We start from the raw sequence: 57,671 nt of genomic DNA, 5'->3' as shown, positions 1-57,671 counted from the left end.
AACCGGTCAACACCGTCGTCGTATGGATATCCGACTTCTACGAGTGGAAGTGCGACGAGCTGTTCGAGCAGATGGCCGCCGTGCACCGCTCCGGGGCGAAGTTCATCCCGGTCGGCTCGGTCACCAGCTCGGGCCGCGGCAGCGTCAACCCGTGGTTCCGCGAACGGTTCAAGGACCAGGGCACCCCGGTGCTCTCCGGCCACATCGGCAAGCTCGTCCACGAGCTCAAGACCTTCCTCACCTGACCCGGCGCCCCGCGCGCCGACGCACACCTCCCCTGACCCCGCCGCAGAAAGGCGCCCGCCCGATGTCCGACATGCTCCGCGCTCCCGCCGAGACCAAGTACGCCGACGAACTGGACTACCTGGAGTCGGTCGACACCGACCCGAAGCCGTCCACCTGGCGGCTGTCCCCGAAGATGATCCGCACCTTCGTCCTCGGCTCCGACTCGTCCGACGGCCCGGGCCGCGAGATCGCCCAGAAGTGGTTCGGCGACCGCGGCGTCGTCGAACGCGCGATCGTCACCCTCGCCTCCGACCGCGGTCTCCTGCTCATCGGCGACCCCGGCACCGGCAAGAGCTGGCTCGCCGAACTGCTGGCCGCCGCCGTCTGCCGCAACTCGACCCAGGTCGTCCAGGGCACCGCGGGCACCACCGAGGACCACATCAAGTACTCCTGGAACGTGTCCATGGTGATCGCCAAGGGCCAGTCCCGGGAGTCGATGATCCCCTCCCCGATCATGACGGCGATGGAGACCGGCACCATCGGCCGCTTCGAGGAACTCACCCGCTCCACCAGCGACGTCCAGGACGCCCTGATCTCCATCCTGTCCGAGAAGTACGTCTCGGTGCCCGAACTCGGCGGCGAGGACGGCATCGTCTTCGCCAAGCCCGCCTTCGCGGTCATCGCCACCGCCAACAGCCGCGACCGCGGCGTCAACGACCTCTCCTCCGCGCTCAAGCGGCGCTTCAACTTCGTACAGATCCCGGTCGTCACCGACAAGGCCAGCGAGGCGGAGATCGTCCGCTTCCGCACCGAGGAACTGCTGCGCCGCCACGACCTGCAGCTGGACGTGCCGCCCAGCCTCCTGGACGTGCTCCTGCGCAGCTTCGGAGACCTGCGCGACGTCGCCGCGACGGCGGGCAGCGACGACGAGCGGCTGGAGTCCGCGCTCTCCACCGCCGAACAGATCGGCGTGCTGGAGGACGCCGTCCTGCACAGCGACTTCTTCGGCGACCGCACGCTCACCGCCCGCGCCCTCGGCTCCTCCCTGGTCGCCTCGCTCGCCCGCCGCACCCCCGAGGACTCGGCCATCCTCACCAAGTACCTCACCGGCGTCGTCGGCCCGCGCAGCCGGCAGGAGGGCGGCGAATGGCCGCAGTTCCTCGACGCCGGCCTCGACACCCTCAAGGCGCTCGCATGAGCGGCGCGACCACCCGGGTGCCCGCCGGCGGCGGGCACCCCGCACCCGACACCTTCGCCGCCCTGCGCACCCAACTGCACGACGCCGCCGTCGAGTTCGCCGGAGGACCCGGCGCCCTGGACGGCATCCTGCACGGCCTCGTCGACGACGTCGACCGCGCCCTGCGCGAGCCGATGGAGATCTTCCCCGTCTGCCACCACTCCCCCGCCTCCGCCACCGCCATGGCCCGCCGGCTGCGCGCCAAGCAGCCCAGGACGGTGTTCCTGGAGCTGTGCGAGGACATGACGCCGGTCCTCACCGAACTGCGCAACTGCCGCCTGCCGGTGGCGGTCCAGGCGTTCGCCACCCGCATCGACGGGTTCCCCGCCGACTGGGCGCCGCTGTCCGTCGTCGCGCCGATCACCGAGGCCTCCGCCGAGTACCAGGCCATCGCCTACGCGCTGGAGACGCCCGGTGTCGACCTGATCCTCGTCGACCGGTCCAGCGACCACGTCTTCCAGTGGCAGCCCCGGCCGGACGCACCGGCCGAACCCGCCGCGGGCGAGGAGGAGTCCGCGCTGCACGGCGACGCCGTCGGCGTCGAACTCGGCGACCTGCGACCCCGCTTCGCCGACCTGGAGAAGCACCTCCTGCGCCACGGCAACGTGCGGCACTGGTCGGAGTGGTGGCACCAGTACGTCGAGGTGCCGCTCGGCGACGCCGACCACGACACCTACCGGCAGGTCATGTTCCTGATCGGCAGCCTGTTCCGCCGGCTCGCACCCGGCGACCCGGACCGCGTCCGCGTGGACGAGGACCGCGAACGGTACATGTGGACCCGCATCCGCGAACACCTGGCCGCCACCGGCGCCGACCCGGCCGACAGCGTGTACGTCTGCGGCGCCTTCCACGCCGCCGGCCGCGTCGCCGAGTTCGGACTCCACGGCTCCGACACCTTCACCGTCACCCCGCGCACCGCCACCGAGTGGCAGTACGGCCTGATCCCCTCCAGCCACTCCGCCATCGAGGCGCAGTTCGGCCTCGAACGCGGCTCCGTGTCCATCGCCGCGACCCAGTGGGCGAAGAACCTCAAGCGCACCCGCACCCAGCCCTACCGGCTGAAGGGCCAGGCCGGTGCCAAGGCGGGCGCGAAGGCCGGAGCCACCTCCGCCCGGGCAGGCAAGGCCGCCGCGCCCACGCCGGTGACCGACACCGACGCCACCGACCAGCTGTCCCGGTTCCTCCAACGCCCGCCCGCCCTCGACCGGCTCGACCAGGAGGAACTGCTCGGCTGGTCCGTCGACATCGTGCGCGCCGCCCGCGGCAACGGCTACCTCGCCTCCACCGCCGACGCCATCGCCGTGTACGAGACCGCCATCCTGCTCGCCGGGATGCGCGACCGGGCCAAGCCCACCCCGTACGACTTCGAGGACGCGGCGGTCACCTGCATCGAGAAGGACACCGTCCCCGGCCGGCGCGACGTCCGCCGCCTCGTCGAGATCATGATGGGCGGCGACCGGATCGGCCAGGTCGGCTACGAATCACTGCCACCGCTCGCCCGCGAGGTCCACGACCGCCTCGCCCCGCTCGGCCTGAACCTCCAGGCCCGCGGCGTCAAACGGGCCCTGCTCGACCTCAAGTCCGACCCCGACCTGCGGCCCTGCTCCGACGTGCTCTGGATGCTGCGCCACCTGATCCCCGACGCCGCCCGCCCCATCATGGGCGAACGCACCCTCGGCGAGACCTCGGTACAGGAATCCTGGGACGTCTCCCTCGGCACCCACCAACGGGCCCTGATCCAGCTCGGCTACGAAGGTGTCAGCCTCGAACAGGTCCTCGAACAGCGACTGCGCCGCGACGCCAACTCCCCGCAGGCCGACGCCGCGGTCGTCCTGCGGACCGTCGAGGACGCCACCCGCTACCTGGGCAGTCGCCGGCTCGCCGACGAACTCGGCACCCGGGCACTGGAGGCGCTGTCCACCGAACGCAGCGTCGACGGCGCGCCCGAAGTACTGCGCCGGGTGCGGAAGCTGCTCGCCTTCTACCGCACCAGCGAACCCGTCCTCCCGGAATGGATCGAACGGTTCGCCAAGACCGGGTATGCGCACTACTGCACCCTGCTGCCGACGGCCTTCACCGACGAGGCGGCGACGGTGCGTCAGGTCGCGGCGACCCTGGGCTTCCTCTTCGGCATGGAGAGCCTGGCGCTCTCGCTCGGCAGCGACCGCACCCAGCTCGAACTGGCCGTCGCACAGTCCCACCCGGAGGAACCGTCGAAGGTCGCCCTGCTGTGGGCCGCACAGGTCCACCTCGGCCACCTCACCCGCCATGACCTGCGCGAACGCTGCGCCGAACTGCTCGGCAACCCGCTCATGCTGCCCGCCTACCCCCGCTACCTCAGCGGGCTCCTGCACGCGCTGGAGCCCGTCCCGGGGCTGGTCGACCTCGTCGTCGAAGCCGTCTCCAACGCCTTCGCCCGACTGCCCGACCCGGTCCTGCTGCCCTGGCTGCCCACCCTCATCACCACCCTGCGCGCCGGCGGCGCCGACCTGGCACCCCTGCTGACCCGAGAAGCCGGACGCCTCTTCCCCGGCCGGCTCCCCGCCCTGGACGCCTGGGTCCCGCCGTGGCGCGCGCCGGCGCCCGAACCGGCCACACCCGGCATCGAACCCGCCGGCCGGGGATCCGCCCTGCTCGCCACGCACCCCGGCACCTGCGACGCCCTCGCGGACCTCCTCGGCTGCGACGGCACCTGGGCGGCACCGGGCACCCCGACGGGCTCGGCCCTGCTCCGCCGGCACCCCGGCACGGCCGACGCGCTCGCACTCCTGCTCGGCGCGGCATGAGCCGGCACGCCGGGCCGACGGAGGGCTGAGCCGCCGGCGAAGGGACGGGCCGTCCGCCCGGGACGGGCCGTCCCGCTACGGGCCGTACCGCTACAGGCCGTACCGCTACAGGCCGTTGACGCGGCCCGGTTCGCACCGGGCGTCGATCCCGGCGCTCTCCGCCTCGCTCGGCCGCGCGTCCAGGGCGACACCGGTGACCTGCCGGGCACGGGTGCGGCCACCGTTCGATCGTCGTGCGTTGTGGCGACAGACGAAGATCAACCGATGGCCGTGGGCCAGAGCGTATCCCCTGTCCGGTGACAGTCGGTATTCGACGGCCTGAGCGGAGATCCGGACACACGCACTCGCCGCTTGACGACTACACACCCGCTCGGGTCAGCAGCCGGTCCATCTGCTCGACGGGAACGAACGGCGACGCGGCAGCGGCCTCCGCGACGAACTCCGAGGAGTCGGCGAGGAGGCGGAGCAGAGAGGAGAGCGGGAGGTTGCGGTGCTGCGCAACCGCGCGGCGGACTCGCACGTCGGGGTCCGTGGCCAGCTTCTGGGCGACTTCCGGGGGCAGATCCGGGTCGCGGGGCGCGAAGGAGCGGAGGCGGGGCTCGGGGTCGGTGGCGAAGCGGCGCAAGGTTTCCGGGGGAAACGTCAGGACCTCCGCCTTGTCCCACCAGAACGTGAACTTGTCCCGTCTACGGTAGCGGCGCTCGATGGCCTCGGCCGTCGCGAGGTCGACCAAGTGCGGGGCGGCGTACGCCATGGCGAGCCGGACGATCTCCTCCTCGTCGTCGAGCAGTCGGGCCACCGCATCGACAGGAAGAGCCTTGCCGCCGGCAGCCGCTGAGACCCGGAAGGCCACATGGGGCGAATCGACGTGCGGCAGCGGATCGGCCCTGACCCAGTCCAGGCGCAGGATCCGCAGTTCCATGGGTGCGGAGGCGTCCATGCACCACTGCAGGAGCGCGTCATCGTCGGCGTCGGGGCCCGGGTCGACCAGCGCGTGCGCAAGCTCGTGGACCGAGGCGTGGATCTCCGCCCGCACGTGCTCCGGGGTGTCGGGCCGGGCGAAGACGTTCACCCGGACGCGCAAGGACGGATCGACGGCGAGGACGTCGCGCACGTTCGGCGGCACATCGGGATGCCGGGCCAGTTGGGCGCGCACCTCGCCGTCCGGGTCCTCGGCGAGCGACCGGAGCGTGTCCGCGTCGAGAACCGCGTGGACCACCGCGCCCGCCCGGGTCCCCGGGTCCGCCAGCAGTGCCGGCACCAGGTCTGCGGGCGGTACCGGATGCGGAAGGCACGCGAAGTAGGTGGCGCAGGCCGCGGCGCGGACCGTGGCCGCCGGATCGGTCAGCAGGATCCGGCGGACCGCTTCCGGCGCCTGTGTCCAGTGCTTCGCCAACTCGGCGCGCACCGCGGGGTCGGGGTCGGCGGCGAGACGGAACCGGAGGTCGGACGGCGTGTGGTCGTTCCTGGCGAGCTCCTCGCGCACCTTGGGCTCCGGATCGTCGATGAGCCGCTCCAGCACCGCCCTCGGTGCGGTCGCTGCCCGGCTGACGAGCGCGGACCGCACGGACTTGTCCCGATGGGCGGCCAGCTGGATACGGAACCGGTCCGGCAGCCGGTCGTTGAGCGCCAGGCTGTGCAGGAGCCATTCGTCGTCGAGCGCGATGATCTCCGCGATCATGTCCTCCGTGAGGTCCGGGCGCCCCGCCACCCGTCCCCAGCCCCGCCGCCATCCGAACATCCGCCGGACCATGGGAGCCGGCAGGGCGGAGTTCACGGCCAACCCGTCCATCACCGCGTCGAGGTGAACCGGGGTCAGGGCATCAGCGTCCATGCGGCCAGGATGCCAGGCACGCTCCGGCGCGCCGCCGCCGGGTCACGGCCGGCAATTCCGTTCCCCGGCGTGCCGGGGCCGGACGGCCTGCTGACAGGCTGCCTCGTGATCCAGGGGCCGGTCAGGGGCGCCAGGCGGGGGCGGTGGCGATGGCCCTGAGTTGGTCGACCGTCAGGGCCGGGGTGCCCGGGAGTGCCTGGGCTTCGCTGGTGCCGTTCCATTCGGTCGCGAGGACGCGGGTGCCGTCCGGGTGCAGGACCTCCACGCTCCACCACAGTGTCGGGCCTCCGCCGGTCTTGGTCGCGCCGGTCTCCCGTACCAGCACGCTCGACCCGTCCGGGGCGTGCGTGAGGGTGCCCGACGTGTCCTGCTCGAACGCCTCGCGTTCGCGGGCCGCTTCGGCCTTGTCGCCCGGGCGGGGCTGGATGTGGACGGCGAGCATGCTGGTCCGGCCTTCCAGGGTGAGCGAGAGGTGGGCCTGGCCCGGGGTGTGCTGCGCGGCGCCGCTGTCCGTGACGGCGCCGGGCGGGAGCAGGGTGGTGGCGGTGGCCAGGATCTGCGCGGGCGCCGGTCCGGACGCGGCGGGTGCGGTGCCCGTGGTCCCGGTCGGGGCGGGGTTGGCGAAGACCGGGTTCCAGGCGCTGCTGGTGACGGCGGCGACGAGCTGTGCGCTGGTCAGCGGTGGGGCGGGGCGGGACAGCGGGGGCCCGAAGCTGGTGGAGTTGACCTCCCAGATGCCCACCTGGCGCCCGTCGGTGCCGGTGTAGGTCGCCTGCCACTTGGTGACCTGGGCCTGCGCGTCGGGGGCCAGTTTGTCGACCACCACGATGCCCCCGTCGGGCAGGACGGTGCGCTCGCAGCCCTCGCTCGGTGCCTCGACCGGGTCGACGCACTGGGTGCCCCGGGTGGCGTCGGTGATCGGCAGGGCGGCGCGGTTGATGGTCAGGTTCACCATGCCGGCGCCGTTGCCGTCGTCGTAGAGCAGGAACGCGGACGGCGGCAGGCCGGGGACGGGCCCGTCACCGACGCCGTTGCCGTTCGTGGCGCCGATCCGGCCGGGCGGCAGGACGGAGGTGAGCGTGTCGGTCATGAACCGGGCGGTGATCTGCTCGGGCCACCCGGCGGTGGGTGCCGTGGCGGTGCCGGTGCCCGCGTCGGCGCCCGGGTGCCACACGGCCAGGGCGACGACGGCGGCCGCGGTGAGGGCCGCGCCGCCGGTCAGCACCGCCTGGCGGCGCCGGTGCCGGCGGTGGTGCCGGCGGGCGCCGTCGGCGAGGCCGGCCGCCGACGGGGCGGGGGCCAGGTCGGCGGCGTCGCGCAGGAGGCGCGCGAAGGTGTCGTCCGGGGACATGCCGTGACTCCTCATCTCGTTCGTGGGTGCGGTGGACGCGGTTCGGTCAGGAGCGGGCGAGGTCGTCCAACTCCGTGCCCAGCACGGCACGCAGCCGCGTCAGGGCGCGGGAACTGCGCGACCGTACGGCGCCCGCGCTCAGCTGCAGGACGTGCGCCGTGTCCTCGACGCTGCGGTCCTCCCAGAAGCGCAGGACGAGGACGGCCCGGTCCGGCGGGGGCAGTTCGCCCAGCGCCCGCAACAGGGTCAGGCGCAGGGCGGGGTCGGAGTCGGCGACCGCGGCCTCGGCGAAGGTGTCGGTCACGTGCTCGGTGCTGCTGCGGCGCCGGCGGTGGGACAGGAAGGTGTTGACCAGGACGGTCTGGGCGTAGCCTGCGGGGTTGTCCAGGCGCGCCACGCGGCGCCACTTCCCGTAGAGCTTGCCGAGGGCCTCCTGGGCGAGGTCCTCGGCGAGGTACGCGTCGCCGCCCGTCAGCAGGAAGGCGGTCCTGACCAGGTGCTGCCCCCGTGCCGCGGCGAACTCCCGGAAGTCCGGGGTGGTTGAGCGGTCCATGTCTCTCTAACGCGGTGGGGGCCGGTTTTCGTCGCACGCGCGCTCGTTCTGCTTCCGCTCCCCGGCGTGCCGGTGCTCCCCGCCCGGCCGGCGGCCGAGGACACTGGGCGCTGTGACTGACGTGCGCGAGACCTTGGATTACCAGGAATTCGGTCGGGTGGTGCGCGAACTCGCGCAGACGATCGCCGACGACGGGTACGAGCCCGATCTCATCCTGAGCATCGCCCGTGGCGGTGTGTTCGTGGCCGGCGGTCTTGCGTACGCGCTGGACTGCAAGAACATCCACCTCGTGAACGTGGAGTTCTACACGGGCGTGGGCACCACCCTGGAGATGCCCGTCATGCTGGCGCCCGTCCCCGCAGCGATCGACTTCACCGCCAAGAAGGTCCTGATCGCCGACGACGTCGCCGACACGGGCAAGACGCTGAAGCTGGTGCACGACTTCTGCCTCGGTCACGTCGCCGAGGTGCGGTCCGCCGTCATCTACGAGAAGTCGCACTCGCTCGTGAAGTGCGAGTACGTGTGGAAGCGGACCGACCACTGGATCGAGTTCCCGTGGTCGACGCAGGGGCCGGTCGTCAAGCGCGACGGCCAGGTGCTCGACGCCTGACCGGCCCGGGGCGCCCCCGGCGGAAGCGGCTCGTTCCTCGCCCCCGTCGCGTTCACCGGTGACGGGGGCGAGCAGCAGGTGGTGCATGATGCACGGCATGAGTGGACGGGTGGTCAGCAGTCGGGAGCGGGGGCCTGCCGGTCGCAGCGGCGGCCACGGGGGCTCCGCATGACGGCGTCGCGGCGGTCGGACGGGGACGCGCTGGCGGGCGGCGGCGTCAACCACGTCGTGCGGGTCGGTTCGACGGTCCGGCGGCCCGCGGGTCCGTGGAGTCGCACGGTCCAGGCCCTGCTGGACCACCTGGGGGAGGCGGGGTTCGCCGGTGCCCCGCGAGGGCACGGTTTCGACGCCGAGGGCCGGGAGGTCCTCGATTTCGTCCCCGGTCGCGTCGCCGGTTACCCGCTGCCGGACCACGTGCGGTCGGACGCGGCGCTGCGGGCCGTGGCGGTGATGCTGCGCGCGTACCACGACGCCACCGTCGGCTTCGTGCCTGCGGCGGACGCCCGGTGGTACTTTCCCGCCCGTGAGCCGGCCGAGGTGATCTGTCACGGCGACGTCGCCCCGTACAACTGCGTCTTCCGCGACGAGCGGCCGGTCGCGTTCATCGACTTCGACACCGCCCATCCCGGTCCGCGCGTCTGGGACCTCGCCTACGCCGCCTACCGGTTCGTGCCGCTGACCGATCCGGGCAACGAGGACTTCACCCTCCCCGTCGGGGAGCAGGTGCGCAGGCTGCGGCTCCTCGCGGACGCCTACGGGCTGGACGACGGTGGTCGCGCGGCACTGGCCGACACGGCCCGGCACCGCCTGGAGCACCTGGTACGTCACATGCGCGGGCAGGCCGAGGCCGGCTCCGCGGCGTTCGCCGAGCACGTCACCGCCGGGCACGACGCCCTGTACCTCACCGACGCGGCGCACATCGCCCGTCACACGGCAGCCTTCACGCAGGCGCTGAGCCGGACCGCGCCGCAGCGGTGACACTGTGAGCCGGATCACGGTTGAGGTTGACCTCGGGGCAGGGTGGAGGCTCGTCGCAGCGGCAGGACGCCGCACCGGGCACCACCGAGGCGAAGGAGCAGCCATGTCCACCGATCTTTCCGGTCAGGTCCTGAATCGTCCGCAACTGCGGGCGGCGGTCGATGAGTTGATCGAGTCCGGATTCCTCGGGGTCCAGGTCCGGGTGAACGACGAGCGGGGCGAGTGGGTCGGCGGTGCCGGCGTCCGCGAGCTGGGCGGGAGCGCCGAGGCGCTGACGAACGGACACTTCCGGATCGGCAGCAGCACCAAGAGCTTCGTCGCCACCTCGGTGCTGCTGCTGGTGGCCGAGGGCCGAATCGGCCTGGACGTCCCGGCCGCCGGTTACCTGCCCGAGTTCGGGCTCGACCGGCGGATCACGGTGCGGATGCTGCTGCAGCACACCAGCGGGATCTTCAACCACACCGGCGAGCTCTACGAGGACGGGACGGTCGTGCTCGGCGTTCCCTGGCAGGGCAAGGAGTGGGTGGACAACCGGTTCAGGACCTATCTGCCCGAGGAGCTGGTGCGGTTGTCGCTGTCCAGGCCGGCCCGGTTCGCGCCGGGGACGGGCTGGAGCTACGCGAACACCAACTACGTGCTGGCCCGGCTGGTGGTCGAGCGGGTCACCGGCCGTCCGTTCGCCGAGGAGGTGCAGCGGCTGGTCCTGGGACCGCTGGGCATGACCGGCACCCGTGCGCCGGGCGCCTCGCCGGAGGTCCCGGAGCCGTACAACCACGGCTACTACCGCTACGAGGACGCCGGGCGGGAGCGGACGGTCGACGTCACCCGGCAGAACCCGACCTGGGTCGGCGCCGGCGGGGACATGATCTCGACCACCCGGGACCTGCACACCTACTTCTCCGCGTTGATGGGCGGCAGGCTCCTGCCGGCCGAGCTGCTGGCCGAGATGCGCACCCCGGAGGCGACCGTCGGCTACGGCCTGGGGGTGTTCGCGCAGGACACCGCGGCCGGCACCGTCTTCCACCACAACGGCGCCACCATGGGGTCGGCGGCGCTGATGTACGGCGCCCCCGACGGCAGCACGACCCTGACCGCCGGGCTGACCTGGGTGGACGACGCCGACCTGTCGATAGCCCCGGCGTTCCGGGCCGCCCAACAGCGTTTCGTCGACGCGGTGTTCTGCGGCAACCTGGGCCGATGAGGAACGCAGCGGGGAACGGGGTGACGATCGGGCAGGCGGCCGCGTTCGTCGGCGTCACGGTGAAGACGGTGCGGCACTACCACAAGCTCGGCCTGGTCGCGGAGCCGGACCGGGACGGCTCCGGCTACCGGCGTTACGGCTCCGGCGAGTTGCTGCAGCTGGTGCAGGTGCGGACCCTGGCCACCGCAGGCGTCCCGCTGGCCGGGATCGGGCCCGTGCTCGACTCCGACGCCGAGCGGTTCGGCGCCGAACTCGCCGACGTCGAACGGCAGCTCACTGCGCGTATCGACGAACTCGTCGCCCGCCGCGACACGCTGCGCCGACTCGCCGACGGCGACCGGGCCCTGCTGCCCGACCGGGCCTGCGCGGTCCTGGCCCGGATGGCCGACCTCGGCTTCGGCCCCGACTACGTGGCCGCGCAACGCGAGGCCCTGGTCCTGGCCCGGGCGCTGGTGCCGGAGGGCTTCGACGGCTTCCTGTCCCAGCTCGAACACGGGCTGGACGACCCCGTACACATCGAGCTGACCAAGCGCGGCTGGGAGGCCGAGAGCTGGGAGCCGGACGACCCGCGGATCGAGGAACTCGCGACCTCCATGGCCGAGCACTACCTCGCCGACCCCGCGCTGCTCGGGGACCCCGCCAGCCTGCGGGCCTGGGCCAAGGCCTCGGCCCAGTACGAGCTGATCAACGGCCACCGCGGGGACCGGGCACCGGTCGCGGCCCGACTGACCGCGCTCACCGAGTCCAAGCTGCGCTCCGCGGGCGGGCCCGTGCCGCACCGCTGACGAGGCCCGCGTGCCCCGGGGGCGGAGAACGACGGTTCCCGAGAACGGTCGTTCTCCGGGCGGCGGTTACCGGAACGGCCGTTCCCCGAGGCGTTCCCGAAGCGTTCCCCGAGGTGGTGGTGTTCCCCGAGGCGTTCCCTGGGCGGTCGCCGAGGCGGTCACCGACGGCCGGAGGGCGGGATCCCTCACCCCGCCGTCAACTGACGGTGGGTGACCCGGACGACCTCGTGCCAGAACGGCGCGGCTGACAGGTAGCCGCCGAGCGCGGCGAGCACGCCGAACGACACGTCGACGCTCACCCGGCCCTGCTCGGCCCAGTAGACGTCCTGCAGGTCCAGCAGCAGCGCGAACTCGTCGGTGATCAGGGCCGCGCCCGCACCGTAGACGGCCGCCACCGCCGGGTGGCCGACCGCCTGCTCGTCACCGCGGACGGCCACCAGGCCGACGCCGGCCAGTGCCGCGATGCCGAGGTTGTAGTGGTGCAGGTGCTTCCCGCCTGCCGAGACGTCGCCCCACGGCAGCCAGCCGCCCTTGATCCCGTGCGTGATGAACCGCACCGTGGCGAAGGTGGTGCCGAACGCGGCCCACATGACCACCAGCGACCGCTTCGTCGGCGTCAGGTGCCGGTCCGCTGCCCGCCGCCACGCGCCCACCAGCCGCGCAGGTGCCGCCGTTGCCATGCCGCCGACCTCCGACCGCCGTCCGGTCCCCCACGGCCGACGCTAACCGACGTGGTGCCGGCCCACCCCCCGACTGCCGCGGCCGCGGGGGGCGGGTGGCCACCCGGACGGCCGTCGTCAGGGCAGGGCGAGCGGCGAGGCCTCCCGGGCGGCCTGCTTGACGGCGGCGATCAGCTGGTGCCGGCGGGCCCGCAGGTCCTCGGGCCGGACGGACAGCGACACGCTCCCGATCACGGCACCGTTCGCCCCGAGCACGGGGGCGGCCAGACAGGCCAGCCCCGGCCGGGCCTCCTCGACGTCCAGGGCGACGCCGATCCGGCGGATCCGCCGCAGCTCCCGGTCGAGCCGTTCGGCGGAGGCGATGGTGTGCGGGGTGAACCGGTGCAGCCCCGGCTGTTCGAGGTAGCGGCGGCGCGCGGCCGGCCCGGCGGCGGCCAGGGCGATCTTGCCGTGCGCGTAGGCGTGCGAGCGGGGGTCGACGCCGACGGTCAGGTCGACCGGCTCGGCGCCCTCGGCGGCCGCGGTCCGCACGTCCGCGATCACCAGACCGTCGCCCTGGTAGGCCACGTAGTTCGCGGAGGCGTGGGTGGAGTGCCGCATGCGCGCGAGCACGCCGTCGATGCCGTCGGCGAGGCCCATCTGCTGCCGGAACGCCCGGTGGAGGGCCGAGATCCGGTACCCGAGGGTGTAGCCGCCGTCGGTGCGCACCAGGTAGCCGCGCTCGGTGAGCGGGGCCAGGAGGGTGTAGACCGTCGACAGGGCGCAGCCGAGCGTACGGGCCAGGGCCTTGGCCGGGACCGGCCCGTCGGCCTGCGCGACGAGTTCCAGCACCTCCAGGGTGCGGTCGGCGGCGCGCGGCCCGGTCTGGCCCGCCATGGCGAACGCTCCTCCTGCTGGTCTTCCGTGACCCGTCCAGTGTGCCGGTGGGCGGACCGGGACGACCGACCGGCCCCCGGGTACGAGCGTCCCGGGGGCCGGGACCCGGGCTCGGGCGCCGGGCGGCGGGCGGCGGGCTCGGGCGGCGGGGTCAGGCCCGGGGCTCGGGCTCAGGACTCGTGGGGCGAGATCTCCCCCATCAGGTCCCAGCCGTCACGCTCCGGGAGGTCGATGCTGATGATCTTCGGCTTGGCCGCGACCGCGCCGGACAGCGTCTCCATCGCCTGCCGGAAGTGCGCCGACTCGACGTGGGCCCGGCCGGCCTCGCCGTCGCGGAACCCCTCCACCAGGACGTACTCGTTCGGGTCGTCCATGCTGCGGGACCAGTCGAAGAACAGGTTGCCCGGTTCGGCGCGGGTGGCCTCGGTGAAGTCGCGGACGATGTCCGGCCACTGCGCGGCGCGCTCGGGGCGGACGGGGAACTTCACGGTGATGAAGATCATGGAGGTCCTTCGGATCGGGGAGGACGGTCGGGTCCTCACCCTGCCCGAGCACCGGCCGGCACCGGAAGCAAGCGGCGCCGCGATTCCACCCATGCCGGAATCGCGCCGCGAGTCGGGTCACGAGCCGCGCCGCGAGTCGGGTCGCGTGTCGGGTCGCCCCGGGTCGGGAGTTCGACCGGGCCGGCCGGCGCCCCTCCCTACGCGGCCCCTGACAGGTCGGCCAGCACGACGGCGACGAGTTCGCGGCGGCTCCGGACACCGAACTTGTCGAAGACGGCGGTCAGGTGTTCCTGCACGGTGTTGGCGGAGATGTGGAGTTCGTCGACCAGCTGGCGGGTGGAGTGCCCCCGGATGACCAGGGCTGCGACGCGGGTCTGGGCGTCGGTGAGTCCGTGGGCGCTGAGCAGGACCGCTCCGAGTTCCGCCGGTCGGGCCGGTTCCACCACCACGCCGATCTGCCGGCCCAGGCGGCTGGTGTGCAGGGCGAGCCACCGGCCCGAGCGCCCGCGGACGCGGACGGTCGAGGGCACCGGGCCGGCGGCGGCCGCGAGCACGCTGACCGGGAGCAGGCCGGCGTCCTGCCGGTCGCCGTCGGGGAAGTCGGTCAGCCACTGCTCGGCCTCGGGGCTCATGGACACGGTCCTGAGCGCGGAGTCGAGCAGGATGAGGCCCACCCCGTCCGGGCCCGCGGTGGCCTCCGGGGGCGGTGCTGCGGTCACCGCCGTGCGCAGGCCGGTCGCCAGCACCGGTGCGATGCGCCGGACGAGGGCGATCTCCTCGTCGGTGAAGCCCGGGGAGGAGTCCTCCCGGTGCAGGCAGAGCACGCCCCAGCAGCGGTGTCCGGTGACCAGCGCGGCGCGCAGTTCGTCGCCGAGCCCGAGGGGGGCCATGATCTCCCGGTAGCGGGCGCTGTCCCTCCGGTTGCCTTCGGTGGCGCGGTCCAACGAGCCGGCCGGATCCGCCGCCCGGGCGAGGCCGGCGAACTTGTTGACGTCCGCGCGCCCGAACTCGTTGTCGAGGAAGAGCGCCGTCGCGGGGCCCAGCGGGTCCTCGGCGGTCGCCGAGGTGAACAGCAGGGTCACCGGATCGACGGTCGCGGAGAAGGCCGCCTCCGCCGGTACCACCCGGCGCAGCCGGCCGAGGATCTCCGTGCCCAGCGCGGCGGTGTCCAGCCCGCCTTGGCACCGTCGTTCGATGTCGGCGAGCCGCCGTTCCACGGCCGCACCTGCCACGAACACGACTTTACTCCCGACTACTCCGGGCCCTGGACGAGCCCGAGCTGGCGCAGCAGTCCCAGGTCGTCGAGCCGACCCCAGCGTTCGACGATGCGGCCCTCCCGGAGCCGGAAGATGTTGATCCCCCGGAGCGTGACGGTGCGGCCGGTGGCCGGCGCGCCGAAGATCTCGCCGAGCTGGGTGCCGGTGGCGCTGAAGCGTTCCACGACCATGTCGTTCTCGGCGACGAGGAAGTCGGGCGTGGAGTGCCAGTCCGGGAAGGCACCGCGGAACAGGGCGGCGGCCCTGCGCATGCCCTCACGGCCGGTGTCGGGGTCGACCGGCGGGTCGTGGTCGAGGAAGTCCTCGGCGAGGTACTCGTCGACCGCCGCGAGGTCGCCCTTGGTGAACAGTGCGTCGATGAAGGCACGCACGATCTCTCGGTTGTCTGCGGTTCGGGTCTTCTCGATGGTGTCCATAGCCACAGTCTTCGACGGCGCCCGGGCTCCCGGTACCCCAGAAAGCTGGGGTTTCTCCCCACGCACCCGGTCAGGTCGCCGTGGTCGTGCGAGCCCTGGGCCGTAGGGGGGCGGTGGCCTGACATTCGCGAGCATCGCCGAGGCCGGGGTGGAGCGCTCGCCGGAGGCACCTCTCGGCGCGGTCGGTGCACGCTCCGTGAGCTGCTAGTATTCCTGTTGTCGCGAGGGAGAATGATTCCTCGCCAGGCGTCAGCGGTGCTACCAGAGCACGTCCTACTTTCAGTAGGAAGAGTCCGTGCGATCCGGGCCTGGCGCTCCACAGTCGGAAAGGGTCCGGCACCTCCCCAGGTGCCGGACCCTTTCCGCGTTCCCTCCCGTGACTGCCGGTCAGGGCAGGAGGACCACCTTGCCGCGGGTGCGGTGGGCTTCCAGGTCCGCGTGCGCGGTAGCGGCCTGGTCGAGCGGGTAGGTGCGGCCGATCGGCAGGGTGAGCCCGCCGGCCGCGGCCAGTCGCACGAGCTCCGGGAGGGGGTCGGTGGTCTGGTCGCCGGCGCCCGCGCTGAAGCGCACGCCGTGCTGTCGCGCGGACATGTCGGCGATGGTGATGACCGCGCCCGGGTCCCCGGTCAGCGCCACGGAATCGGCGAGCACGCCCGCGCCCGCCGCGTCGAGGACCAGGTCCACACCGCCGGGAACGGCGGCGTTCACCCGCTCGACCCAGCCGTCGCCGTAGCGGACCGCGGTCGCCCCGAGCGCGGTGACACGCTCGATGTCCGACTCGCCGACCGTGCCGACCACCGTGATGCCGCGGGCGACGGCCAGCTGCACCGCGATGACGCCCACGCTGCCGGCGGCGCCGTGGACCAGCAGCGTCTGGCCCGCCTGAGCGCCGAGCTGCCCCAGCACCCGGTGCGCCGTCCGGCCGACGGTGACCAGCGCGGCGGCCACCTCCCAGGACATTCCCTCGGGCTTGGCCACCGGCCGCTCCAGCAGGGCGTACTCGGCGTAGCCGCCGCCCACGGCGGCGCCGAGGACCTCCTCCCCCACGGCCACGGCCGCGCCCTCGCCGACCGCGTCCACGACACCGGACGCGTCCAGGCCCGGGATCACCGGAAAGTCCACGGGGGACGTCCCGGCCATCAGGCCGGAGCGGACCTTCAGGTCGAGCGGATTCACGGAGGCGGCCTTGACCTTGATCCGGACCTGGCCCGGGCCGGGCTCGGGCACGGCGACCTGCGACAGCCGCAGGACCTCGGGCCCGCCGTACTCGGAGAAGGTGATTGCAGTGGACATCGTGAACTCCCAGGTGGTGACGGGTGGAGATGACTGGAGACGGAGGGGGACGGGCAGGACGGACGGCGGCCGTGGGACCAGGGGACCGCACGGACGGTGTCCGGCCGCGCGGCCACGCCGGTGGCTCCGCCGGTCGGGCAGCCGGAGCGGTCAGGCAGTCAGGCGGTCAGGGTGGGGTAGTCGGTGTAGCCGCGGTGGTCGCCGCCGTAGAAGGTGGCCGTGTCGGGGGTGTTGAACGGGCCGCCGGCGGCCAGGCGGGCCGGCAGGTCGGGGTTGGCGAGGAAGAGCGCCCCGAAGGCGATGATGTCCGCGGTCCCCTCCTCGACCAGGGCCAGTGCGTCCGGGCCGGTGGCCTCGGGGTGGGTGAACGGGTTGAGGACGAGGGTGCCGGTGAACCGCTCGCGCAGTTCCAGGGTCAGTTCGCGGTCCGGGCCCTCCAGCACGTGCAGGTAGGCGAGGCCGATCGGCTCCAGCGCGGCCACCAGGGCGCGGTAGGTGTCGCGGTGGTCGTCCTCGGCGATGTCGTTGTACGGGTTCGCCGGGGAGATCCGCAGGCCCACGCGGTCGGGGCCGATCGCCTCGGCCACGGCGGTGACCACCTCGACGGCGAAGCGGATCCGGCCCTCGACCTCGCCGCCCCAGTCGTCGGTGCGCCGGTTGGCGTTGGTGGACAGGAACTGGTGGACCAGGTAGCCGTTGGCGCCGTGGATCTCCACGCCGTCGAACCCGGCCTCGACGGCGGCGCGGGCCGCGGCGGCGAAGTCGTCGACCGTCCGGCGGATCTCCGCATCGCTCAGCTCCTTGGGCGTCACGAAGTCCTTCGGCCCCTCGGCGGTGTAGACCTGGCCCTTCGCGGCGACCGCCGACGGGCCGACCGGCACCAGGCCGTCGGGCAGCAGGCTGGGGTGGCCGATCCGGCCGGTGTGCATCAGCTGCGCGAAGACCACGCCGCCCTCGCGGTGCACGGCGTCGGTCACCGTCCGCCACGCGGCGACCTGACCGGGCGTGTGCAGGCCGGGGGTGTCGGGGTAGCCCTGGCCGACGGCGGAGGGCTGGATGCCCTCGGTCACGATCAGTCCGGCGCCGGCGCGCTGCGCGTAGTAGGTCGCCATCAGCTCGGTGGGTTCGGCGCCGGGGCCGAAGGCCCGGCTGCGGGTCATCGGCGCCATCGCGATGCGGTTCGCCAGGTGCTTGCCGGCCAGGACGATGGGATCGAACGCAGTGGTCATGGTCATTCCCTCGGGAGAAGGGGTGCTGTGCGGTCCGGGTCTTCCGGACCCGCACCCGGGGTGGTTACCTGCTCGAACAAGTAAACCTCGGGAATCCCTTCCTGGAGAACGATGTGATCCAGGTCACATGCCCTGAGCTGCTTTTATGCCACACCCAGCCCGGACGAACCGCGGGGAGGCGCATCGGAGAGTAGAGTTCTCCTGTTCAAGCAGTGAGTGAGGAAGCGATGACACAGCCCACACCGGCAGGCCGACCGACCCCCGAAGGACGGGAGGCCACCGTCCCGCTGCCCGCCGCGGCCGGGGGTGGACCGGTCAGCCACGCGATCTTCCGCCTGGCCCGCCTGCACCGCATGCACGCCGGACAGCTCCTGCGCCCCCTCGGCCTCCACCCGGGCCAGGAGCTCGTCATGATGCAGCTGTGGGAACTCGGCGCGCAGCGCCAGAGCGACCTCGTACGGCTGCTCGACTCCGACGCGGCCACCATGACCCGCACCGTCCAGCGCCTCGAACAGGCCGGCTTCGTCCGCCGCCGCCCCGACCCCACCGACCGGCGCGCGTCCCTCGTCGAACCCACCCCCGCCAGCCAGGCCCTGCGCCACGAGGTCGAACGGGTCTGGACCCAGCTGGAGGACCTCGTCGCCGCCGACCTGAGCGCCGACGAACGCACCGACGCCCGGCACACCCTGGAACGCCTGGAGCACAACCTCGCCCAGGCCGCCGCCGACCCCGACCGCGCCGCGGACACCGGGCCCTGAGCCGTACCCGGCGCGGGGGGGTGCGGCAGGCCGGCGCACCGAGGAGGCGCGGCGGCGGATCGCGGTGGCGCACTCGCGGCCCGTGTCGTCCCCGATTGACCGGGCTGCGGACCGGGGGTCGGGTAGCTTGCCTGGAAGCCGTCCACGCGTCGCGTCCCGGCTCCCCGACCGACGCCAAGTCGGTGCTGTCGCAAGGAGAGTGAGCCTCGCTTGTCGAACCTGCTCGACCGCCACCGCGCGGTCATGCCGAGGTGGATGTCGCTCTACTACGACGAGCCGATCGAGATCGTGAGCGGCGAGGGGCGCCGCGTCACCGACTCCGCCGGACGCAGCTACCTCGACTTCTTCGGCGGCATCCTCACCAACATGCTCGGGTACGACGTGCCCGAGGTGAGGGAGGCCGTCGAACGGCAGCTGCGCACCGGGATCGCGCACACCTCGACGCTGTACCTCCTCCGCACCCAGGTGGAGTTGGCCGAGCGGATCGCGGAGCTGTCGGGCATCGCGAACGCCAAGGTCTTCTTCACCAACTCCGGCACCGAGGCCAACGAGACGGCGCTGCTGCTCGCCACCAACGCCCGCCGGTCCGACCAGGTGCTCGCGCTGCGCAACAGCTACCACGGACGCTCGTACGCGGCCACGGCCGTCACCGGCAACCGGAGCTGGAAGAACTCCTCGCTCTCGCCCGTCAACGTGCACTACCTGCACGGCGCCGACCGCGCGCGCTTCCCGCACCTGTCGGACGAGGACTTCCTGGCCTTCTGCACGGACGATCTGCAGCAGGTCCTCGACACGGCCACCGCCACCGACGTCGCCTGCCTGATCGTGGAGCCCGTCCAGGGCGTCGGGGGCTTCACCGCACCGCCGGACGGGCTCCTCGCGCGGTACCGGGAGGTCCTGGACCGGTACGGGATCCTGCTGGTCTCGGACGAGGTGCAGACGGGCTGGGGCCGTACCGGAGAGCACTTCTGGGGCATCCGGGCGCACGGTGTGACGCCCCACGTCATGACCTTCGCGAAGGGCCTGGGGAACGGCTTCGCGATCGGTGGTGTCGTCGCGGACGGCGCGCTGATGGACGCGCTTCCGGCCAACGGCATCTCCACGTTCGGTGGCAACCCGATCGCGACGGCGGCCGCCAAGGCCACCCTGGACTACCTGCTCGCCCACGACCTCCAGGCCAACGCCGACCGGCTCGGCCGACTGCTGATCGACGGCCTGCGGTCCGCGGCGGAACGGCTCCCGGTCGCACGGGACGTCCGGGGCAAGGGCCTGATGTTCGCCGTCGACCTGGTCGACCCCGGCACCGGGGCGCCGAGCCCGGCGCTGGCCGCCCGGGTGCTGGAACACGCGAAGCAGCGGGGCCTGCTCATCGGCAAGGGCGGCCTCTACGGCCACGCCCTGCGGATGGCTCCCCCGCTCACCCTCACCGAGGACGAGGCGAGGGAAGGGCTCGGCATCCTCGTCGACTCGCTCGCCGCCGTCTGCTGACCTCGCCGCCGCCTGCCGACCCCACCGCAGGCTGCTGCCCCGCCGCCGTCTGCCGGCCCCACCGCCGGGCGGGTCACGGGGCCTTCGGCAGTGCGGCGGCCACGGTCCGGGTGACGGCGGCCAGGTTGGCCTCGTCGAAGACGGCGAAGTGGCCGCCGGGCAGGAGGTGCAGGGAGCCGGGGGCGGCGAAGTGGGCGCACCACGAGGTGAGGTCGTCCGGGGCGACCAGGCGGTCGTCGCGGCCGCAGAGGACCGTGATCGGGGCCTCGATGCGCAGGTCCGGGGAACGGTCGGAGGCTTCGGTGCCCAGGCGCAGGTCCGCCCGCAGGGTGCGCAGCAGGGCCGCACGCCACGGGGTGTCGCCGGCGAGTGCGGGGGGCATGTCGCCGCCGAGGTCGAGCAGCCGCAGGATGGTCGCGTCGTCGGTGTCCTCGGTGAGCCAGCCGTCCCGGCCGCCGGGGATGCTTCCGGAGGCGATGAGGCCGGTGCACCGGTCGCCGAGGGCGCGGGCGACGTGCAGGCCGACGGTGGCGCCGAGGCTGTGGCCGAACACGAGGGTCGGCAGGTCCGGGTGCGGGGAGTCCGGGAGGCTGTCCAGGACGTCGTCGAGGGTCGCGCCGGGTGGTTCACCGTACCGGCGTTCGCGGCCCGGCAGGGTCAGCCCGAGGATCTCGACGTGCGCGGGGAGGTCGCCGACGATCCGCCGGTAGCGGCTGGGGCCGGCGCCCGAGTGCGGGAGGACCAGCAGCCGGGCGGCGGGGGCCGCGGAGGGGCGCAGCGGTGTCCACCACTGCGCGGTGGCTGTGGCGGCGGCGCTGTCGGCGGCGGCAGCGGCGGTGGTGTCGGCGGGCGCGGGCCGGGGCTGCGGGGGGCGGAGGTCGGTTGCCATGGGGCCTTTCCGGGTGGTGCGGGGTGGGCCGGTCGGCCCGCTCCGGCCGGTCTTCGGCGGGTGCGTGGCGACCGGCCCGGTGCGGGTGCCGGGTCAGGCGAGCCAGGAGCCGGGGGCCGGGTTCCCGATGACCTTGATGCCGTCGGGCTCGTCCTCCTGGATGTGGCTGCTGCCGAGCATGGCCACGTCCCAGACGTCCAGGTCGAGTTCGAGGCCGGCCAGGGCGGCGGCGAACTCCCGCCACGGCAGCGGTTCGCCGCGGTCGGTGGCCGCCAGCTGCTCCAGCAGCCGGGTGGTGGCCGGGGCGAGGTCGGGGCGTTCGGCGGCGCGCCCGCGGATGGCGGCGCCGATGCGCTCGACGGCGGCGTCGCGGTCGAGGACGGTGGCGCCGTACTCGCCGGAGTCCAGGACGTGGTCGAGGGTCTCCCGGTCGTCGGTGCCGGGGGCGCCGTCCGCGAGCCGGGTGATCAGGCGCTTGCGGGGTTCGGGGTCGGCGAGGAGGTTGAGTTCGCGGACCAGGTCGGCCGGCTCGTCCGCACAGTGGATCATGCTGCACATCCGGTTGGGGCGGCCGATCACGCTGCGCAGGCTGTCGGCGGCCTGCTGGGTGATGTCGGCCTTGCCCTTGAGCGAGCTGAGGTGCACGGTCGCCGGGAGGGCGTGGTCGCCGTGCCGGCGCAGGAGCAGCAGGAGGGTGGGGCCGGCCTGGAGCACGAGGTCGTTGACGGCGAGGCGGTCGAGGGTGGCCAGGGTGTGCTGGTGGCGCCAGAGTTCGCGGCCGGTGTGCCGGTCGAAGCGGAACATCTCGGCGCCGATGATCGAGAATCCGTGGCTTTCGAGGAAGTCGCAGATGACCTTGAGCTTGCCGGTGGCCAGGCCGTCGGGCTTGACGAGCATGAGGGCCGAGCGGTGCAGGACCTCGGTGGTCGCGTCGCCGAGGGCCGTGCGGAGTTCGTCGTGGCCTTCCCGGAAACAGGTGTCCAGTTCGTAGTGGTAGGCCTTGACCGGCATGCGGGTGAGTGTGGACCAGTTGACGGTGCCCATGGTGCGGTTCGCTTTCTCGGTGGGGTCGTGCTCGCGGTGGTGCGGGTGGGTCAGGCGTCGAGGAGGGCGGTGAGGCGGGCGTGGTTGTCGTCGAGGTCCGGGCCGAGCCCGAACTCCAGGACGGCCATGCCGTGGAGCTGTCGTGTCAGGTCGTCCTCGACCCGGGCGAGGACGGCGGGGTCGTGCTTGCCGGCGGCGAAGTCGCTGCGGCACAGCTCCAGTGCGTCGGTGACGCTCACCGGCCGGGTCTGCCGGTGTTCGCGGGTCAGGACGAGCAGGGCCTGCGGGCGGACCGCGGGCTGCAGGCGGCCCTCGAAGGCGGCGGGCCATTCGAGCCGGTGCTTGTCCCGGGCGGGGACCGGGGCGGTGCGGGCGCCGGTCAGTTCGGGCCGGCTGCGGACGAGTTCCGGGTCGAGGTAGGCGACGCGGGGGTAGCCCCAGAAGCGGCCCTCGGGGTCGTCGACGTGACGCATCATCGCGTCCTCGCCGGCGAAGTGGGCGCCGCTCAGCAGCCCCCAGGCGGTGAACGTGGACTTGCCCACGCCGCTGTCCGCGGTCACCAGCGCGGAGCGGCCGCCCACGGACAGGGCTCCGGCGTGCAGCCCGTAGTGGTGGTCGGAGCGCAGGGTGAGGACGAGGAAGGCCTTCTCGACGAGCCAGCGGCCCCACACGATCGGGTCGTCCAGGTCGGCGCGGGACAGGGTGAGGTGGATGGTGCGCCGGGCGGGTTCGACGGTCGCGGTGGACCCGCCGGTGTCGATGACGACCCGGTCGTCGGTGTCCCAGTGCGGCGGGAAGTAGGGCGGTGCCGCGGTGGGTGCGGGGGCGGTCTCGGTCACCTCGACGGTGAGGGCGACGGTGGGCGCGCCGGGCCACGGGGCGGTGTCCGCGGCCAGCGGGGCGCCGAACAGCCGGGTGACGACGGCCCGGGCGTCCTCGGGGGCGGTGCAGGCCACCCGGTAGCCGTAGAACTCGTACGGGGCGTGGTGCATGCGTGGTGTCCAATCCGCGCCGGGTGCGGCGTCGGGAGGTGTCAGGGGGTGGTGTGCGGCCCGGGGGCGTGGGTGGCGTCGACGGCTTGGGCCCGCAGGGCGCGGCGGGCGTCGTCGTGCTGCTCGCGCACGAGGCGGCGCAGCGCGGGCGGGGCGTCGGGGTGGGTCTCCAGCCAGTGGCCGGCGGCCTCGGCCGTGGTCGGCTCGCCGAGCGGGGGGAAGAGTCCGAGGACGATCTGCTTGGCCATCTCGTGGCTGCGGCCGTCCCAGATACCGGCGATCGCCCGGAAGTAGCGCTCGGTGTAGGGGGCCAGCAGGGCGGGTTCGGTGGTTTCGGCGAATCCGGCGATGACGGCCTTCTGCAGCTGGTTGTCCAGGTCGCCGCGTTCGACGACGGCCGCCCACGCCTCGGCCTTGGCCTCGGTGCGGGGGCGGGCGGCCCGGGCGGTGGCCGCGTGGGCGGCGCCGGCCGGGGTGGGGTCGGTCCGCTCCTGCGCGGCGATCCCGGTGTCGTCGAGGCGGCCGGCCGCGGCGAGGCGGACGGCGGCGGACCAGCGCAGTTCGGTGTCCGGGGTGAGACCGGGTCCGGGGGCGGTGCCGTCCAGGACGCCGGCGACCAGGTCGAGGTGGTCCTCGGTGCGGGCGGACGCGATGAAGGCGCGCAGCCAGGCCAGTTGGTGGTCGCTGCCCGGTTCGGCGGTGCGCAGCCGGTCCAGGGCGGACTGGCTCCAGCGGGCGGTGAGCGCGGCGCGGGCGCCGGGGTCGGTGTAGTGGTGCAGGGCGTAGGCGGCCTGGCGGTGCAGGGATTCGACCACGCCGATGTCGGTTTCGGCGCCGGAGGCGGCGAGGACCAGGTCGAGGTAGGCGTGGGCGGGCAGTTCGCCGTCGCGGGTCATGTCCCAGGCGGCGGCCCAGCACAGTGCGCGGGGCAGGGGGTCGGCGAGGTCGCCGAGGCGTGCGGTGAGGGTGCGCGTGGAGAGGTCGTCGAAGCGGACCTTGGCGTAGGTCAGGTCGTCGTCGTTGAGCAGGACCAGGTCGGGCCGGGGGTGGCCGACGAGTTCGGGGATGTCGGTGAGTTCCTGCGCGGGGATGTCGGTCTCGACGCGGTGGACGCGGCGCAGGGTGCCGTCCGCGTCCGGGTGGTAGAGGCCGATGGCGATGCGGTGCGGGCGCAGGACGGCTTCCCCGGCGGCGCCGGGCGGGAGGGCCGGGGCCTGTTGGCAGACCCGGAAGGCGGTGATGCGGCCGTGGGCGTCGGTGTCGATCTCGGGGCGCAGCACGTTGGCGCCGGCGGTCTCCAGCCACAGTTTCGCCCAGCTGCCGAGGTCCCGGCCGGAGCTGCGTTCCAGGGCTCCGAGGAGGTCGGGCAGCCGGGTGTTGCCGTGGGCGTGCTCGGCGATGTAGCTGCGCACGCCGGCGAAGAAGGCGTCGGTGCCGACGTGGGCGGCGAGCTGTTTGAGGACGGAGGCGCCCTTGGCGTAGGTGATGCCGTCGAAGTTGACGAGCACGTCCTCCAGGTCGCGGATGGGGGCGACCACGGGGTGGGTGGAGGGCAGTTGGTCCTGGCGGTAGGCCTTGGCCTTCTGGTGGTTGGCGAAGGTGGTCCAGGAGTCGGTCCAGCGCGAGTCGGGGGCCAGGGCCTGGCAGGCGAACGAGCAGTAGGTGGCGAACGACTCGTTGAGCCACAGGTCGTCCCACCAGGCCATGGTGACGAGGTCACCGAACCACATGTGGCTGAGTTCGTGCAGGACGGTCGCGGCGCGCTTGCGGTGGGCGGCCCCGGTGGCGCGGGAGCGGAAGACGTACTTCTCGCTGAAGGTGACGGCCGCGGCGTTCTCCATGGCTCCGGCGTTGAAGCCGGGGACGAAGATCTGGTCGTACTTCTCGAACGGGTACGGGTGTCCGAAGCGTTCCGGGAACCAGTCCAGGCCCTGCCGGGTGACGGCGAACATGTCGTCGGCGTCGAGGTGTTCGGCGAGGCTGCGGCGGCAGTACAGGCCGAGCGGCAGGGTGCGGTCGGCCGTGCGGTGCTCGCTGTGCACGGCGTGGAAGGGACCGGCGGCGAGGGAGACCACGTAGGTGGACAGCCGCGGGGTGCGCCCGAAGGTCCAGGTCCGGCAGTCCGGGACGGGGCCGGGGTCGTCCGTGGCGGGCGGGGTGTTGGAGATGACCGTCCAGTGCTGCGGGGCGGTGACGGTGAAGGCGAACCCGGCCTTCAGGTCGGGCTGGTCGAAGCAGGCGAACACCCGCTGGGCGTCGGCGACTTCGAACTGGCTGTACAGGTAGGTGTGGCCGTCGAGCGGGTCGGTGAAGCGGTGCAGGCCTTCGCCGGTGGTGGTGTAGGCGCAGCGCGCGGTGACCTTGACGTGGTTGCGCCCGGGGGCGGGGTCGGGCAGTTCGATCCGGGAGTCGTGGAAGACCCGGTCGGGGTCGAGGGGCCGCCCGTTGAGGAGCACTTCGTCCAGCCGGGGTGCCCGCAGGTCGAGGAAGAGCGGGGTGTGCGGGTCGGCGCAGTCGAAGTGGATCTCGGTGACGGAGGTGAAGGTGTCGTCCCGGGCGGCGGCCGACAGGTCGAGGGTGATGTCGTAGGTGTCGACCGTCAGGGCGCGGGAGCGCCGTGCGGCCTCGTCGGCGGTGAGGTTGGTGCCGGGCATGCGTCAGTGGTCCTCGTCCGTGAGCAGCCGGGCGCGCAGGGCGTCGACGGTGTCGTCGGCGAGGCCGACGCGGTCCTTGAGGTAGCCCTGGACCGAGCCGTACCGGGTTTCCAGGTCGGTGAGGGTGAGGTCCATGATCACGGCGGGGGCGCGGCCGTAGCCGGGCCACTTGAGTTCGCGGTCCGGGTTGGCGCTCTTCCAGTCCTCGATCAGGCGCGCGGTGGCGGCCTCGGTGAGGGCGAAGTCGGCGAGGACGGTCTCGCGGGGCACGTCGAGGACGGTGAGCAGGAGGGCGCCGATGAGGCCGGTGCGGTCCTTGCCGGAGGTGCAGTGGAAGACGACCGGGCCGGGGGCGTGGGCGATCTGTTCCAGGACCTGGCGGATCTCCTCGACCCCGTCGTCGGCGACCTCGGCGAAGCGGTCGGCGAGGTAGCGCCAGGGGTCGAGCGCCGGGTCGATCTCGGCCTGGTCGTACGGGCGGTGCTCGATGCTGAGGTTGACGTAGTGGAAGCGCTCGGGTTCGGGCACCTGGCCCTTGGTCTCGATCTCCCAGGGGTAGCGCAGGTCGATGACGGTGCGGATGCCGAGGTCCAGGAAGGTCCGCCAGTCGTCGCCGCGCAGTTTGCCGAGGTTGTCGGAGCGGTAGAGGGTGCGCCAGGGCACGGTGCGGCCGTCGGCGGAGCGGTAGCCGCCCAGGTCGCGGAAGTTGTGCAGGCGTTCGAACGTGACGTGCCGGTTCATCGGTTCTCTCCCTCGGTGTGCTGCCCCGTGCGGGCCCGTGCCGCCAGTTCCCGGTTGCTCCAGGCGGGGCTGCCGGTGATCTCCTCGCCGAACCAGTGCGGCGGCACGAAGGCCCGGGCGGCCTCGACGTCGGCGAACTCCACTTCGACCACCCGCAGTCCGGTCAGGGCGCCGTCGTACTCGTCGACCGTCGCGAGGTGGCCGTCGAGCGGGACGCTCCAGCGGACCTTGCTCAGGCACTCCCCGCCGGCCAGGTCCCACAGCTGGTCGAAGACCTCGTCGGCGACGGGGAACTCGACCTCCTGGCGGACCATGGCGCCGGAGGCCGGGTCGAAGGTCTTGGCCGTCATCAGCCGGGTGCCCTCCCCCGCGCGGACCCGGAACTCCACCGGGGCGCCGGAGGGGGTCAGGTAGGCCTGCCGCAGGCGCTCGGCGGTGGCCTGCGGGGGCACCCGCCAGTCCTCGGCGACCTTGAACTTGCGTTCGATCTCGGTGCTCACCGCGACATCACCCGCAGCCCCGTGTCGGTGGACAGCCGGGCCCGGTCCAGCTTCCCGGACGGGGCGAGCGGCATCTCGGAGACGACGGTGATCCGGTTGGGCACCATGTGCGCGGGCAGCCGCTCGACGCAGGCCTGCCGCAGCAGGGCGGCGGTGCCGTCGGTGGCCTCCGCCCCGGGGCCGAGCGTGGTGTACGCGGCGAGGACGCTCTCCCCGCCGGCCGCCTCCTCCGTCACGGCCACGGCGTCCGCGACCCAGGGCACCGCGCGCAGGGCCGCCTCGATCTCGCCGAGCTCGATGCGGAACCCCCGCAGGTTGATCTGCCGGTCGTTGCGGCCCAGGTACTCGTAGGTGCCGTCGGACAGCTTCCGGGCCAGGTCGCCGGTGCGGTACCAGCGGCGGTGCGCGGTGTCGCCGGCCAGCCGCAGCTCGGGGAACCGCTCCGCGGTGAGGTCGGGCCGGTTGACGTAGCCGTGCGCCAGGCCCGGGCCGGCGATGTACGCCTCGCCGGGCTCGCCGTCGGGCACCGGGGCGCCGTGCTCGTCGAGGAGCACCATCGTGTGGTGGGCCAGCGGACGGCCGATCCAGGTGCCGCCGCGGTCGGAGGCGACCCGCTCGGGGGTGAGCGCGCCGAAGGTCGTGTGCACGGTGGTCTCGGTGATCCCGTACATGTTGACCAGGGTCTCCGCGCCGGGGCGCAGGGTCATCCAGGAGCGGACCGAGATCCGGTCGAGGGCCTCGCCGCCGAAGACCACGTAACGCAGGGCCAGGTCGACGGGGCGCCGCTGGTAGGCCTTGGGCAGGTACTTGAAGAAGCTCGGCACCGTGCTGAGCACCGTCACCCGCTGCTCGGCGAGGAAGTCGAGCAGGGCGGCGGGGCGCTTGGCCGTGTCGGCGGGGACGAGGGCGATGCGGCCGCCGAACAGCAGCGCGCCCCAGATCTCCCACACCGAGAAGTCGAAGCTGTAGCTGAAGTACAGGCTCCAGACGTCCTCGGGGCCGAAGACGAAGGGGCCGTCCGCGCAGGAGCGGAAGAGTTCGAGGACGGCCTGCTCGTCGACGGCCACGCCCTTGGGGGTGCCGGTCGATCCCGAGGTGTGGATGACGTAGACCGGTACGTCGGCCGGCCGGGCCCGGGGGGCCGGCTGCGGCGCCGGCGCGTCCTCGCGCCACACCCGGACGACGCCGTCCGGCAGCGCCGGGCCGTCCTGCGCCGCGATGGCGACCCGGGCCCCGGTGTTGCGCGCCATGAACGCGAGCCGGTCGGCGGGGTAGGCCGGGTCCAGCGGCACGTAGCCGCAGCCGTGGCCGAGGACGGCGAGGATCGCGGCGACCACCTCCCAGCCCCGCTCCAGGCTGATCCCGACCAGTTCCCCGGGGCCGACCCCCGCTCGGGCCAGGCCCGAGCGGAACTCCCGGGCGGCCTGCTCCAGTTCGCCGTAGCTGACGTGGACGGAGCCGTCGGTGATCGCGACGGCGTCGGGCCGCTCGGCGGCCCGGGCGGCGTACACCTCGTAGAGGGACACCGCGTGCTTCAGGTCGTGCACTGGCTTCCTATCGGACTCGCGGGAACGGCGGGACGGGGCTCGGCTCGGCGCCGGTCACCCGGTGGCGGGCAGCGCGGCGAGGGCGGCGTGCAGCCGGTCGTAGCTCTCGTCGAGGTCGGCGGACACCTCGAACTCCCACAGCGGCAGGCCGGCCAGCAGGCCGCGCAGGTCCTCCTCGACGGCGGCGCACTGCTGCGCGTCCTTCGCGGTGGCGTAGTCCTCGCGGCAGCGCTCCAGGGCCTGCTCGACGTCGAGTCCGCGCAGCCCGCCGCTCTCACCGCGGACCAGGAAGACCAGGGCGTCGGGGCGGGCGCGGGTGGTCAGCCGCTCCTCCAGGGCCGGCGGCACGGTGACCCGGCTCTTGGCGCCGCCCTCGATGGAGGTGGCCGACGCCTCCCGGAGGACCTCGCTGCGGGCGATCATGTCCGGGGAGAGGTACAGGGCGCGCGGGTAGCCCCACAGGACGCCCTCGGGCTCGTCCATGTTCCGGGCCAGGATGTCCTCGCCGACCAGGCGGGCGCCCCGGTGCAGGGCCCAGTAGGTGAAGGTCGACTTGCCCACGCCGGCCGCGGCCGTCAGCACGGCGGTGCGCCCGGCGACCTCGACGGCGCCGGCGTGCAGCGGGTAGCTGCGCGGGTGGCGGCAGACCAGGTAGAGGAACAGCCGCTCCAGGATCCAGCGGCCCCACACCTGCGAGTCGTCGAGATCGGCACGGGCGAGGGTGACGGTGCCGGACAGCGCCGCGGGGTCGAGGACGCAGCGGGAGGAGGCGGTGTCGATGACGATCGGGTCCCCGGTCATCACCTCCAGGTTGTGCGGCGGGTTGACCGCGGCGACCGCCGGGCCGTCCTGCACGTCGAAGGCCAGCCGCACGGTGCGCTCGTGGCCGGCCGCGGGCGCGTCGGGCACGGCCGACTCCGGGCCGAAGAAGTCCCGGACCACGCCGCGGGCGGCGCTGTCGTACGAGCACTCCACCCGGTGGCCGTAGACCTCGTGGACGGAGGTCAGGCGGCCGGTGCCGAGGGTGGGGGCGGTGACCCGCATGCTCGTGGAGACCTCCTGGGCGGCGGGCACCAGGTGCAGCCGCTGGATGTCGGGGCCCTCCCCGGCGGCGGGGCCGCAGTCCTCGCACGGGTCCTGGCCGAATCCGGCGAAGCGGTAGGCGACCTCCATGATCCGGTTGCGGTCGGTGCGCCGGAAGTCGGCCGTCAGGTGCACCCCGGCGGCGTGCGCCTGGTTCATCAGCCAGCGCAGCACGGTGGCACCGGTACCGAAGGACACCACCCGGCAGGAGGTGGCGAGCAGCTTCAGGTGCCAACGGCCGGGCAGGCGCTGGAGCAGCAGCACGCCCACCGCCCCGTGGCTGCCGAAGCGGTCGGTCAGGCCGGCCACCAGCACGTCGTGGTCGGGATCGGCGAGCAGGGCGGTGAGGTCCTCGTGCGAGTAGTGCACGCCCGTCGCGTTCATCTGGCTGGTGCGCAGGGTGAGTTCCTCGACGCGCGCCAGCTGGTCGGGCCCGGCGTGCTCGACGACCAGGCGCAGGTCCAGGGAGCGCAGGAACTCGTCGCCGGACCCGCTGTGCTCGGCCTCGGCGCGTTCGCGCCGCACGCCGGCCTGGTACATCGAGCGCCGGTTGGCCGCGTCCTCGGTGACGTGGGCCGGCGTGAACTCGGGCAGGCCGGTGAGTCCGGTCGCCCGCTCGGCCTCGTAGGTGCGCACCGCGGGCAGCTCGTGCTCGACCTCGGCCCGCTCTGTGGGCTGGTCGTCGATGAACGCGATGGCGGACTCGGCGAACTTGAGCTCGGCGGCGATCGCGCGGACGCTGTCGGACTTGCGGCCCCAGCCGATCTGCGGGACCAGGAAGTACTCGGCCAAGCCCAGCTTCTCCAGCCGCGCCCAGGCGTGGTCGTGGTAGTTGCGGCTGGCGACCGACTGGAGGATGCCCCGGGAGTCCAGCTCCAGGACGGTGCGCCGGATCTCCTCGGGCACCTCGACCTCCTCGTCCTCCAGGAGGGTGCCGCGCCACAGCGTGTTGTCCAGGTCCCAGACCAGGCACTTGACCGGGGCCTGGCTCTGGGCCGGGGTGGCGGCGGCCGGGGTGGCGGCGGGGGTCGGGGCGGCGGCGGGAACCGGCCCCGCGGCGGTGTCAGACATCGTCAGATCTCCCAGAGGGTGGCGGCCCAGGCGGCGACCGGGCTGTTGTTCAGGACGAGCACGTGGTCGCCGCGCCGCAGCCCGCCCTCGTCGAGGAGCCGCTGGAGGTTGAGCACGACGTCCATGGCGCCCAGGTGGCCGTACGCGGCCAGGTGGCGCCGGCACACCTGGTGGATCGGCAGGCCGAGCAGGCTCTCGTAGAAGTCGAAGGCCCCGGCGGTGACGTTCTGCATCAGGGTGGCGGCGATGTCGCCCTTGGCGACGCCGGCGTCCGCGAGGACCTCGTCGACCAGCCGGGACAGCCGCTGGCGGCTGTGCAGGGCGAGTTCGAACCGGTAGCGGTCCGCGGACCGGCACTCCTCCCGCCACTCGTACCAGGGGGCGGACTTGTAGTCGACGCGGAAGAGGTCGTGGAAGCTCCCGTCGCTCTCCATCCGGTGCGCCTTGAGCACCGGACGCCCGCCGCGCACCACCGTCATGGCGTACGCCCCGTCCCCGATCACGGTGACGGGGTAGCGCACCCGGTCCGCGCCGGTGGGACGGCTGGCGTGCGCGATGACGGCGCTGTCGCGGCGCGGGTCGGCGGCGATCAGGTCCCGGGCCAGGGCCCAGGCCGCGCTGGACCCGGTGCAGCCCAGGCCGTCCACGGTGAAGGAGAACGCGCCGGTCAGGCCGGACTCCAGCTGCACCTGGCCGACGTCCGAGCCGAGCAGGACGTCCGGGGAGCGGGGGCTGACGAGCAGCAGGAGGTCCGGCGCGGCCCCCGGTGCGAGGCCGAGGCCGCGCACCGCCTCGGCTGCGAGCCCGGCCGTGGCCCGGTCCTCGTGGACGCCCACCGTCTCGATGCCCGAACCGAGGGCGAACGCCTTCTCCTCGTGGCCGAGCAGCCCCAGTTCGGGCAGGTCGGCCACCGCGGTCCGGTCCTCGGGCAGCAGGCAGTGGATGGCTCCGATGCCGATGTCGCCCCGCTGGTCGTGCTCCGTCATGCCCACACCGCCATTGCCTCGTCCGCCAGCAGCAGACGACTGATCTCGTTGCTTCCCTCGATGACTTCCATGAGCTTCGCGTCGCGGTAGGCCCGGGCCACCACGTGCGAGTTGTCGGCGCCCGCGGAGGCGAGCACCTGGACCGCCGAGGCCGCGCCCCGCGCGGCGGCCCCCGCGGCCACCTGCTTGGCCAGGACCGCCGAGGCGGCGTGCCGCGGCTGCCGGGCGTCCCAGTCGCCGCTGGCCCGCTCGCAGGCCAGGGTCGCGGTCCGCTCCGCGGTGTGCAGGTCGGCGATGTGACCGCGCACCAGCTGGTGCCCGGCGATCGGACCGCCGAAGGCGTGCCGCTGCGCGCTGTGCCGCACGACGGCCCGCAGACAGGCCCGCAGCATGCCGACGCAGCCCCAGGCCACGGAGATCCGGCCGTGGGTGAGCGGGGACGTCACCAGGAAGGTGGCCGGCATCCCGGCGCCGCCCAGCAGGAGGCCCGCGGGCAGCCGGACCCCGTCCAGGCGCACCGTGGAGTGCCCGGCCGCCCGGCAGCCCAGCGGGTCGGGGACCCGCTCGATGCTCACGCCGGGCGCGTCCGCGGGCACCACGACGAGCGCGGCACCGTCCCCGTACCGGCCGAGGACGACGATCAGGGAGGCGTAGGCCGCGCCCGTCACCCAGGCCTTCTCGCCGTTCAGGACGACCGTGTCGCCGTCCCGGGTGATCTCGGTGGTCACGGCGGCCAGGTCGCTGCCGGCGCCCGGTTCGCTGAACGCGACGGCGGCGCTCTCCCCCGAGGTCAGCCGCGGCAGGAGTTCCTGCTGCTGGGCGGGCGTCCCGAAGCGGGTGACGGTCCAGGCGGCGATGCCCTGGGAGGTCATGACGCTGCGCAGCGAGCTGCAGGCCTCGCCGGTCGCGGCGATCAGCTCGCCCAGGTCGAGGCTGCTCAGTCCGAGGCCGCCGAACGCCTCGGGCACGTCGGCGCACAGGATGCCCTTGGTGCCCAGGTCGCGGATCACCTCCCGGGGGATCTCCCCGGTGCGGTCCCACTCCTCGGCGCGGCCCTCGGTCAGCTCCGCCACCAGGGCGGCCGCCTGACGGGCGGACTCACGCATCGGTGCCGCCCATCGTGTCCGCGCGCAGCCGCCCCACCAGGGCGGTCATCGCGCGGACGGTGCGGAAGTTGTCGAGCGTCAGGTCCGCTCCGCCGACGGCCACGCCGTACGCGGTCTCCACGTGGACGACCAGTTCCAGCGAGAACAGGGAGGTGACGGCGCCGGAGGCGAAGAGGTCGGTCTCGGGGTCCACGGGCACCTTGACCCGGCTCTCCAGGAAGGCGAGCAGCCCGGTCTCGATCTCGGTGGTGTTCTGCTGGGGGGAGGAGGTGGCGGACACGGCGATCGGGTCCCTCTCGGTCGGTGGTGTGGTGGGAGTGGGGGCCTGCACGGGGTCGGTGCGCATGCGCGTCAGGACCCGTAGTCGAAGAAGCCGCGGCCGGTCTTGCGCCCGTGGTCGCCGGCGGCGACCTTGTCGAGCAGGAGCCGGCAGGGTTCGTAGCCGGCGTCACCGGTGCGCTCGTGCAGGACCCGCAGGCTGTCCGCCACGTTGTCCAGGCCGATCAGGTCGGCCGTGGCCAGCGGGCCGGTGGTGTGGCCGAGGCAGCCGCGGAACAGCGCGTCCACCTCCTCGGGGCCGGCGATGCCCTCCTGCACGATCCGCGCGGACTCGTTGAGCATCCGCTGGAGGACCCGGTTGATGACGAAGCCGGGGCCGTCGCCGACCACGATCGACTCCCGGTCGAGGTCGGCGAGCAGCGCGAGGGTGCGGCCGAGGGCGTCGTCGGTGCTGCGGGGGCCGCGGATCACCTCGACGGTGCGGATCAGGTACGGCGGGTTCATGAAGTGGGCGCCGACGGCGTCCTCCGGGCGGGCGCAGTGCCCGGCGAGCTCGTCGACGGGGATGCCGGAGGTGTTGGTGATCACCGGGGTGCCGGGCTTCACCAGCGCCGAGGCCCTGGCGAGGACGTCCGCCTTGACCGCGGGCAGTTCGACGACGGCCTCCACGACGGCCGTGGCGGGTGCGATCGCGTCGAGGTCGGTGACGGTCCGCAGCTCGGGGTGGCGGATGTCCCGCGGCAGCTTGCCGAGGAGCTGGCCCTGCCGGATCTGCCGGCGCACGTTCTGGGCGGCGCGGGCCAGGATCTCCTCGTCGGTGTCGACCAGCACGACGGGAACGCCGTGGCCGAGGGCGAGGGCGGTGATGCCCGTGCCCATCACGCCCGCGCCCAGTACGGCGAGCAGGTGGTTGTGCTGTTCCGTCACGTCTTCACTCGTTTCGGTCGGATGCTGCGGCGAGCGTGGCGCCGAGCAGTTCGCGGTAGTGCGGGTCCTGGCCGGCGAGGTGCGCGAGCGAGGAGCGCAGCAGTGCCGCGGTGGGCGCGGGCTGGTGTCCGCCCTCCCGCAGCCAGGGCTTCCAGGCTTCGGCTTCGACGCCGGCGTCGGCGCCCTCGTGGTCGGCCAGGTCGTAGAGCGCCATGCTGGTCAGGATGGGGTTGTCGCCGCCGCGGGCCCGGTCGGCGACGGCGGTGAGCCAGTCGGAGCGGCTCGCCCGCCCGGTGGGCAGGCCGGCCTCGCCGAGGAGGGCGAACAGCCGGCGGGCGCCGTAGCCCTCGGGTGCGACCAGGTGGTAGGCGCGGCCGGCCGCGCCGGGGGCGAACAGCAGGTCCACGACGGCCCTGGAGACCAGGTCGACGGGGGCCATCGGCATCGGGCGGTCGTCGAGCGGGTGCACGCCGGTGGCCAGCCCGGAGGCGAGCATCCGCCAGATCATGTCCTTGGGGTTGCAGGCGCCGGTGCGGGTGGAGCCGAGAATCAGGCCGGGCCGGAAGATCCGGACCCGCATGCCCTCGGGCTCGGCGCGTTCGAGCAGCCGCTCGCAGACCCACTTGCCGACGCCGTAGCCGCCCTGGGCGGGGTCGAGGGGCTGTTCGCGGGTCTCCGTGGTCCGGCCGTCGCCGCCGAGCGCCGCGCCGGTGGCGGCGAGCGAGGAGACGAACCCGAAGTCCCGGATCCCGTGCCGGCGCGCCCAGCGCAGCAGGCCGAGGGTGGCCAGCACGTTCTCGGAGCGCAGTTCGCTGTACGGCTCGGTGAACACGACCCTGGCCGCGCAGTGCAGGATCCGGCCGACCTCGCGGGCGAGTTCGCCGTCCCGGTGGTCCTCGCAGACCTGCTCGACGGTGTTCAGGTCGCCGAGGACGACCCGGACCCGGTCGGGGTCCGGGGCGGGCAGGGCGTAGGCCGCCGCGGCCCGGCGCAGCCGCTCCAGGCCCTCGGCCTCGTCGTCGGCGCGGACCAGGCAGTACACCCGGTGTTCGGTGGTGTCGAGGAGCTGGTGCAGCAGGAAGGCGCCGAGGAAGCCGGTGGCGCCGGTGAGGAGGACGCCCGTGCCGGGGGCCTGTCCGGGGGCGGTCTCGCCGAGCGGCAGGGCGAGGTCGGCGTCGACGAGGGCGCCCTCGCCGTCGGCGATCCGGTCGTGCTCGTCGGGGCCGGTGTCCGCGGTGTTCCTGGCGTCGACGATGGCCGCGAGGCGCCGGACGGTGGCCTTGCTGCCGCCGGCCCGGTGCAGGTTGACCAGGACGCCGAGGCGGGCGTGGATCTCCAGGCCCATCCGGACGGACAGCAGCGAGGTGCCGCCCAGGGTGCCGAACTCGTCGTCGGGGTCGATGGTGTCGGAGCCGAACAGTTCGGTCCAGATGTCCAGGAGGGTGTCCGTGGTGGCCGAGCCGGTGCGGGTGCGCAGTGCGGGCGCCGCGGCGGTGGCCGCGGGGGCGCCGGCCCGGGGCAGGGCGGTGTGGTCCAGCGCCCAGTAGCGGCGGCGCTCGTACGGGTAGGTGGGCAGGTCCAGGCGGCGGCCGCGGCCGCCGCGGGCGAGGTACTCCCAGTCGACGGCGGCGCCGTTCAGCCAGGCCGTGGTGAGCGCCTCGTCGAGGGCGTCCGGGGTGGGCACGCCGTGGGCGTCGAGGAGCAGCTCGGGGTGCCGGCCCGCGGTGCCCGGTGCGCCGACCAGGGCGAGGACGTGGGCGTCGGCGGGGGCTTCGGCCGGGCCGGCCGCCACCTCGGCCTGGCCGGCGAAGGCCCGGACGAGGTGGTCGAGGATCCGGGCGGGCACGGCGGGCTGCGCCGGGGGCAGGAGGAGCACCCGGCGGGAGGTGGCCCGTACGGTGCGGGCGTGCGGCGGTCGGGGCAGTCGCAGGGCGGCGGCCAGCCGGTCCGCGGCGGCGGTCACGACCCGGCGTTCGGCGAAGGCGGAGCGGCCGACCCGCAGGGTGTGGGCGACGTCGCCGGCGGGCGCGCCGGCGTCGAGGCGGTCGGCGACGGCGCGGGAGAGCGCGTCGAGTTCGGTGCGGGTCCGGGCGGACAGCACGAGGCGCACCCGGTCGCCGGGGTCGGCCGACGGCCGGGTCGGCGCGGGCGGCGGGGCGAGGACGACGGTGGCGTTGGTGCCGCCGAGGCCCATCGAGTTCACCAGGACGTGCCAGTCGTCGCCGTCCTGGACCGGGGCCTGCTCGGTGGGGATCCGGAAGGGGCTCTCGGCCAGCACGCCCGGGTCCCGCGGGTGTTCGAAGGACGGGTGCGGGGGCACGACGCCGGTGCGCGCCACGTGGACGGCCTTGATGAACCCGGCGATTCCGGCGGCCCAGCCGGCGTGGCCGATGTTGGCCTTGACCGAGCCGAGCGCGCAGCCGCCGGGGGCGGGCTGGGGGCTGCCGGCGTCGCGGGCCGCGGCGCGCATCCCGTCGGTCAGGCCGCGCAGTTCGAGGCTGTCGCCGAGCTGGGTGCCCGAGCCGTGGGCCTCCACGTAGCGCACGGTGTGCGCCGGCGCCCCGGCGACGGCGAGCGCCCCGGCGACCACGCCGGCCAGGCCCGCCGCGCTGGGCGCGGTGAAGCCGGACCGTACGGCGCCGTCGTTGCCGATCGCGCTGCCGCGGATGACGGCGAGCACCGGGTCGCCGTCGGCGAGGGCGTCGGCGAGGCGGCGCAGGACCACGGCGCCCACGCCGGCGCCGGCGCCGGTGCCGGTGGAGCGGGCGTCGAAGGGGCGGCAGTGGCCGTCCTCGGACATCACGCCGCCGGGTGCGTGGGTGTAGCCCACCAGGGGGTCGCTGACGGCGGCGCCGCCGACCAGGGCGAGGTCGCACTCGCCGGAGAGCAGGCTCAGGACGGCCATGTGGACGCCGGTGAGCGAGGAGGAGCAGGCGGTCTGGACGCCGACGGAGGGCCCGCGCAGGCCGAGCTTGTAGGCGACCCGCGAGGCGATGAAGTCGGCGGTGCCGCCGAGCGTGAGGTCCAGGTCGTCGACGGCGGCGGCGAGGCCGTGTTCGCGGACCTTCGCGGCCTGCAGCCCGAAGGTGTACGGGCTCGGCCCGCCGCTGGCGAACACGCCGGTCACGGGGCCGCTGCCGGAGGGCGCGTGCCCGGCGGACTCCAGCGCCTCCCAGCACACTTCGAGGAACAGGCGGTGGGCCGGGTCGATCAGTTCGGCCTCGGCCGGGGAGTAGCCGAAGAACTCGGCGGCGAACAGCTCCACGTCGGGGACGGTGGCCGCGACCGGCACGAAGGCCGGGTCCTTCAGCTCCGCGTCCGACATGCCGGTGGCGCGCAGCCGTTCCTCGCTCTGCTCGCGGGTCGAGACGACGCCGCGGAGCAGGTTGTCCCAGAAGGCGGCGGCGTCCGGGCTGTCGGGGAAGCGGCAGCCGGTGCCGATGACCGCGATGTCGGTGCCGGCGTTCACGCGGCGCCTCCGGGGGTGGCGCCGCTGCGGCCGAGGAGCCGGGAGCGGTCGCGGCCGCCGAGGGCGGTGTCCGCCGGGGCGGCGGTGGCCGGACGGTCGGTCAGCAGGGCCGCCTGGGCGCGGACGGTCGGGTGCTCGAAGAGGTCCTCGATGGCGACCTCGCGTCCGGTGATCTCCTCCAGGTGTTCCTGGAGGACCATGACGAGCAGCGAATGGCCGCCCGCGTCAAAGAAGTTGACGTCCACGTCCTGGACCTCGGCGCCGAGCACCGTGCTCCAGATCCGGCGTACGTCCTCGATCGGGTCCGTCATGGTCGTGCTTCTCCAGTCTCCTGGCCCGGGTCGGGCCGGTCGGTGTGTGCGCGCTGGTCCGGCTGCGGCGGCAGGGCCGGGCCGTCCGGCTCCGCGGCCAGCCGGTCGGCGGCCCGGACCAGGGCGTCCAGTAGCGTCTGCGCGGTGGCGGCGTCGAACAGCGCGGTGGCGTAGGCCAGTTCGAGTTCGATGCGGTCGCCGGTGTCCCGCAGGGTGAGTTCGAGTTCGTACTTGATCCGCAGCCCGGGCGGCGGGAGCTGCCGGGACTGCGCGGCGGGCCCGAGGTCGGGGACGGCGGGCGGGTCCATGACCGCGGTGACGAGCACCGGGGTGAGCGGCGGACGGCCGAGGGAGCGGCCCGGGTCGAGTGCGGCGACCAGGGTCTCGAAGGGCACGTCCGCGTACCGGTAGCCGGCCACGCTCTCGTCCCGGACCCGCTCCAGCAGGACCCGCCAGGTCGGCTCGTCCCGCAGGTCGACCCGCAGCACGAGGGTCTTGACCAGCATGGCCACGGCCTCGGTCTCGGCGACGGTCGCCCGGCCCGCCCAGGGGAAGGCGAAGAGGAAGTCGCGCTGGCGGCCGGTCCCGGCCAGGACCGCGCCGAGCAGCGCGGGGGCCGCCATCGACACGGTGGCCCGCTCGGCGGCCAGGGTCGCGCGCAGGGCGGCGCTGGTCCCGGCGGTGAGCCGGGCCCGGCGGACGTCGGCCGAGGTGTCCTGGGACCGGGGGCGTTCCCGGTCGCGCGGCAGGTCGATGTCGGTGGGTGCGCCGCGCAGGCGGGCCAGCAGGGCTTCGGCCGGGTCGGCGCCGGACGGGGCCCGGTCGGCTGCCGCCGGGTCGGCCGGGTCGGTGGCGGCCAGGTCGGCGGGGCCGGGGGCGGCCAGGTCGGCGGGGTGCACCGCGGCCGGCAGTTCCGGCTCCCGTCCGTCCGCCAACGCCCGGTACACGTCGCCGAGTTGACGGAGCAGGAGCTGCTGCGCCCAGCCGTCGGCGACGATGTGGTGGATGACGAGCACCAGCAGGGTGCGCGGGCCCGCGGTGAGGACCCGGGCGCGGACCGGCGCCTGCTCGGCGAGGTCGAAGGGCGTCCAGCAGTACTCCGTGAGCAGCGCGGTGAGCGCCGCCTCGTCCAGGCCGGAGACGTCGGAGACCTCGACCTCGGGCAGCGGGGCGTCCGTGGTGCACAGCACCTGCCGGCTCGCCAGGTCGAGGCGGAACCGCGAGCGCAGGGCGGGGTGGTGGCCGACGACGGCGGCCACGGCGGCGGCGAGCAGCCGCGGGTCGGCGCCGGTCGACTCCACCACCGTGGGGGCCAGGTAGGCGGCGCGCTGGCCGGCGACCCGGTCCAGGAACGCCATGCGCTGCTGGACCGGGGTCGCCGGGTGCCGGCCGTCCTCGGCCCGCGCGGCGCCCGGGCGGGTGTCGCCGCCGGCCCGGCCGGTGCCCGGGTGCGCGCCCCGGGCGGCGTCCCGCAGGGCCGCGAAGCCGGCGACGGTCGGGCTGGTGAGGAAGTCGCCCAGGGCGAGGGCGAGGCCGTCCTCGCGCTCGACGGCGGCGAGCATCCGCACGGCCAGCAGGGAGTGCCCGCCGAGCGCGAAGAAGTCGTCGTCCGGTCCGAGCTGCTGCTCGGTGCCGGCCGGGGCGCCGCGGTCCTCGGTCGCCAGGGCCGCCAGGAAGCGGTCGCTCGCCCAGCGGTGGGCCGGGTCGGCACCGACCGCGCGGTGTCCGGCGCGCGGCAGCGGCTCGGCACGCAGGGAGCGCAGCGCCCGGAAGTCGATCTTGTCGTTGACGGTCATGGGCAGGGCGTCCACCGGGTGGACCGTCCCGGGCAGCACCGCGGCCGGGAGCCAGCGCAGCAGCGGGCGGACCACGTCCTCGTGGGTGAGCGCGCCGCCGGAGGCGTCGAGGACCACGTACGCGACCAGGCGCGCCGGGTCGCCCTCGGCGGTGACCGCGGCGGACAGCACGGCCTCGTGCTGCTCCGCGATCAGGGTGGCGACCTCGGCGGGCTCGATGCGGTTGCCGAGGATCTTGACCTGCTCGTCGGCCCTGCCCAGGTACTCGACCAGGCCGTCCTCGCGGATCACGACCCGGTCGCCGGTGCGGTACATCCGGGCGTCGGGCTCGTCCGCGGGGGCGAAGGGGTCGGGCAGGAACGCGGTGGCGGTCAGGTCGGGGCGGCCGAGGTAGCCGCGCGAGACGCCCGCGCCCGCGAGGTACAGCTCGCCCGGGATGCCGGCGGGCAGTTCCTCGCCGTCCGCCCCGAGCACGTAGGCGCGGGTGTTCCAGACGGGCAGGCCGATGGCGGGGGCCCGGGGGTCCTCCGGGGTGACCGGCGCGCACAGGCTGGTGCAGGAGACCTCGGTGGGGCCGTACACGTTGCGCAGGGGCACGCCCCAGCGGGCGTGGCACTCCGCGGCCAGGGCGCGGGTCAGCTTCTCGCCGCCGAGGTACAGCATCCGCAGGGTGCCGGCCCCGGGCCGCGCCCCGTCGGCGGCGGCGTCCTCGGCGTCCTCGGCGTCGAGGACGGCGCGCAGCAGGCCGGGGGTCATCGCGGCCACGGTGCTGGTGCGCAGCAGCGCGAGCATCGCCCGGCCGTCCTTGCGTTCCACGTCGTCGGCGTAGACGAGTTCGGCGCCCGAGACCAGGGCCCGGAAGGTCTCGAAGGTCGCCGGGTCGAAGGAGGTGCCCACCACGCACAGCAGCCGGTCGGCCGGGCCGAGGCCGGAGTCGTCCGCCCACCACAGCACGGTGTTGGCGAGGCCGCGGTGCGGGACGGGCACGCTCTTGGGCCGGCCGGTGGTGCCGGAGGTGTAGATGACGACGGCGGTGTCCTCGCCGGCCGGTTCGGGGGCACGGCGCTCACCGGTCGGGCCGTGCCGCAGGGCGTCGAGGTCGAGGATCCGGACGTCCGCGCCGGTGGCGCGCAGGAGCCGGGCCCCGGCGTCGTCCGCCAGGACGGTGTCCACGCCCAGGTCGCCGAGGATGTACTCCAGGCGTTCCACCGGCGTGTCCAGGCCGAGCGGCACGTAGGGGCGGCCGGTGCGCAGCACGCCGGTCCAGCCGGCGGCCAGGGCGGGGCCGCGGGCGGCCAGGACGGGAACGGCGGCCTCGGCGCCGGTCGGCGTGCCGGTGCCGGCGAGGGCGTGCGCGACGGCCCAGGACCAGTGGTCGAGTGCGCCGCGGCTGATCCGGTCGGTGCCGGCGCTGACGGCGACGGCCCCGGGGTCCTCGGCGAGGCGGGCGGCCAGCGGGCCCAGCAGGGAGCGGTCGGCGGGCGGCTCGGCGCGGGCGTGGTCCCGGGCCGGGCCGGCCAGGACGCCGGGCACGGGGGCCTGGGGGGTGCGGGCCGACAGCGGCAGCCGGGCCAGGGGCGTGCCGGGGGCGTCGACGGCGGCGGTGAGCAGCGCGAGGTAGGCGTCGCGGAAGCGGGCGGCGGTCTGCGGGGTGCAGAGGTCGAGGTCGTACTCGATGGTGCCGGTCACCCCGCCGGGGTGGTCCTCCAGGAGGAACAGCAGGTCGTAGCGGGCGGTGCCGGTGGGCAGCAGCTCGGGCTGCTGCCAGCGGGCCCGGCCGGCGGTGCGCGGCATCGGCGCGTTCTGGACGCCGAAGGCGACGTCGGTCAGCGAGCTCCGTCCGGTGCCGCGCTTGGCGGCGGTGAGGGCGGTGAGCCGGTCGAACGGCAGGTCCTGGTGGGTCAGGGCGCGGAAGGACTCGGTGCGCGCGTCGCCGCACAGTTCTTCGAAGGTCTGCGTGGCGGCGGGCCGGCAGCGCAGCGGCACGGTGTTGACGAAGCAGCCGACCGCGCCTTCGAGGCAGCGCTTGGGCCGGTTCGCCATGACGGTTCCGACGACGAAGTCGGTCGAGCCCGACCAGCGGCGCAGCACTTCCTGGAAGGCGGCGAAGAGGACGACGAAGGGGGTGGCGCGCAGCCGGGTGGCGAGTGCGCCGGTGCGTTCCCACAGGTCCGCGGGGACGGGGAAGGCAAGGTGGCCGCCGGGGCGGGCTTGCGTGCCGCGGGCGCCGCGGCCGGGGAACAGCGGCGGGTCGTCGGCGTCGGTCAGTTCCTCGGCGCGGGCGGCGGAGCGGCCCTCGACGTCGCGCAGGCCCCAGGAGGCGCGCTCCCAGTGGGCGAAGTCGGCGTACTGGACGTCGGGTTCGGGCGCGGTGTCGGCGGCGGTGTCGTTGTCGGGCGACTCGGCGCCGAGCGCCGACCGGTAGCCGTCGTGGAGGTCGTCGAGGAAGGTGCCCAGCGACCAGCCGTCGAAGGCGATGTGGTGCAGGGTGACGAGCAGGGTGTCGCCCTCGGGGGCGCCCTGCCACAGGTCGCAGCGCAGCGGGCGGCCGGAGGCCAGGTCGAAGGGGGCGCGGGCGCGTTCGGTGAGTTCGGCCGGGCCGGGCCGGGCGGTGCCGTGGTGGAGCGCGAGGTCGGTGGGGCCGGGCGGGAGGACCTCCTGCCGGGGGCGGCCGTCGTGCAGCCGGTAGGCGGTGCGCAGGGCCTCGTGCCGGGTGACGGTGCGCAGGAGGGCGCGGCGCAGGGCGGGCACGTCGACCGCCTCGTTCCAGCGCAGCAGCAGCGGCACGTTGTAGGCGGCCGTACCGGGGTGGGCCTGTTCGATGAACCACAGGCTTTCCTGGGCTGCGGACAGGGGTGCGTCGGTGGCGCCCCGTCGGATCAGTTTCACGCTGCTCTGCTCCCCTTCGTGTCTTTCCCGTCAGCGCCGGGCGGTCGCCGAGTGCAGGACCTTCTCGGTCAGGTCGGCCAGGTCGGTGGCCAGCAGGACGTCGGCCGGCCCGAGGTCGGCGGACACGGCCTCGTTGACGCGGCCGGCCAGTTGGATCGCGAGGATCGAGTTGCCGCCCGCTTCGATGAAGTTGTCCTCGTCCCGGGCTTCGGCGACCTCCAGGACCTCGCGCCACAGGCGCCGGACCTCGGTGGCCGGATCGCCGTCCTGCGGGGCGGGGCCGTCACCGGGGTCCGGGGCGTCGGATACGGAGGCGGCGTCGGATGCGGAGGGGGCGGAGGCGGCGTCGGATGCGGAGGCCTCGGCGGGCGTGTCGGGCCGGTCCAGGGCGAGCAGCGCGTCCCGGTCCGCCTTGCCGGTGGGGCCCAGCGGGATGGCGTCGAGGACGGTCCACCGGGTGGGCAGCATGTAGCCGGGCAGTTCGCCGGCGAGCGCGGTCTGCAGCTCGGTCACGGTCCGGGCGGGCGCGTGCCGGTCCCCGGCGGGCAGGACGAAGCCGACCAGGACGGCGGCGGCCCCCTCCCCCGTCTTCTCGACGACGGCCGCGGTGGCCAGGCCGGTGGCCACGGCGGCGCGTTCGACCTCCTCCAGTTCGACCCGGAAGCCGCGGATCTTCACCTGGCGGTCGAGCCGGCCGAAGATCTCCAGGCTGCCGTCGGGGAGCCTGCGGACGAGGTCGCCGGTCCGGTAGAACACACCGTCGCCGGCGGCGTCCGGCAGGGTGGTGAACCGCTCCGCCGTCAGTTCGGGGCGTCCCAGGTAGCCGAGGGCCACGCCGGGGCCGCCGATGGCCAGTTCGCCGCGGTCGCCGTCGGGCACGGGTGCCAGGTCGGGGCCGAGCACGCGCAGTTCGGTGTGCTGGATGGCGCTGCCGATGGGTGCGCGCACCAGGTCGCGCAGCTTCTCGGCGTCGAGGTCGTGGTAGGTGGCGAACGTGGTGGTCTCGGTGGGTCCGTAGACGTTGACCAGCCGGTCGGGGCCGCCGGCGGCGAGAACCCGGCGCGCGGCCTCGGGGCTCAGCGCCTCGCCGCCGACGAGCAGCGTCTCCAGGGTGCCGAGGGCGCCGGGGCGTTCCTGGGCGATCATGTGGAACAGCGAGGTGGTCAGGAACATCGCCGCCACGCCCTCGGCGCGCAGCAGGTCCAGCCAGCGGTCCAGGCCGGTGGCGGCCACGGAGGGCATGACGACGACCGTGCCGCGGGCGGCGAGGGTGGCCCAGATCTCGAAGGTGGTGGCGTCGAAGGCCGGGTTGGCGACGTTGGCCACCCTGGTGCCGGGCCGCAGGGTGCAGTAGGTCGGCTCGTCGACGAGCCGGAGCACGGCGCGGTGCGGGACGAGGACGGCCTTGGGGCGTCCGCTGGTGCCGGAGGTGAAGTTGACGTACAGCGGGTCGTCCCCGCCGGCGTCGTGGCCGGTGCGGCCGTGGTCCGGTGCGGCCGTTCCTGCGGTGCGGACGGCTTCGATCCTGGGCAGGTCCGGCGCGACGGCGGCCGCGCGGCCGTCGCCGGACGCGGTGACCACGAAGCGCGCCGCGGCGTCGGCCAGTTGGGCGGCGGAGCGCTGGGCCGGGGCGTCCAGGTCGAGCGGCACGTAGAAGGCTCCGGCGCGGGCCGCGGCCAGCACGGCGACGACCAGGTGGGCTCCGCGGTCGAGGGCGATGCCGCAGGCGTCGCCGGGGCGCAGGCCCGCGTCGGTCAGGCGTGCGGCGAGGTCTCCCGCCAGGTCCCACAGGTCGCCGTAGGAGAGTTCGCGGCCGGTGACCGCCTCGCGCACGGCCGGTGCGCCGGGGTGCTGCCGGGCGTGCTGTCCGATGAGGTGGTGGACCCCGGTCGGGTGTGCGGCCGGGGTGCTCGGTTGGGTGCGGGCGTGGGTGTCCATGGCGGTGGCGTCTCTGCTGGGGTCGGATAGGGGCGGTCGGGCGTGGCCGCTTCAGCTCCCCAGGCCGGCCTGGGCCCGGAAGGTGCGCAACCAGCGGAGGGTGAACCGCATGGCGTGGTGGTCGGAGCCCGGCTTCATCGCACCGCCCTGGAAGAACTTCTGTCCCTCGATGGCGGGTCCGAGGACGCTGATGCGCCGGTCGACGCTGCTGTCCGGGCGGATGACGCAGAAGTCGTCGGTGAGGTCGAGGCCGCCGGGCCGGAAGTCCTCGCCGCCGCCCCGGTGCGGGTTGACCCAGGTGCGGACCAGGCCGCGGCGCAGCAGGTTGGGGTAGAGGGGGGCGATGTCGGCGGCGGCGTCGAAGGCCGGGACCCGGGCGTCGAGCAGGACGTCGATGCGGTGGGCGGCGCCGGTGTGCGGGCCGGTGACCACGAGGTGCCGGCCGTCGGTGTCGACCCGGGCGCCGGGACCGGCGGTCACGTCGAGGATGCCGTGCTCGATGAGGGCCCGGATGCGGTCCATGACGTCGGGGACGGGGCCGTAGGCGAGCCGGTTGTGCTGGCGCAGCCAGGTGCCGAGGAAGCGGCGGTGGGCGTCGGCGTGCAGGCCGCCGTCGTTGACGGCGTGCACGATGACCGGGCGCAGGCCGCGCCAGACCGCGTCCGCGGCGGTCTTGGCGGGGTTCTCGAAGACGCCCTGGCGGGCCCACAGGTGGTCGGTGGCCATGAATTCGACCATCGCCTTGCGGTACTGCTCGGGGGAGGTGCGGTCGCCCGGGGCGATCGGTTCGAGGGTGCGTTCCCAGGAGAACAGGTTGCCCGAGGGCAGGACGGCGTGCCGGGTCGGCGAGGTCAGTGTGGCGACGAGTTCGGCCGTGCGGGCAGGGTCGTCGAGGACGGCCTCCAGGCGCCGGCGGTTCTCGGCGCCGAGCACCACGTCGGCGTAGCGGCGCAGCAGTTCGGGGAAGGACCAGTCGCGCGGCCGGGCGGCGAGGTCGCGGTACGGGGTGCGGCCGAGGAGCAGCGATTCGACGGCTTCCACCGCCTCGGCCACGGACCGGTCGAGCGGGGCGGTGAGGTGGGCGACGGAGTCCTGCGCGGGGGCGGTGCCCGCGGTCCGGTCGAGGAAGTCCTCCCGGGCGGCGGCCGAGACCCGTACGAGGTGGCGGCCGAAGTCCGGGCCGAACAGCGTCGTGTGGTGGAGCAGGGCCATCTCCGCCGTGATGAGCGGGAGGAGGTGGCGGTCGTAGTCGATCTGACGCCGGGTCACCTCTCCGACGCGCACGGGGTCGCTGCCGAAGTTCTCGCGGATCCGGTCGACGGCCTCGACGGTGAGGAAGACGCCCCGGTGCTTGCCCTTGGCGGCGCCGGCGGGGGTGAGCGGCCGGGCGAAGGCGAAGAGCCCGGATTCGCTGAAGGCGACGATGGAGCGGGGTTCGCGGCCGGAGGGCTCGTAGCGCAGGGCGCCGTCCTCGGTGCGGACGAAGCGTCCGCCGCGGCCCTCGGTGAGGTGGAGGACGGCGTCGATGCCGGTGAGCATCGTCCCGGCGCAGCCGACGACGGTGCCGGGGCCGGCGACGTCGGCGGTGAGCCGCTCCTCCAGGGGGTAGGCGCTGGCCAGGAACGCGACTCCCGGGGTCCGTTCGGCGTCCTCGGCCCACCGGCGGGTCCGCGGGGAGTGCCGCGGGTCGTTGTACGAGTGGCCGGTGAGCAGCAGCAGGTGGTCGACGTCCGTGTGCGCGGGGGCTCCCGGGCCGGCGGCGGGGACGGAGGTGAGGCGCAGCGGGCCGCTGGTGCCGGGGGACGCGAGGTCCTCGACGTCGGTGACCTCGCGGTGGTGCAGTTCGACGGTCACCCCGGGGCGGGCCCGCAGGATGTCCACGTAGGCGTCGAACTGCTCGCGCAGGGCGAGGCCGTGCAGGTAGCGCTTGGGCCAGTCGTCCGGGCCGATGTCGAAGCGGGGGTCGCCGGTCCGGTCGAACCTGCGGCGGGCCCAGGTGTAGAGGCTGGGGCGGAGCTCCTCGGGGAGCAGCGGGCCGGCGTCCTCGACGCTCTCGTCGGCGCCGAAGGAGACGTGTCCGGCGACGCGGTTGAGGAAACTCGTGGGGGCCTGCAAAGGACTGTGGACCCGGCCGGCACCGAATTGCCCGGTGCGTTCGAAGACGTGGATGACGAGTTCGACGGGGTCGCCTTCGGCGCCTATCGAAGCGGCCAGCCTCTCCATCGCGTACGTGCAATAGGGGCCGCCACCAACAATTGCCAGGCGTATCGGGGTCACAGCTTCCTCTCTAGATCCGCGGTGTCCTCGTGAGGCCCGTTCCGGATGTCGATTTTCGAGACGGAAGGAATTCGCGGCGCAGGTATGCGGGTATGCGCCGGAATACCGACCGATTCTCGTCGCACAAACGACGTCGGAAGGCACTTCCGCACCAATGGCAGCTCCGGGGAAGTCGCCGGCGGCATGGCCGGTCGTCCCGCATGACGCGACCGTCCTGGACGGCACGCGAAAAAACGGCCCTGAACTGCGTGAATACAGCCAGGAAGCCGCTGCGACACGGGCAGATATGCCCGATTCCCCCGTTCTTCCGACACCTCCCGGCCCGCATCGAGAGCGGGCCGGAGAGCACCGGAGAGCAGCCATATTAACCCTTGGAATTTCCGCGGGCTACCCCCGGAGTTTAACGTTCCGCAAGTTGACGCTATGTCATGCTCTGCGCAAGATGGAGGTCTTGCCCGATTCGCCCGGGCTCTCGGAGGCCCCCAAACCGGACATAGGAGTGGAATCCGCCGACCGGCGCCGAGGGCGCCTCCGGAGCGGGTTCCGGCGATCTCTGCGAATCCGTCGGCAAAAGCGCCGGTTGTCCGGTTCTGAACCGCCCCACCCGATTCTCCCCGCCGATAGCGGGTGAAACGGACACCGATAGTCGGGATGTGTGGATGTGGCACACTTCACACGAACACTTTGTGAAGTGGATTCACTCCTCAATTTGGGTGGCGGTACACCGTCTTGCGGGTTATGTTGATCGCTCTCAAGCGCCTCGGGGATGCACCGAACACAATTCGGCGCTTGGGAACTTTCGGGAGGAGAAGAAAGCTTGCCTGCGCCATCAATCCCGCCACGACGGCCACGGGGTCCGCTGACCGAACGCAATTTCCTGATGCTGTTCAGCGCCCGGGCGATCTCCTCCCTCGGTGACGGGATCTCCCTGGTCGCCCTGACATTCGCCATGCTGGACCTGGCCGGCCCCAAGGGCCTCGCCATGGTCCTGCTGGCCCGCGAGATCCCCACCATCGCGCTGCTGTTGCTCGGCGGCGTCTGGGCCGACCGGTTGTCCCGCCGCAAGCTGATGATCGCCGCCAACGTCGCGATGTTCGGCGCGCAGGCGGCCTCGGGCGCCCTGGTCCTGTCCGACTCGGCGGCCGTCTGGAAGATCGCCCTGCTCCAGGTCGTCTACGGCCTGGGCAACGCGCTGTTCCTGCCGGCCTCGCTGAGCGTGGTCCCGCAGAGCGTCAGCCCCGAGCACCTCCAGAAGGCGAACGCCCTGCTGGCGCTGTCCCGCAACGGCCTGGGCGTCATCGGCCCGATGGCGGGCGCCCTGCTGGTGGCCACCGTCGGCGCGGGCTGGGGCATGGCCGCGGACGCCGGGACCTTCCTCCTCGCCTCGATCGCCTTCTGCTTCATGCGGATCGCCGACCCGAAGCGGGAGAAGGCGGAGTCCGTCCTCAACGAACTCAAGGGCGGCTGGAAGGAGTTCACCTCCCGGACCTGGGTGTGGACGATCGTCTCGTCCTTCGGCCTCTTCCAGCTGGCCGTGTTCCCGGTCTTCATGGTGCTGGGCGCCCGGATCGCCAAGGAGGACCTCGGCGGCGCCGGAGCCTGGGGCGGCCTGCTCGCGGCCACCTCCATCGGTGCCATCCTCGGCGCGCTCGTCGCCACCAGGGTGAAGCCCAAACTCCCCCTGGTCTTCGGCCAGTTCCTGATCCTCCCGGTGGGCCTGTTCTTCGTCCTGTTCGCGGTCGGGGCCCCGTTGCTGGTGCTGCAGGGCGTGGCGGTCTTCGCCTGGGCCTGCTCCGAACTCGGCGACACCCTCTGGTACACGGCCCTGCACGAGAACGTGCCCGAGGAGGCCCTCGGACGCATCAGCTCCTTCGACTTCTTCGGCTCCCAGGTCTTCAAGCCCGTCGGCTTCGCCCTGGTCGGCCCGATCGGGGCCGCCATCGGCTCCAACACCGTCATGCTCGGCTCCGCCGGCCTGCTCGTGGTGGTGACCGTGGGCATCCTCTTCGTGCCCGGCGTCTGGCAGGTCCGGTCGGGGGCGCCGACGCCGGCGCCGACGCTCGAACCGGCGGCCGCGGAATGAGCACCGACGAACCGCAACGGCCCGCGCCCACAACCCTCGTGACCTGGGCACCTGGTACCCCCGACGGACCGGCCCTGATCTGCCTGCCCTGGGCCGGCGCCAGCGCCGTGGTCTTCCGGACCTGGGCGGACGCCTTCCCGGAGGACGTCGGCGTGTACGGCGTACGGCTGCCGGGCCGGGAGAACCGCATGGCCGAACCGGCCCTGACCGACGTGGCCGAGATCATCGCCGAGGTGCGGGAGGCCGTCGCCGGCCTCCCCCACCGGCGCGTCGCCCTGTTCGGCCACTGCTCGGGCGCCCTGGTCGCCTTCGAACTCGCCCGGGAACTCGGCCCCTCCGTGGTCCACCTCGCCGTGGCCTCGCAGCTCCCGCCTCCGCAAGCCGCCCAGGCCGCCGACGAGGAACTCGTCTCCCGCGAGCAGCTCGCCCGGCGCTACCTGGACCAGGACCTGCTCGCCGAACCGGACATCGTGGAGCTGCTGCTGCCCGTCCTGGAGGCCGACATGCGGGCCATCAGCAAGTACCGCTACCGCGAAGGACCGCTCCGGGACGTGCCGCTCACCGTCTTCCGCGGCACCGCCGACGACGAGATCGCCCTCGACGACGTCGTCGGATGGCACGCCCAGACCACCGGTCACGCCCGGATCCGCGAACTCGCGGGGGCCGACCACCTGTTTTCCGGCCCGTCCTGGACCGGCCTCGCGGAGTCCGTGGCCGAGGACCTCGATGCCGCACTGCACCGGTGACACCTCCGGTGGGCCAATGATCGAAACGACCGCCCCGGCGCGGTGCGTGAGTGGAGGAGTGGGAGTGACTGCGGGTTACGAGTGGCGACACACCGACGTCGTCGCACAGACAGGGGAACTGGCCGCCGAACTCGGCCGGACCGGCGGCACCGGACGCAAGGTCGTGGCCATCGAATGCGACCGCGGCCTACCCTCGGTCGTCGCACTGCTGGCGGTGCTGGAAGCCGGTGACATCCCCCTGCTGGGTTCCGCCGCCGACCCCGCCGACCGACGGGCCCGGCTGCGCGAGGCCTCCGGGGCCGCCGCCGTGGTGACCGGTTCCGTCGGCGCGTTCACCGTCACGGCCACCGGCGCGGACCGGCCGGCCGCCTGGCCGGACGCCGTGTACCTGGCGGCCACCTCCGGCACCACCGGTGACCCGAAGATCGCCCCCATCGACCGCGCGGTCTTCGAGGCCTACCTCCACGACATCCGCGAGGCCTACGGACTGACGGACACCGACCGGGTGCTCCAGTTCGCCCCGGCCGGGTTCGACGTGTTCGTGGAGGAGGTGGTCCCGACCTTCCGGGCCGACGCCACCGTCGTCGTCCCGCCGTGGGAGCACGCGCCGTCCGCCGAGACCTTCCTGGACTTCCTGGAGGCCCAGCGGATCACCGTGGTCAACCTGCCCAGCTCCTACGGGATGGGCGTGATCGACTTCATGCGCAGGACCGAGCGCGGCCTGCCGTCCTCCGTCCGCCTGGTGGTCCTCGGCAGCGAGCCGGTCGCCCGGCCGCTCGTCGAGTGGGCCCGCGAGCGACTCTCCGGCGTCAAACTGCTGAACGCCTACGGGACTTCGGAACTCGCCCCGACCTGCTTCGTCTTCGACTTCGACGAACTGCCCAAGGCCACCGCCCACCCGGAGGACGTGCCCGTCGGCGCCCCGCTGCCCTTCATGCGCTACGAACTGCGGCCCGAGGCCGGGACCGACGGACGGGGCCGGCTCCTGCTCGGCGCCCGGCCGGCGGTCGGCGCGGCCCCCGCCCACGACACCGGCGACCTGGCCTCGCTCGCCTCCGACGGCTACGTCTACCTGCACGGACGCGCCGACCTCACCCGGCTCAAGCGCGGCGGGGTCACCGTCAACGGGGAGTCCCTGGCCGCGGCCGCCCGGGAGTGCGCCGGGGTGCTCGGCGCCGTCGTCCGCCTGGACCGGAACTCGGACGCGCTCCTGGTCGTCGTCCAGTCCGCCGACGCACCCGAGCAGGTCCGCGAGCGCGTCGCCGCCCACCTCGCCGCGGTGCTGCCGCCGGCCTGGCAGCCGGACCGCATCCAGGTGACCTCGGGCCTGGAGCACGCCCAGGGCGCCAAGCTCGGCGTCCTCGCCGCGCCGGACGTCGCCACCTCGGTGCGCGCCGCGTGGATCCGCTGGACCCCGGCCGAGGAGGTGGACGCCACGACCGACTTCTTCGACGCCGGCGGCACCTCCATCGCCGCGGTCCGGATGTGCGCCCAGCTCTCCGACGCCCTGCTCCGCAAGGTGCCGGTACAGCTCATCTTCGCCAACCCCCGGTTCGGCGATTTCACCCGGGCCGTGGACAAGCTGCTGAAGTCCGCCTGACCCGCCGCCGCCCGGACGGCACGGCCGCGCGCCCGCCCCGCGGCCGCCCCGCCGCGTCCGCGCGCCCGGCCCGGTCTCGGCACGTTCCGCACCGGCCCACGGCCCGGTTCCACCCTGTTGGGAACTACGGAGGACAACTCCCCTATGACAGACCGACCCGCCTTCGCCCCCTCACTGAAGGTCCTCTGCGACCAACCCGGCGAGCTGACCGCCCCCGACGTCTCCCTGGCCGGACTGCTGGCGCAGTTCCCGGGCCTCGCCGAGGCCAAGGCGATCTGCCTGACCGGCTCCACCGCGGCCGGCTGGGCCAACCCGTTCAGCGACGTCGACGCCTACGCCTTCGCCGACACCGACCTCGACCTGCCCGTCGACGACACGATGGAGATGTGGCGCAGCACCGACGAGAGCGGCCTGACCTGCCTGACCTGGATGGGCCGCTACGGCGACTCCCGCATCGACCTGAAGATCTGGCCGACGGACGCGCCCGCGCAGGCCCTCGCCCCCTACCTGACGGCGGAGGAGCCCGAGTTCTGCGAGTCCGGCACCGTCGTCAAGGACTTCGTGTACCGGCTCTCGATCGCCAAGCCCCTCAAGGGCGAGGAGTTCTTCGAGGAGACCAGCCGCCTGATCGCCTCCTCCTCGTACCAGCGGGCCCTGACCCGCACCCTCAAGATCGACGCCGAGAACCGGCTCACCGACGTGGCCGGCATGCTGCGCAACGACGACGTCAAGAGCGCCCGCATCGCCGCCATGACCGCCGCGGCGTGGATCGCCGACGGCGCCCTGGTCCTCGCCGGTTCGCTGTGCCGCAGCGACAAGTGGCTGCTGCGCCGCATCGAGGAGACCCCGGCGTCCGGCCTGACCGTCGACGGCTACCGCACCCAGGTCCTCCAGGGCCCCGGCCCCGGCGAGTCGGAGCGCGACTGCGTCCTGCGCATCGCGAACTGGGCCCGCACCACCGTCACCAACCTCGAAGAGGCGGCCCTCGGGTGAGCGGCGACCGACCCGTGACGGGGGACACGATCTCGGCGCCGCTCGACCCGGTCCTGGCCGGCTACCTCAGCGGGCACGTGCCGTGGGGAGTGGGCGACGAGATCGTCTGGCGGGTCCCCGAACCGCGCTTCTACCTCGACCTCGCCCACGCCCGCTTCCCGGACAGCGTGTGGAAGCGGACCCGCCGGCTCGGCTGGACCGGGCGGATCAACGGGGACTTCGAGCAGGTGCTGCAGGGCGTCGCCGAAACCCCGCGCAGCAACGACACCGAGTGGATCACCCCGGCCATCGCCGACCAGTACCGGGCCCTGCACCGGGCCGGACTCGCCTCCTCCTTCGAGGTCTGGAACGGCGATGACCTGATCGCCGGCGAGCTCGGCGTCCTGGTCGGCGGCGTCTACTTCTGCGAGACCAAGTTCCACCGGGTCGCCGAGTCCGGCAACTTCCTCTCCGGGATGGCCGTGCTCACGCTCGCGAACGCCGGCTTCTCGGTCTACGACGCCCAGTACGGGCCCGCCTACCTGGAACGTTTCTCCACCAAGGGACTCGAACCCTTCGACGCGGACACGTTCCCGGACCTCGTCGCGCGGGCCGCCGCCCGGCGCTACCGGCACATCGGCGCGGGCGCGCCGGCCGTGCTGACCAAGCCCGTCCTGCCCGAGTAATGACCGCCCCGGTCACGGCCGTTCGAGGCCGTGACCGTTCGAACGAAGAGGACTCCCAAGCCGTGACAGGCGATGTCATCACAACGGCGACCCCGATCGCGATCATCGGAATGGCCTGCCGCTACCCCGGCGCCGACAGCGCGGAGGCGTTCTGGGCCAATCTGACGGCCGGCGTCGAGTCGATCGAGCGCGGCCCCGCCGAGGGGAACCACGTACGGGCGGTCGGCAGGGTCGACGGCATCGAGGACTTCGATGCCGAGTACTTCCGGATCCCGCCGGCCGAGGCCGCGGCGATGGACCCCCAGCACCGGGTGCTGCTGGAGGTGGCCGCCGCCGCCCTGGAGGACTCCGGCTACCTCGGCCGCGGCGGCGACCGCGTCATCGGCGTCTTCGCCGGCTCCGGCGAGAACACCTACCTGCGCGACCACGTCGCCCCCGACACCGCCGCCGTGGAGAACCTGGGCGAGCTGCGCCTGGCCCTGGCCAACGAGAAGGACTTCCTCGCCCCGCGGATCGCCTTCAAGCTGGGCCTGCGCGGACCGAGCCTGACCGTCCAGGCCAGCTGCTCCACCGGACTGACCGCGATCGCCCTGGCCTGCCAGGCCCTGGCGGCCGGTGACTGCGACATCGCGGTCGCCGGCGCGGTCAGCCTGCTGATGCCCGACGTGGACGGCTACGAGTACGTCCAGGGCGGCATCAACTCCGCGGACGGCCACTGCCGGACCTTCGACAAGGGGGCCTCCGGCACCGTGCCCGGGTCGGGCGCGGGCATGGTCGTGCTCAAGCGCGACGGCCAGGCCCGCACCGACCGCGACCGCCGCTACGGCGTGATCCGCGGCTGGGCCACCAACAACGACGGCAGCTCCCGGGCCGGCTTCACCGTGCCCAACGTGGAGGGCCAGCAGGCCGTGGTCCGGGCAGCCATGCGGCGGGCCGGCGTGGAGCCGCGCGAGGTCTCCTACGTCGAGGCCCACGGCACCGCGACCCCGCTGGGCGATCCGATCGAGGTGGAGGCCCTCAGCCGGGTGTTCGCCGACGACGACCGCGGCCCGGGCGCCGTCGCCCTCGGCTCGGTGAAGACCAACATCGGGCACACCGACGCCGCGGCCGGTGTGGCCGGGCTGATCAAGGCCACCCTCGCCGTCCGGCACGGGGTGATCCCGGCGAGCCTCCACTTCACCGAGCCGAACCCGGCGATCGAGCTCGACGGCACCACCCTCTACGTCAACACCGGCACGCGGGCCTGGCCCGAACGGGACGCCAGGCGCGTCGCGGGCGTCAGCTCGTTCGGTCTGGGCGGCACCAACGCCCACGTGATCGTGGCCGACACCGACGAGGCGGACACCGACCCGGCCCCCCGGGACCGGCAGGCCGTGGTCCTCTCGGCGCGCACCGACGACGACCTCGCGCGGGCCAAGGCCCGCCTCGCCGACCGGCTGGAGGCCGGGGCCGGGCTGTCCGAGCGGGAGTTCGCCGACACCGCGTACACCCTCGCCGTGGCCCGGCCCGCCCACGCGGCCCGCTGGGCCGGGTCCTACGCCGACGCCGAGAACCTGGTGACGGCCCTGCGCGCACCGCACCGGCCGACCGGCCGCAGCACCCGCGTCTCCCTCGCGGTCGAGGGTCGGCCGGACGAACTCGTCGCCATGGCACGGCGCGAGGCGGCGGCCGAACCGCTGGCCGCCGCGGCGCTCGCCGAGTACACGGCCCTGCTCGACGCCGAGGGCGGACGAGCGGACGGCACGAGGTTCGACACCCTGCCCGAGGAGGCCGCCGGCGCCCTGGCCGTGCTCGTCCCGCTGCGCGCCCTGCAGCTGGCCGGGGTGAGCCTGGCCCGCGTCGACGTCCCGCCGTTCGCGGCCCCGGCGGCGGACTGGCTGCTGGCCGGCGGCCCCGCGCAGGAGCTGGGCCGGGTCCTGCACGCCGGCGCGCAGTCCGCCGGGGCACCGAAGGCGCCCGTCGCCCCGGACCGCCTGCGCCTGGGCCCCGACCACCGGCTCGCCGACACCGTGGCCCTCGCCTGGGCCCGCGGCGCGGCGATCGACTGGGCCGGGTACTACGGGACCGAGGCGCGCCGGGTGGTGTCGCTGCCCGCCTACCCGTTCGCCGCCCAGCGCCACTGGATGGAGAAGCAGGCCCCGCAGCAGCACCCGGACGGCACGGACACCGCGGCGGCCGGCCAGGACGCGGCGACCGTCGCCGAGGTGGTGACCACCGCGTGGTCCCAGGTCCTCGGCCTGACCAGCACCGACCCCGAGGCGGACTTCCTCGACCTGGGCGGCGACTCTCTCACCGCGGTGGAGATCGGCGCGCGGGTCAACGAGGAGCTGTGCCTCTCGCTGCCGCTCGACCTGGCCTTCCAGACCCCGACCATCTCGGCGATGACGGAATTCATCGAGAACCACCAGCAGACTGGAGCAGACGCATGACAACCCTGATGGACGAGGTGCTCGTCCGTGCCCTCGACGTCACCGTGCGCCGCGGTGAGGACGACGGCCTGCTGGTCGAGACCCTGATCGGGCGCTACCTGTTCGACACCGAGGCCCGCGACGTGTGGCGCCAGGTCGACGGCAGCCGTCCGGTGCGCGAGGTCGTGGCGCGGGTCGCCGAGGTCACCGGCCGGCCGGCGGACGAGGTCCGCGGCCCGGTGGAGGACTTCCTCGCCCGCCTGCTCGACCTGCGACTGCTGGAGCGGGTGTGACCGCAACACCGTTCACCCGGGTCGGTTTCCAGTTCGCGAGCTACGCCTTCCCCCAGGTCCCGGACAGCCGGCTGTTCGACCACGTCGTCGCGGTCGCCCGGACGGCCGAGGAGTCGGGCTTCGACAGCATCTGGGCGATGGACCACGTGCACCAGATCTCCAGCGTGGGCGAGGCCGCCGACCCCATGCCGGAGGCGTACACCACGCTCGCCGCCCTCGCGGCGCTGACCTCGACGGCCAAGCTCGGCGTCCTGGTCTCGGCCGTCGGGTTCCGCAACCCGGCCCTGCTGGCGAAGATGGTCACGAACATCGACGTGATCAGCAAGGGCCGCGCGGTGCTCGGCGTCGGCGCCGGCTGGCACGGCGAGGAGTACGAGGCGTACGGCATGCCGTTCCCCGAACTCGGGCAGCGGATGCGGGAGTTGCGGGAGGCGGTGAAGATCTGCCGGGCGATGTTCACCGAGCACGCCCCCTCCTTCGAGGGGACGTACCACCGCGTCAGCGGCGCGCTGAACGTGCCGCAGCCGACCACCCCCGGCGGCCCGCCGATCCTGATCGGCGGCAGCGGCGAGAAGACCACCATCCCAATGATCGCCAAGCTGGCCGACGGCTGTAACTTCTTCGGCGGCCCGGCGACCGTGCGCCACAAGATCGGCGTCCTGAACCGGGCCTGCGAGGCCATCGGCCGGGACCCGGACACCGTCACCAAGACCTGGCTGGGCACCGCGATCATCGGGGACTCGGAGGCCGAACTGGAGCGCGGCGCCGAGGCGTTGGCCAAGCTGCACGGCATGCGCCCGTCGGCCGTCCGCGCCATCTCCCTGTGCGGCACCCCCGACCAGGTCGCCGAGCGGGTCCAGCAGTACCGGGACTGCGGCATCGACGGGGTGATCGTGAACATGGACGACGCCGGCGAGCTGGACCGGGTCGCCCGGGCCGGCAAGGTGCTCTCGGAGGCGATGGCATGACCACCACCCAGGAAACCGCGTCCGAGACCATCGCGGAGGTCTTCGCCGAAGCCCTGGGCCTGCCGGCGATCGACTGGGAGACCGGCTTCTTCGACCTGGGGGTGGACTCGGCGATGGTCGTCCGGGTCACCACCGAGCTGCGCGCGCACTGGCCGGGGCTCCGGATCGTCGACGTGTTCTCGTACTCCACGGTCAGCAGCCTGGCCGCCCACCTGACCGCCACCCAGCCGCAACCCGCCGGCTGACCGGTCCGGGCCCACCTCCCGACGGGGGCGGCCCGCCGCGGCTCCGGCCCGGTGGGCCGCCCCCGTCCGCCGCTCGGCCCGGACGCCGCCCGGCTCCCCGCCCTTTCGCGCACCGCCGCTCCGCGTACCGACGCCCTGCACACCGCCGCCCTGCACACCGCCCCTTCGCGCACCGCCGCACGCAGTGGCACGCCCACCAAGCAAAGGAATCCCGATCATGCCGCTGGTCCCCACCGCGTCGATCGTCGACGCCGCACGCGCAGCCGGTGTCGGCGCACTGGCCTTCAACGTCATCCACCTGGAGACGGGCGAGGCGATCGTCGCCGCCGCCGAGGAGACCGGAATCCCGCTGGTCCTCCAGATCAGCAAGAACTGCATCGACTACCACGGCGGCATGATGCCGCTGCTGCGCGCGACGCTCGCCCTGGCCGAGGACTCCGCCGCCGGGCTCTCCGTCCACCTCGACCACCTGACCGACCCGGACATGATCCGCGCGGGCGTCGAGGCGGGCGCACGGTCCGTCATGGTCGACTACTCCGACCTGCCGTACGAGGAGAACGTCCGCGCCACGGCGGAGCTGACCGCCTGGTGCCACGAGCGCGAGGTCTTCGTCGAGGCCGAACTCGGCAAGGTGGGCGGCAAGGGCGGCGCGCACGCGTTCGGCGTGCGGACCGACCCGGACGAGGCGCTGGCCTTCGTCCAGGCCACCGGGGTGGACGCGCTGGCCGTCGCGGTCGGCTCCTCGCACCGCATGCGCGAGCGGACCGCCGTCCTGGACAAGGACCTGGTCACCACGCTGAGCGAGGCGCTGCCGGTGCCGCTGGTGCTGCACGGTTCGTCGGGCGTGGCCGACGAGGAGCTCGCCCAGGTGATCGCCGCCGGCATGACGAAGATCAACATCTCCTCCCGGCTGACCACGGTCTTCACCGGCGTCGTCCGGGAGATGCTGGCCGCCGACCCCGATCTGACGGACTCGCGCAAGTGCTTCGAGCCCGCGCGCCGGGCCGTCACGGACGAGGTGGCCCGCCTGCTCACCTCCCTGGGGGCCTGACAGCGGGCCGCTTCGCACTCCACAGGGCCGGGCCGGCTCC

The 57,671-nt window shown here is 73.8% G+C and carries 46 protein-coding genes (1 of these 46 running past the window's edge); 19 read left to right on the top strand and 27 right to left on the bottom strand.

The features are described 5' to 3' along the window. From ACFV04_RS14990 to ACFV04_RS14980, 3 genes are all read left to right on the top strand, one after another. On the top strand, positions 1–245 hold the 3' portion of the coding sequence (locus ACFV04_RS14990) for a VWA domain-containing protein (RefSeq protein ID WP_380529310.1). The gene continues 1,252 nt to the left of window position 1, outside the view; the window shows 245 of its 1,497 coding nt (coding positions 1,253–1,497); its start codon lies beyond the left edge, outside the window; its stop codon occupies positions 243–245. A 62-nt stretch (positions 246–307) separates the two neighbouring features. Beyond that, positions 308–1,423: an AAA family ATPase gene (locus tag ACFV04_RS14985; protein WP_380529308.1), complete on the top strand. Its 1,116-nt coding sequence runs from the start codon at positions 308–310 to the stop codon at positions 1,421–1,423. Further along, entirely contained in the window at positions 1,420–4,248 is a 2,829-nt protein-coding gene (locus tag ACFV04_RS14980) for a hypothetical protein (protein ID WP_380529306.1), read from the top strand. Before ACFV04_RS14985 ends, ACFV04_RS14980 begins: the two co-directional genes overlap by 4 nt. Positions 4,249–4,606: 358 nt before the next feature. Here ACFV04_RS14980 and ACFV04_RS14975 read toward each other — a convergent pair whose 3' ends face one another. From ACFV04_RS14975 to ACFV04_RS14965, 3 genes are all read right to left on the bottom strand, one after another. Further along, a complete protein-coding gene (locus ACFV04_RS14975) occupies positions 4,607–6,082 on the bottom strand; it encodes a hypothetical protein (RefSeq protein WP_380529304.1) in 1,476 nt (491 codons plus the stop codon). Positions 6,083–6,203: 121 nt separating this feature from the next. After that, complete coding sequence (locus ACFV04_RS14970; protein WP_380529302.1) at positions 6,204–7,433, bottom strand: hypothetical protein; 1,230 nt, start codon at positions 7,431–7,433, stop codon at positions 6,204–6,206. Positions 7,434–7,479: 46 nt separating this feature from the next. Next, positions 7,480–7,986: a SigE family RNA polymerase sigma factor gene (locus tag ACFV04_RS14965; RefSeq protein ID WP_380346518.1), complete on the bottom strand. Its 507-nt coding sequence runs from the start codon at positions 7,984–7,986 to the stop codon at positions 7,480–7,482. A gap of 112 nt (positions 7,987–8,098) precedes the next feature. On the opposite strand from ACFV04_RS14965, the gene ACFV04_RS14960 reads away from it, so the two are divergent. The 4 genes from ACFV04_RS14960 to ACFV04_RS14945 all read left to right on the top strand — a co-directional run bounded on the left by ACFV04_RS14960 (position 8,099) and on the right by ACFV04_RS14945 (position 11,560). Continuing rightward, positions 8,099–8,596: a phosphoribosyltransferase gene (locus tag ACFV04_RS14960; RefSeq protein ID WP_380346519.1), complete on the top strand. Its 498-nt coding sequence runs from the start codon at positions 8,099–8,101 to the stop codon at positions 8,594–8,596. Positions 8,597–8,764: 168 nt separating this feature from the next. Beyond that, entirely contained in the window at positions 8,765–9,574 is an 810-nt protein-coding gene (locus ACFV04_RS14955) for a phosphotransferase (protein ID WP_380529300.1), read from the top strand. 103 nt (positions 9,575–9,677) lie between these two features. Continuing rightward, the gene (locus ACFV04_RS14950; RefSeq protein ID WP_380529299.1) at positions 9,678–10,775 is read left to right on the top strand and encodes a serine hydrolase domain-containing protein; all 1,098 of its coding nucleotides are present in this window, start codon (positions 9,678–9,680) and stop codon (positions 10,773–10,775) included. Beyond that, complete coding sequence (locus ACFV04_RS14945; RefSeq protein WP_380529298.1) at positions 10,772–11,560, top strand: MerR family transcriptional regulator; 789 nt, start codon at positions 10,772–10,774, stop codon at positions 11,558–11,560. The genes ACFV04_RS14950 and ACFV04_RS14945 overlap by 4 nt, the downstream gene beginning before the upstream one ends. Before the next feature lie 185 nt (positions 11,561–11,745). Here ACFV04_RS14945 and ACFV04_RS14940 read toward each other — a convergent pair whose 3' ends face one another. From ACFV04_RS14940 to ACFV04_RS14910, 7 genes are all read right to left on the bottom strand, one after another. Next, positions 11,746–12,240 carry a hypothetical protein gene (locus tag ACFV04_RS14940; RefSeq protein WP_360263130.1) on the bottom strand — a complete coding sequence of 165 codons (495 nt, stop codon included), beginning with the start codon at positions 12,238–12,240 and terminating at the stop codon, positions 11,746–11,748. A 117-nt stretch (positions 12,241–12,357) separates the two neighbouring features. Continuing rightward, positions 12,358–13,116 carry an IclR family transcriptional regulator gene (locus ACFV04_RS14935; protein ID WP_380529297.1) on the bottom strand — a complete coding sequence of 253 codons (759 nt, stop codon included), beginning with the start codon at positions 13,114–13,116 and terminating at the stop codon, positions 12,358–12,360. A 170-nt stretch (positions 13,117–13,286) separates the two neighbouring features. Further along, positions 13,287–13,619, bottom strand: a complete 333-nt coding sequence (locus ACFV04_RS14930) for a putative quinol monooxygenase (protein ID WP_360263135.1) — start codon at positions 13,617–13,619, stop codon at positions 13,287–13,289. A gap of 197 nt (positions 13,620–13,816) precedes the next feature. Beyond that, a complete protein-coding gene (locus tag ACFV04_RS14925; RefSeq protein WP_380529295.1) occupies positions 13,817–14,851 on the bottom strand; it encodes a LuxR C-terminal-related transcriptional regulator in 1,035 nt (344 codons plus the stop codon). A gap of 20 nt (positions 14,852–14,871) precedes the next feature. After that, positions 14,872–15,312 carry an ester cyclase gene (locus ACFV04_RS14920; RefSeq protein ID WP_380529293.1) on the bottom strand — a complete coding sequence of 147 codons (441 nt, stop codon included), beginning with the start codon at positions 15,310–15,312 and terminating at the stop codon, positions 14,872–14,874. Between the two features lie 387 nt (positions 15,313–15,699). Further along, on the bottom strand, positions 15,700–16,605 hold the full coding sequence (locus ACFV04_RS14915) for an NADP-dependent oxidoreductase (protein ID WP_380529292.1): 906 nt from the start codon (positions 16,603–16,605) through the stop codon (positions 15,700–15,702). A gap of 158 nt (positions 16,606–16,763) precedes the next feature. Beyond that, on the bottom strand, positions 16,764–17,834 hold the full coding sequence (locus ACFV04_RS14910; protein WP_380529290.1) for an alkene reductase: 1,071 nt from the start codon (positions 17,832–17,834) through the stop codon (positions 16,764–16,766). Between the two features lie 227 nt (positions 17,835–18,061). Between ACFV04_RS14910 and ACFV04_RS14905 the strand changes: the two genes are divergently transcribed. Continuing rightward, the gene (locus ACFV04_RS14905; protein WP_380529289.1) at positions 18,062–18,592 is read left to right on the top strand and encodes a MarR family winged helix-turn-helix transcriptional regulator; all 531 of its coding nucleotides are present in this window, start codon (positions 18,062–18,064) and stop codon (positions 18,590–18,592) included. Positions 18,593–18,802: 210 nt separating this feature from the next. Beyond that, positions 18,803–20,080, top strand: coding sequence for an aspartate aminotransferase family protein (locus ACFV04_RS14900; RefSeq protein WP_380346530.1), 1,278 nt, complete (start codon positions 18,803–18,805; stop codon positions 20,078–20,080). Positions 20,081–20,153: 73 nt separating this feature from the next. Here the strand turns inward: ACFV04_RS14900 and ACFV04_RS14895 are convergent, their stop codons facing one another. The 17 genes from ACFV04_RS14895 to ACFV04_RS14815 form a co-directional block, all read right to left on the bottom strand. Further along, positions 20,154–20,969, bottom strand: coding sequence for a thioesterase II family protein (locus tag ACFV04_RS14895; RefSeq protein WP_380529287.1), 816 nt, complete (start codon positions 20,967–20,969; stop codon positions 20,154–20,156). Positions 20,970–21,062: 93 nt separating this feature from the next. Further along, complete coding sequence (locus tag ACFV04_RS14890) at positions 21,063–22,013, bottom strand: nucleoside-diphosphate kinase (protein WP_380529285.1); 951 nt, start codon at positions 22,011–22,013, stop codon at positions 21,063–21,065. A 50-nt stretch (positions 22,014–22,063) separates the two neighbouring features. Further along, complete coding sequence (locus tag ACFV04_RS14885) at positions 22,064–23,005, bottom strand: hypothetical protein (protein ID WP_380346532.1); 942 nt, start codon at positions 23,003–23,005, stop codon at positions 22,064–22,066. A 41-nt stretch (positions 23,006–23,046) separates the two neighbouring features. Beyond that, on the bottom strand, positions 23,047–25,659 hold the full coding sequence (gene pepN / locus ACFV04_RS14880) for an aminopeptidase N (RefSeq protein WP_380529283.1): 2,613 nt from the start codon (positions 25,657–25,659) through the stop codon (positions 23,047–23,049). 3 nt (positions 25,660–25,662) lie between these two features. Beyond that, entirely contained in the window at positions 25,663–26,400 is a 738-nt protein-coding gene (locus ACFV04_RS14875) for a tyrosine-protein phosphatase (RefSeq protein ID WP_380346534.1), read from the bottom strand. Continuing rightward, positions 26,397–26,900 (bottom strand): CYTH domain-containing protein, encoded by a 504-nt coding sequence (locus ACFV04_RS14870; protein WP_380346535.1) that lies wholly within the window; start codon positions 26,898–26,900, stop codon positions 26,397–26,399. The genes ACFV04_RS14875 and ACFV04_RS14870 overlap by 4 nt, the downstream gene beginning before the upstream one ends. After that, entirely contained in the window at positions 26,897–28,447 is a 1,551-nt protein-coding gene (locus ACFV04_RS14865) for an amino acid adenylation domain-containing protein (protein WP_380529280.1), read from the bottom strand. The genes ACFV04_RS14870 and ACFV04_RS14865 overlap by 4 nt, the downstream gene beginning before the upstream one ends. Positions 28,448–28,501: 54 nt before the next feature. Continuing rightward, positions 28,502–30,601: an HAD-IIIC family phosphatase gene (locus ACFV04_RS14860; protein ID WP_380529278.1), complete on the bottom strand. Its 2,100-nt coding sequence runs from the start codon at positions 30,599–30,601 to the stop codon at positions 28,502–28,504. A gap of 2 nt (positions 30,602–30,603) precedes the next feature. Next, on the bottom strand, positions 30,604–31,587 hold the full coding sequence (locus tag ACFV04_RS14855; RefSeq protein ID WP_380346538.1) for a 3-oxoacyl-[acyl-carrier-protein] synthase III C-terminal domain-containing protein: 984 nt from the start codon (positions 31,585–31,587) through the stop codon (positions 30,604–30,606). Beyond that, positions 31,584–32,693, bottom strand: a complete 1,110-nt coding sequence (locus ACFV04_RS14850) for an acyl-CoA dehydrogenase family protein (RefSeq protein ID WP_360263176.1) — start codon at positions 32,691–32,693, stop codon at positions 31,584–31,586. Before ACFV04_RS14850 ends, ACFV04_RS14855 begins: the two co-directional genes overlap by 4 nt. Next, the gene (locus ACFV04_RS14845; RefSeq protein ID WP_380529276.1) at positions 32,686–33,039 is read right to left on the bottom strand and encodes an acyl carrier protein; all 354 of its coding nucleotides are present in this window, start codon (positions 33,037–33,039) and stop codon (positions 32,686–32,688) included. The genes ACFV04_RS14850 and ACFV04_RS14845 overlap by 8 nt, the downstream gene beginning before the upstream one ends. Positions 33,040–33,044: 5 nt before the next feature. Beyond that, positions 33,045–33,899 (bottom strand): 3-hydroxyacyl-CoA dehydrogenase family protein, encoded by an 855-nt coding sequence (locus ACFV04_RS14840; RefSeq protein ID WP_380529274.1) that lies wholly within the window; start codon positions 33,897–33,899, stop codon positions 33,045–33,047. Positions 33,900–33,903: 4 nt separating this feature from the next. Further along, the gene (locus tag ACFV04_RS14835; RefSeq protein WP_380529272.1) at positions 33,904–37,368 is read right to left on the bottom strand and encodes a thioester reductase domain-containing protein; all 3,465 of its coding nucleotides are present in this window, start codon (positions 37,366–37,368) and stop codon (positions 33,904–33,906) included. Then, complete coding sequence (locus ACFV04_RS14830; protein ID WP_380529270.1) at positions 37,365–37,679, bottom strand: acyl carrier protein; 315 nt, start codon at positions 37,677–37,679, stop codon at positions 37,365–37,367. Before ACFV04_RS14830 ends, ACFV04_RS14835 begins: the two co-directional genes overlap by 4 nt. Further along, entirely contained in the window at positions 37,676–42,364 is a 4,689-nt protein-coding gene (locus ACFV04_RS14825; RefSeq protein WP_380529268.1) for an amino acid adenylation domain-containing protein, read from the bottom strand. The genes ACFV04_RS14830 and ACFV04_RS14825 overlap by 4 nt, the downstream gene beginning before the upstream one ends. 30 nt (positions 42,365–42,394) lie before the next feature. Then, positions 42,395–44,302 carry a non-ribosomal peptide synthetase gene (locus ACFV04_RS14820; RefSeq protein WP_380529266.1) on the bottom strand — a complete coding sequence of 636 codons (1,908 nt, stop codon included), beginning with the start codon at positions 44,300–44,302 and terminating at the stop codon, positions 42,395–42,397. Positions 44,303–44,353: 51 nt separating this feature from the next. Further along, positions 44,354–46,579, bottom strand: a complete 2,226-nt coding sequence (locus tag ACFV04_RS14815; RefSeq protein WP_380529264.1) for an FAD/NAD(P)-binding protein — start codon at positions 46,577–46,579, stop codon at positions 44,354–44,356. A gap of 766 nt (positions 46,580–47,345) precedes the next feature. Between ACFV04_RS14815 and ACFV04_RS14810 the strand changes: the two genes are divergently transcribed. From ACFV04_RS14810 to ACFV04_RS14765, 10 genes are all read left to right on the top strand, one after another. After that, on the top strand, positions 47,346–48,662 hold the full coding sequence (locus ACFV04_RS14810; RefSeq protein ID WP_380346546.1) for an MFS transporter: 1,317 nt from the start codon (positions 47,346–47,348) through the stop codon (positions 48,660–48,662). Positions 48,663–48,700: 38 nt separating this feature from the next. Further along, the gene (locus ACFV04_RS14805) at positions 48,701–49,408 is read left to right on the top strand and encodes a thioesterase II family protein (RefSeq protein WP_380346547.1); all 708 of its coding nucleotides are present in this window, start codon (positions 48,701–48,703) and stop codon (positions 49,406–49,408) included. A gap of 64 nt (positions 49,409–49,472) precedes the next feature. Beyond that, positions 49,473–51,008 (top strand): non-ribosomal peptide synthetase, encoded by a 1,536-nt coding sequence (locus ACFV04_RS14800; protein ID WP_380346548.1) that lies wholly within the window; start codon positions 49,473–49,475, stop codon positions 51,006–51,008. 144 nt (positions 51,009–51,152) lie between these two features. Continuing rightward, complete coding sequence (locus tag ACFV04_RS14795; RefSeq protein WP_380346549.1) at positions 51,153–52,001, top strand: hypothetical protein; 849 nt, start codon at positions 51,153–51,155, stop codon at positions 51,999–52,001. Further along, a complete protein-coding gene (locus ACFV04_RS14790) occupies positions 51,998–52,666 on the top strand; it encodes a leucyl/phenylalanyl-tRNA--protein transferase (protein WP_380346550.1) in 669 nt (222 codons plus the stop codon). Before ACFV04_RS14795 ends, ACFV04_RS14790 begins: the two co-directional genes overlap by 4 nt. Positions 52,667–52,728: 62 nt before the next feature. Beyond that, a complete protein-coding gene (locus ACFV04_RS14785; protein WP_380529262.1) occupies positions 52,729–55,095 on the top strand; it encodes a beta-ketoacyl synthase N-terminal-like domain-containing protein in 2,367 nt (788 codons plus the stop codon). Further along, complete coding sequence (locus ACFV04_RS14780) at positions 55,092–55,367, top strand: PqqD family peptide modification chaperone (RefSeq protein ID WP_380346552.1); 276 nt, start codon at positions 55,092–55,094, stop codon at positions 55,365–55,367. The genes ACFV04_RS14785 and ACFV04_RS14780 overlap by 4 nt, the downstream gene beginning before the upstream one ends. Next, on the top strand, positions 55,364–56,335 hold the full coding sequence (locus ACFV04_RS14775; protein ID WP_380346553.1) for a TIGR03560 family F420-dependent LLM class oxidoreductase: 972 nt from the start codon (positions 55,364–55,366) through the stop codon (positions 56,333–56,335). Before ACFV04_RS14780 ends, ACFV04_RS14775 begins: the two co-directional genes overlap by 4 nt. Beyond that, positions 56,332–56,580 carry an acyl carrier protein gene (locus tag ACFV04_RS14770; protein WP_380346554.1) on the top strand — a complete coding sequence of 83 codons (249 nt, stop codon included), beginning with the start codon at positions 56,332–56,334 and terminating at the stop codon, positions 56,578–56,580. Before ACFV04_RS14775 ends, ACFV04_RS14770 begins: the two co-directional genes overlap by 4 nt. A 217-nt stretch (positions 56,581–56,797) precedes the next feature. Next, a complete protein-coding gene (locus tag ACFV04_RS14765; RefSeq protein ID WP_380529260.1) occupies positions 56,798–57,631 on the top strand; it encodes a class II fructose-bisphosphate aldolase in 834 nt (277 codons plus the stop codon). Positions 57,632–57,671 lie beyond the last annotated feature (40 nt).

It is taken from the genome of Kitasatospora sp. NPDC059599 (assembly GCF_042735125.1).
Taxonomy (GTDB): Bacteria; Actinomycetota; Actinomycetes; order Streptomycetales; family Streptomycetaceae; genus Kitasatospora.
Note: the sequence above shows the minus strand (reverse complement) of the source record. Positions and strands in the feature narration are given on the sequence as shown.

Coding starts and splice junctions, on each gene's coding strand:
- ACFV04_RS14985 (WP_380529308.1), top strand. CDS start 308: ATGTCCGACATGCTCCGCGCTCCCGCCGAGACCAAGTACGCCGACGAA.
- ACFV04_RS14980 (WP_380529306.1), top strand. CDS start 1,420: ATGAGCGGCGCGACCACCCGGGTGCCCGCCGGCGGCGGGCACCCCGCA.
- ACFV04_RS14975 (WP_380529304.1), bottom strand. CDS start 6,082: ATGGACGCTGATGCCCTGACCCCGGTTCACCTCGACGCGGTGATGGAC.
- ACFV04_RS14970 (WP_380529302.1), bottom strand. CDS start 7,433: ATGTCCCCGGACGACACCTTCGCGCGCCTCCTGCGCGACGCCGCCGAC.
- ACFV04_RS14965 (WP_380346518.1), bottom strand. CDS start 7,986: ATGGACCGCTCAACCACCCCGGACTTCCGGGAGTTCGCCGCGGCACGG.
- ACFV04_RS14955 (WP_380529300.1), top strand. CDS start 8,765: ATGACGGCGTCGCGGCGGTCGGACGGGGACGCGCTGGCGGGCGGCGGC.
- ACFV04_RS14950 (WP_380529299.1), top strand. CDS start 9,678: ATGTCCACCGATCTTTCCGGTCAGGTCCTGAATCGTCCGCAACTGCGG.
- ACFV04_RS14945 (WP_380529298.1), top strand. CDS start 10,772: ATGAGGAACGCAGCGGGGAACGGGGTGACGATCGGGCAGGCGGCCGCG.
- ACFV04_RS14940 (WP_360263130.1), bottom strand. CDS start 12,240: ATGGCAACGGCGGCACCTGCGCGGCTGGTGGGCGCGTGGCGGCGGGCA.
- ACFV04_RS14935 (WP_380529297.1), bottom strand. CDS start 13,116: ATGGCGGGCCAGACCGGGCCGCGCGCCGCCGACCGCACCCTGGAGGTG.
- ACFV04_RS14930 (WP_360263135.1), bottom strand. CDS start 13,619: ATGATCTTCATCACCGTGAAGTTCCCCGTCCGCCCCGAGCGCGCCGCG.
- ACFV04_RS14920 (WP_380529293.1), bottom strand. CDS start 15,312: ATGGACACCATCGAGAAGACCCGAACCGCAGACAACCGAGAGATCGTG.
- ACFV04_RS14915 (WP_380529292.1), bottom strand. CDS start 16,605: ATGTCCACTGCAATCACCTTCTCCGAGTACGGCGGGCCCGAGGTCCTG.
- ACFV04_RS14910 (WP_380529290.1), bottom strand. CDS start 17,834: ATGACCACTGCGTTCGATCCCATCGTCCTGGCCGGCAAGCACCTGGCG.
- ACFV04_RS14905 (WP_380529289.1), top strand. CDS start 18,062: ATGACACAGCCCACACCGGCAGGCCGACCGACCCCCGAAGGACGGGAG.
- ACFV04_RS14895 (WP_380529287.1), bottom strand. CDS start 20,969: ATGGCAACCGACCTCCGCCCCCCGCAGCCCCGGCCCGCGCCCGCCGAC.
- ACFV04_RS14890 (WP_380529285.1), bottom strand. CDS start 22,013: ATGGGCACCGTCAACTGGTCCACACTCACCCGCATGCCGGTCAAGGCC.
- ACFV04_RS14885 (WP_380346532.1), bottom strand. CDS start 23,005: ATGCACCACGCCCCGTACGAGTTCTACGGCTACCGGGTGGCCTGCACC.
- pepN (WP_380529283.1), bottom strand. CDS start 25,659: ATGCCCGGCACCAACCTCACCGCCGACGAGGCCGCACGGCGCTCCCGC.
- ACFV04_RS14875 (WP_380346534.1), bottom strand. CDS start 26,400: ATGAACCGGCACGTCACGTTCGAACGCCTGCACAACTTCCGCGACCTG.
- ACFV04_RS14860 (WP_380529278.1), bottom strand. CDS start 30,601: ATGTCTGACACCGCCGCGGGGCCGGTTCCCGCCGCCGCCCCGACCCCC.
- ACFV04_RS14855 (WP_380346538.1), bottom strand. CDS start 31,587: ATGACGGAGCACGACCAGCGGGGCGACATCGGCATCGGAGCCATCCAC.
- ACFV04_RS14850 (WP_360263176.1), bottom strand. CDS start 32,693: ATGCGTGAGTCCGCCCGTCAGGCGGCCGCCCTGGTGGCGGAGCTGACC.
- ACFV04_RS14845 (WP_380529276.1), bottom strand. CDS start 33,039: ATGCGCACCGACCCCGTGCAGGCCCCCACTCCCACCACACCACCGACC.
- ACFV04_RS14830 (WP_380529270.1), bottom strand. CDS start 37,679: ATGACGGACCCGATCGAGGACGTACGCCGGATCTGGAGCACGGTGCTC.
- ACFV04_RS14820 (WP_380529266.1), bottom strand. CDS start 44,302: ATGGACACCCACGCCCGCACCCAACCGAGCACCCCGGCCGCACACCCG.
- ACFV04_RS14810 (WP_380346546.1), top strand. CDS start 47,346: ATGCACCGAACACAATTCGGCGCTTGGGAACTTTCGGGAGGAGAAGAA.
- ACFV04_RS14795 (WP_380346549.1), top strand. CDS start 51,153: ATGACAGACCGACCCGCCTTCGCCCCCTCACTGAAGGTCCTCTGCGAC.
- ACFV04_RS14780 (WP_380346552.1), top strand. CDS start 55,092: ATGACAACCCTGATGGACGAGGTGCTCGTCCGTGCCCTCGACGTCACC.
- ACFV04_RS14770 (WP_380346554.1), top strand. CDS start 56,332: ATGACCACCACCCAGGAAACCGCGTCCGAGACCATCGCGGAGGTCTTC.
- ACFV04_RS14765 (WP_380529260.1), top strand. CDS start 56,798: ATGCCGCTGGTCCCCACCGCGTCGATCGTCGACGCCGCACGCGCAGCC.